At 72.6% G+C, this 57,671-nt stretch carries 52 protein-coding genes and 1 pseudogene (2 of these 53 running past the window's edge); 38 read left to right on the top strand and 15 right to left on the bottom strand.

The window, feature by feature from the left end; translation table 11 throughout:
* The 4 genes from dop to prcA form a co-directional block, all read left to right on the top strand.
* Positions 1-1,430: the 3' portion of a depupylase/deamidase Dop gene (gene dop, locus OG422_RS05220; RefSeq protein WP_405740183.1), read on the top strand. Its footprint begins 82 nt before the window's first position; only the last 1,430 of its 1,512 coding nucleotides appear in the window; its start codon lies beyond the left edge, outside the window; the stop codon is at positions 1,428-1,430.
* A gap of 168 nt (positions 1,431-1,598) precedes the next feature.
* Positions 1,599-1,817: a ubiquitin-like protein Pup gene (locus OG422_RS05215; RefSeq protein ID WP_143939802.1), complete on the top strand. Its 219-nt coding sequence runs from the start codon at positions 1,599-1,601 to the stop codon at positions 1,815-1,817.
* 294 nt (positions 1,818-2,111) lie between these two features.
* On the top strand, positions 2,112-2,957 hold the full coding sequence (gene prcB, locus OG422_RS05210) for a proteasome subunit beta (protein WP_405740179.1): 846 nt from the start codon (positions 2,112-2,114) through the stop codon (positions 2,955-2,957).
* Positions 2,958-3,023: 66 nt separating this feature from the next.
* Positions 3,024-3,854 (top strand): proteasome subunit alpha, encoded by an 831-nt coding sequence (gene prcA, locus OG422_RS05205; RefSeq protein ID WP_143939800.1) that lies wholly within the window; start codon positions 3,024-3,026, stop codon positions 3,852-3,854.
* Positions 3,855-4,111: 257 nt separating this feature from the next.
* On the opposite strand, the gene OG422_RS05200 is transcribed toward prcA, so the two are convergent.
* Entirely contained in the window at positions 4,112-5,170 is a 1,059-nt protein-coding gene (locus OG422_RS05200; protein WP_405740175.1) for a LacI family DNA-binding transcriptional regulator, read from the bottom strand.
* A gap of 123 nt (positions 5,171-5,293) precedes the next feature.
* Here OG422_RS05200 and OG422_RS05195 point away from each other — a divergent pair, with 123 nt between their 5' ends.
* The 12 genes from OG422_RS05195 to OG422_RS05140 all read left to right on the top strand — a co-directional run bounded on the left by OG422_RS05195 (position 5,294) and on the right by OG422_RS05140 (position 17,152).
* The gene (locus tag OG422_RS05195) at positions 5,294-6,553 is read left to right on the top strand and encodes an MFS transporter (RefSeq protein WP_405740172.1); all 1,260 of its coding nucleotides are present in this window, start codon (positions 5,294-5,296) and stop codon (positions 6,551-6,553) included.
* 9 nt (positions 6,554-6,562) lie between these two features.
* A complete protein-coding gene (gene pafA, locus OG422_RS05190) occupies positions 6,563-7,924 on the top strand; it encodes a Pup--protein ligase (protein WP_143939797.1) in 1,362 nt (453 codons plus the stop codon).
* Between the two features lie 134 nt (positions 7,925-8,058).
* Entirely contained in the window at positions 8,059-9,078 is a 1,020-nt protein-coding gene (locus OG422_RS05185; RefSeq protein ID WP_143939796.1) for an FKBP-type peptidyl-prolyl cis-trans isomerase, read from the top strand.
* Between the two features lie 57 nt (positions 9,079-9,135).
* Positions 9,136-9,510: an FKBP-type peptidyl-prolyl cis-trans isomerase gene (locus OG422_RS05180; RefSeq protein ID WP_405740167.1), complete on the top strand. Its 375-nt coding sequence runs from the start codon at positions 9,136-9,138 to the stop codon at positions 9,508-9,510.
* A 114-nt stretch (positions 9,511-9,624) separates the two neighbouring features.
* Complete coding sequence (locus OG422_RS05175; RefSeq protein ID WP_405740164.1) at positions 9,625-10,608, top strand: helix-turn-helix transcriptional regulator; 984 nt, start codon at positions 9,625-9,627, stop codon at positions 10,606-10,608.
* 17 nt (positions 10,609-10,625) lie between these two features.
* Complete coding sequence (locus tag OG422_RS05170) at positions 10,626-11,576, top strand: YafY family protein (protein ID WP_143939793.1); 951 nt, start codon at positions 10,626-10,628, stop codon at positions 11,574-11,576.
* A gap of 36 nt (positions 11,577-11,612) precedes the next feature.
* On the top strand, positions 11,613-11,870 hold the full coding sequence (locus OG422_RS05165; protein ID WP_384597599.1) for a hypothetical protein: 258 nt from the start codon (positions 11,613-11,615) through the stop codon (positions 11,868-11,870).
* Between the two features lie 50 nt (positions 11,871-11,920).
* Entirely contained in the window at positions 11,921-12,151 is a 231-nt protein-coding gene (locus OG422_RS05160) for a hypothetical protein (RefSeq protein ID WP_143939791.1), read from the top strand.
* Positions 12,152-12,353: 202 nt separating this feature from the next.
* Positions 12,354-12,635 carry a Sec-independent protein translocase subunit TatA gene (tatA, locus tag OG422_RS05155; RefSeq protein WP_143939790.1) on the top strand — a complete coding sequence of 94 codons (282 nt, stop codon included), beginning with the start codon at positions 12,354-12,356 and terminating at the stop codon, positions 12,633-12,635.
* A gap of 120 nt (positions 12,636-12,755) precedes the next feature.
* Positions 12,756-13,673 (top strand): twin-arginine translocase subunit TatC, encoded by a 918-nt coding sequence (gene tatC / locus OG422_RS05150; protein ID WP_143939833.1) that lies wholly within the window; start codon positions 12,756-12,758, stop codon positions 13,671-13,673.
* Between the two features lie 200 nt (positions 13,674-13,873).
* On the top strand, positions 13,874-16,690 hold the full coding sequence (locus tag OG422_RS05145) for a DEAD/DEAH box helicase (RefSeq protein WP_405740159.1): 2,817 nt from the start codon (positions 13,874-13,876) through the stop codon (positions 16,688-16,690).
* Positions 16,691-16,828: 138 nt separating this feature from the next.
* Entirely contained in the window at positions 16,829-17,152 is a 324-nt protein-coding gene (locus tag OG422_RS05140; protein WP_405747651.1) for an L-rhamnose mutarotase, read from the top strand.
* 146 nt (positions 17,153-17,298) lie between these two features.
* Here the strand turns inward: OG422_RS05140 and OG422_RS05135 are convergent.
* Positions 17,299-17,733 (bottom strand): annotated as a pseudogene (locus OG422_RS05135) (ABA4-like family protein); the annotation flags it as partial.
* Positions 17,734-17,872: 139 nt separating this feature from the next.
* Positions 17,873-18,796, bottom strand: a complete 924-nt coding sequence (locus OG422_RS05130) for a hypothetical protein (RefSeq protein WP_405747649.1) — start codon at positions 18,794-18,796, stop codon at positions 17,873-17,875.
* Positions 18,797-18,981: 185 nt separating this feature from the next.
* On the opposite strand from OG422_RS05130, the gene OG422_RS05125 reads away from it, so the two are divergent.
* Positions 18,982-19,611, top strand: a complete 630-nt coding sequence (locus OG422_RS05125; protein ID WP_143942244.1) for a MerR family transcriptional regulator — start codon at positions 18,982-18,984, stop codon at positions 19,609-19,611.
* Between the two features lie 257 nt (positions 19,612-19,868).
* Here OG422_RS05125 and OG422_RS05120 read toward each other — a convergent pair whose 3' ends face one another.
* Together OG422_RS05120 and OG422_RS05115 are read right to left on the bottom strand one after the other, a co-directional pair.
* Positions 19,869-20,720: a siderophore-interacting protein gene (locus tag OG422_RS05120; RefSeq protein ID WP_143942245.1), complete on the bottom strand. Its 852-nt coding sequence runs from the start codon at positions 20,718-20,720 to the stop codon at positions 19,869-19,871.
* A 49-nt stretch (positions 20,721-20,769) separates the two neighbouring features.
* Positions 20,770-21,684: a 5'-3' exonuclease gene (locus OG422_RS05115; protein WP_143942256.1), complete on the bottom strand. Its 915-nt coding sequence runs from the start codon at positions 21,682-21,684 to the stop codon at positions 20,770-20,772.
* A gap of 247 nt (positions 21,685-21,931) precedes the next feature.
* Here OG422_RS05115 and OG422_RS05110 point away from each other — a divergent pair, with 247 nt between their 5' ends.
* Both OG422_RS05110 and OG422_RS05105 read left to right on the top strand, forming a co-directional pair.
* Positions 21,932-23,149, top strand: a complete 1,218-nt coding sequence (locus OG422_RS05110; RefSeq protein WP_143942246.1) for a glycine betaine/L-proline ABC transporter ATP-binding protein — start codon at positions 21,932-21,934, stop codon at positions 23,147-23,149.
* The gene (locus OG422_RS05105; RefSeq protein WP_405740155.1) at positions 23,142-25,751 is read left to right on the top strand and encodes an ABC transporter permease/substrate binding protein; all 2,610 of its coding nucleotides are present in this window, start codon (positions 23,142-23,144) and stop codon (positions 25,749-25,751) included. Before OG422_RS05110 ends, OG422_RS05105 begins: the two co-directional genes overlap by 8 nt.
* A gap of 114 nt (positions 25,752-25,865) precedes the next feature.
* Here the strand turns inward: OG422_RS05105 and OG422_RS05100 are convergent, their stop codons facing one another.
* From OG422_RS05100 to OG422_RS05090, 3 genes are all read right to left on the bottom strand, one after another.
* Positions 25,866-26,561, bottom strand: a complete 696-nt coding sequence (locus OG422_RS05100) for a gamma-glutamyl-gamma-aminobutyrate hydrolase family protein (RefSeq protein ID WP_405740152.1) — start codon at positions 26,559-26,561, stop codon at positions 25,866-25,868.
* Between the two features lie 47 nt (positions 26,562-26,608).
* Positions 26,609-28,078, bottom strand: a complete 1,470-nt coding sequence (gene eat / locus OG422_RS05095) for an ethanolamine permease (protein WP_143942249.1) — start codon at positions 28,076-28,078, stop codon at positions 26,609-26,611.
* 207 nt (positions 28,079-28,285) lie between these two features.
* Positions 28,286-29,017, bottom strand: a complete 732-nt coding sequence (locus OG422_RS05090; protein ID WP_405740148.1) for a FadR/GntR family transcriptional regulator — start codon at positions 29,015-29,017, stop codon at positions 28,286-28,288.
* 94 nt (positions 29,018-29,111) lie between these two features.
* Between OG422_RS05090 and OG422_RS05085 the strand changes: the two genes are divergently transcribed.
* The 4 genes from OG422_RS05085 (at position 29,112) to OG422_RS05070 (ending at position 34,049) form a co-directional block, all read left to right on the top strand.
* Positions 29,112-30,479, top strand: a complete 1,368-nt coding sequence (locus tag OG422_RS05085; RefSeq protein ID WP_405740145.1) for a glutamine synthetase family protein — start codon at positions 29,112-29,114, stop codon at positions 30,477-30,479.
* A 9-nt stretch (positions 30,480-30,488) separates the two neighbouring features.
* Entirely contained in the window at positions 30,489-31,859 is a 1,371-nt protein-coding gene (locus OG422_RS05080) for an aldehyde dehydrogenase family protein (RefSeq protein WP_405740142.1), read from the top strand.
* Complete coding sequence (locus tag OG422_RS05075; RefSeq protein WP_405740139.1) at positions 31,856-32,656, top strand: 3-oxoacyl-ACP reductase; 801 nt, start codon at positions 31,856-31,858, stop codon at positions 32,654-32,656. The genes OG422_RS05080 and OG422_RS05075 overlap by 4 nt, the downstream gene beginning before the upstream one ends.
* 97 nt (positions 32,657-32,753) lie before the next feature.
* On the top strand, positions 32,754-34,049 hold the full coding sequence (locus OG422_RS05070) for a haloacid dehalogenase-like hydrolase (RefSeq protein ID WP_143942254.1): 1,296 nt from the start codon (positions 32,754-32,756) through the stop codon (positions 34,047-34,049).
* A gap of 99 nt (positions 34,050-34,148) precedes the next feature.
* Here the strand turns inward: OG422_RS05070 and OG422_RS05065 are convergent, their stop codons facing one another.
* Positions 34,149-35,366, bottom strand: a complete 1,218-nt coding sequence (locus OG422_RS05065) for an amino acid deaminase/aldolase (RefSeq protein WP_405740136.1) — start codon at positions 35,364-35,366, stop codon at positions 34,149-34,151.
* A gap of 1,693 nt (positions 35,367-37,059) precedes the next feature.
* Between OG422_RS05065 and OG422_RS05060 the strand changes: the two genes are divergently transcribed.
* Together OG422_RS05060 and mycP are read left to right on the top strand one after the other, a co-directional pair.
* The gene (locus OG422_RS05060; RefSeq protein WP_405740133.1) at positions 37,060-38,181 is read left to right on the top strand and encodes a hypothetical protein; all 1,122 of its coding nucleotides are present in this window, start codon (positions 37,060-37,062) and stop codon (positions 38,179-38,181) included.
* Positions 38,178-39,365: a type VII secretion-associated serine protease mycosin gene (mycP, locus tag OG422_RS05055; protein ID WP_143944713.1), complete on the top strand. Its 1,188-nt coding sequence runs from the start codon at positions 38,178-38,180 to the stop codon at positions 39,363-39,365. The genes OG422_RS05060 and mycP overlap by 4 nt, the downstream gene beginning before the upstream one ends.
* 73 nt (positions 39,366-39,438) lie before the next feature.
* Here the strand turns inward: mycP and OG422_RS05050 are convergent, their stop codons facing one another.
* A complete protein-coding gene (locus tag OG422_RS05050; RefSeq protein ID WP_143944714.1) occupies positions 39,439-39,879 on the bottom strand; it encodes a PPOX class F420-dependent oxidoreductase in 441 nt (146 codons plus the stop codon).
* A gap of 124 nt (positions 39,880-40,003) precedes the next feature.
* Between OG422_RS05050 and OG422_RS05045 the strand changes: the two genes are divergently transcribed.
* Both OG422_RS05045 and OG422_RS05040 read left to right on the top strand, forming a co-directional pair.
* Positions 40,004-40,738: an SseB family protein gene (locus OG422_RS05045; protein WP_405740128.1), complete on the top strand. Its 735-nt coding sequence runs from the start codon at positions 40,004-40,006 to the stop codon at positions 40,736-40,738.
* A gap of 114 nt (positions 40,739-40,852) precedes the next feature.
* Positions 40,853-41,593: an MIP family channel protein gene (locus tag OG422_RS05040; RefSeq protein ID WP_143942131.1), complete on the top strand. Its 741-nt coding sequence runs from the start codon at positions 40,853-40,855 to the stop codon at positions 41,591-41,593.
* 91 nt (positions 41,594-41,684) lie between these two features.
* Here the strand turns inward: OG422_RS05040 and OG422_RS05035 are convergent, their stop codons facing one another.
* A complete protein-coding gene (locus OG422_RS05035; RefSeq protein ID WP_405740125.1) occupies positions 41,685-42,065 on the bottom strand; it encodes a DUF1844 domain-containing protein in 381 nt (126 codons plus the stop codon).
* Between the two features lie 363 nt (positions 42,066-42,428).
* Between OG422_RS05035 and infC the strand changes: the two genes are divergently transcribed.
* From infC to OG422_RS04985, 10 genes are all read left to right on the top strand, one after another.
* Positions 42,429-43,130 (top strand): translation initiation factor IF-3, encoded by a 702-nt coding sequence (gene infC / locus OG422_RS05030; protein ID WP_405740122.1) that lies wholly within the window; start codon positions 42,429-42,431, stop codon positions 43,128-43,130.
* A gap of 118 nt (positions 43,131-43,248) precedes the next feature.
* Positions 43,249-43,443, top strand: a complete 195-nt coding sequence (rpmI, locus tag OG422_RS05025) for a 50S ribosomal protein L35 (RefSeq protein WP_030278317.1) — start codon at positions 43,249-43,251, stop codon at positions 43,441-43,443.
* A 101-nt stretch (positions 43,444-43,544) separates the two neighbouring features.
* Positions 43,545-43,928: a 50S ribosomal protein L20 gene (rplT, locus tag OG422_RS05020; RefSeq protein WP_143942134.1), complete on the top strand. Its 384-nt coding sequence runs from the start codon at positions 43,545-43,547 to the stop codon at positions 43,926-43,928.
* Between the two features lie 135 nt (positions 43,929-44,063).
* Positions 44,064-44,918: an RNA methyltransferase gene (locus tag OG422_RS05015; RefSeq protein WP_143942135.1), complete on the top strand. Its 855-nt coding sequence runs from the start codon at positions 44,064-44,066 to the stop codon at positions 44,916-44,918.
* A gap of 93 nt (positions 44,919-45,011) precedes the next feature.
* A complete protein-coding gene (locus OG422_RS05010) occupies positions 45,012-46,127 on the top strand; it encodes an ATP-binding protein (RefSeq protein ID WP_405740117.1) in 1,116 nt (371 codons plus the stop codon).
* 182 nt (positions 46,128-46,309) lie between these two features.
* Positions 46,310-47,434: a phenylalanine--tRNA ligase subunit alpha gene (gene pheS, locus OG422_RS05005; RefSeq protein ID WP_143942137.1), complete on the top strand. Its 1,125-nt coding sequence runs from the start codon at positions 46,310-46,312 to the stop codon at positions 47,432-47,434.
* The gene (pheT, locus tag OG422_RS05000) at positions 47,434-49,959 is read left to right on the top strand and encodes a phenylalanine--tRNA ligase subunit beta (protein ID WP_405740113.1); all 2,526 of its coding nucleotides are present in this window, start codon (positions 47,434-47,436) and stop codon (positions 49,957-49,959) included. Before pheS ends, pheT begins: the two co-directional genes overlap by 1 nt.
* 456 nt (positions 49,960-50,415) lie before the next feature.
* A complete protein-coding gene (locus tag OG422_RS04995) occupies positions 50,416-51,720 on the top strand; it encodes a PP2C family protein-serine/threonine phosphatase (protein WP_405740110.1) in 1,305 nt (434 codons plus the stop codon).
* A gap of 95 nt (positions 51,721-51,815) precedes the next feature.
* Positions 51,816-53,153, top strand: a complete 1,338-nt coding sequence (locus OG422_RS04990) for a transcriptional regulator (protein ID WP_384600598.1) — start codon at positions 51,816-51,818, stop codon at positions 53,151-53,153.
* Between the two features lie 57 nt (positions 53,154-53,210).
* Positions 53,211-53,741, top strand: coding sequence for an NUDIX domain-containing protein (locus tag OG422_RS04985; RefSeq protein WP_143942141.1), 531 nt, complete (start codon positions 53,211-53,213; stop codon positions 53,739-53,741).
* Positions 53,742-53,796: 55 nt separating this feature from the next.
* Here the strand turns inward: OG422_RS04985 and OG422_RS04980 are convergent, their stop codons facing one another.
* Positions 53,797-54,054, bottom strand: coding sequence for a hypothetical protein (locus OG422_RS04980; protein WP_143942142.1), 258 nt, complete (start codon positions 54,052-54,054; stop codon positions 53,797-53,799).
* 242 nt (positions 54,055-54,296) lie between these two features.
* Entirely contained in the window at positions 54,297-55,166 is an 870-nt protein-coding gene (locus OG422_RS04975; RefSeq protein WP_405740106.1) for a 3-hydroxybutyryl-CoA dehydrogenase, read from the bottom strand.
* Between the two features lie 163 nt (positions 55,167-55,329).
* Between OG422_RS04975 and OG422_RS04970 the strand changes: the two genes are divergently transcribed.
* Positions 55,330-56,598: a glycoside hydrolase family 10 protein gene (locus OG422_RS04970; protein ID WP_405740103.1), complete on the top strand. Its 1,269-nt coding sequence runs from the start codon at positions 55,330-55,332 to the stop codon at positions 56,596-56,598.
* Positions 56,599-56,651: 53 nt separating this feature from the next.
* Here OG422_RS04970 and OG422_RS04965 read toward each other — a convergent pair whose 3' ends face one another.
* Positions 56,652-56,855: a DUF1918 domain-containing protein gene (locus OG422_RS04965; RefSeq protein ID WP_405740101.1), complete on the bottom strand. Its 204-nt coding sequence runs from the start codon at positions 56,853-56,855 to the stop codon at positions 56,652-56,654.
* A 300-nt stretch (positions 56,856-57,155) separates the two neighbouring features.
* Positions 57,156-57,671: the end of a DMT family transporter gene (locus tag OG422_RS04960; protein WP_405740098.1), read on the bottom strand. 582 nt of this gene lie beyond the right edge of the window; 516 of the gene's 1,098 nt are visible here — the last part of the coding sequence; its start codon lies beyond the right edge, outside the window; it ends in the stop codon at positions 57,156-57,158.

Below are 57,671 nucleotides of genomic sequence, written 5' to 3'. Positions count from 1 at the left end.
CCTCGTCCCAGGTCGTCAATGCCTATGCGGCGGCGATGCACCGGGCACGCCGTGCCCGCTGGGATTTCGAGGAGGAGAATCCGCTGCGGGACGCCCGCGGCTTCGACCTCGCCCGTGAGGCCGCCGATTCTAGTCAGCTCACCGACGAGGACATCGGCCTCGCCAATGTGATCCTCACCAACGGTGCGCGCCTCTACGTCGACCACGCCCACCCCGAGTACAGCTCGCCCGAGGTCACCAACCCGCGGGACGCGGTGCTCTGGGACAAGGCCGGTGAGCGGATCATGGCCGAGGCGGCGGAGCGGGCCGCGCAGGTCCCCGGCGCCCAGCCGATCCACCTGTACAAGAACAACACCGACAACAAGGGCGCCTCCTACGGCACGCACGAGAACTACCTGATGAAGCGGGAGACGCCGTTCTCGGACATCGTGCGGCACCTGACGCCGTTCTTCATCTCGCGGCAGGTCGTCACCGGCGCGGGCCGGGTCGGCATCGGCCAGGACGGCCGGGATCACGGCTTCCAGATCAGCCAGCGCGCCGACTACTTCGAGGTCGAGGTCGGCCTGGAGACGACGCTCAAGCGTCCGATCATCAACACCCGCGACGAACCCCATTCGGACGCGGAGAAATACCGCCGCCTGCACGTCATCATCGGCGACGCCAACCTCTCCGAGATCTCGACCTACCTCAAACTGGGCACCACCGCGCTGGTCCTGTCCATGATCGAAGACGGCTTCATCGCCGTCGATCTCGCCGTCGACCAGCCCGTCCGCACCCTCCACCGGGTCTCGCACGATCCCGATCTGCAACATCTGGTCACGCTCCGCAGCGGCCGCACGCTCACCGCCGTACAGCTCCAGATGGAGTACTACGAGCTGGCCCGTAAATATGTCGAGGACCGTTACGGCGCGGACGCGGACGACCAGACCAAGGACGTGCTAGGGCGCTGGGAGGACGTCCTGGGGCGGCTGGAGAACGACCCGATGAGCCTCTCCGGCGAGCTGGACTGGGTCGCCAAGCGCGAGCTGATGGAGGGCTACCGCCGCCGCGACGGCCTGGACTGGGACGCCGCCCGCCTCCACCTCGTCGACCTCCAGTACGCCGACGTGCGCCCCGAGAAGGGGCTCTACAACCGCCTCGCCGCCCGCGGGAAGATCACGCGGCTGCTGGACGAGGCGGAGGTCGTACGGGCCGAGCTGGAGCCGCCCGTGGACACCCGGGCGTACTTCCGCGGCCGCTGCCTGGAGCAGTACGCCGACGATGTCGCGGCCGCCTCCTGGGACTCGGTGATCTTCGACCTGCCGGGGCGGGACTCCCTGCAGCGGGTGCCGACGCTGGAGCCGCTGCGCGGCACCCGGGAACACGTCAAGGACCTGCTGGACCGCTGCCGCACGGCGGAGGACCTGGTGAGGGCGCTTTCCGGCCGCTGAACCGCCACGGATTCACCACCGAATCGCGGCTGAAAGGGCCGCGCGGCGGGAATGATCGGGGTGTCCCCCGGACGTTGCATCAAGTGCAGGGCCGATGTCAGAGGGGCCTTGTAGGGTCGGATCTTGAAAGTCACATCGAGCGGGGCCGAACCGAGCGGGGTGAGGGTAATGGCGACCAAGGACAGCGGCGGCGGTCAGCAGAAGGCCACGCGTTCCACCGAAGAGGTCGAGGAGCAGACGCAGAACGCGGAGGCTTCCGACGAGCTCAAGGAACGCCAGGAGAAGCTGTCGGACGACGTCGATTCGGTGCTGGACGAAATCGACGACGTCCTCGAGGAGAATGCCGAGGACTTCGTGCGGAGCTTCGTCCAGAAGGGCGGGGAGTAACCGCGGCGCGGATCCGGGCACGGCGCCGGTGGTGTCCCGCACGGCACCACCGGCCGCGTCCGGCACGCCCCGGCCCCGGACGGTGGAGCGCCGTGGCGGGCGTGGCGGACCGTCAGCCTTCCGCGGGCGCGCGGGCCGTGCGGTAGGGAGCCCGGTTCCACCACCCATGTGGATCACGCCCGCGGGGCGGGTAGGGTCCCGGTCGTACAGTGCTTCAGCTGCACCGCAGCCTGGGACAGTCAAGCAGCGGCCCGCCGCCCCGAGGCGGCCGGCCGAGTATCCGGAAGGAAACGTGTGGAAGCCAACACCCGTAGCACCGGGCGTCTACCAGCTGCCTTCCTGACGCCTGGATCCTCGTCGTTCATGGACTTCCTCGGGGAGCACGCCCCTGATCTGCTGCCGGGCAGCCGCCCGCTGCCGCAGGTCCAGGGCGCCATCGAGGCGCCGCACGGCACGACCATCGTCGCCACGTCGTTCCAGGGCGGTGTGGTGCTCGCCGGTGACCGGCGGGCGACGATGGGTAACGTCATCGCCCAGCGCGACATCGAGAAGGTCTTCCCGGCCGATGAGTACTCCGCGGTCGGCATCGCCGGTACCGCCGGGCTGGCCGTCGAGATGGTCAAGCTGTTCCAGCTGGAGCTGGAGCACTTCGAGAAGGTGGAGGGCGCGCAGCTCTCCCTGGAGGGCAAGGCGAACCGCCTCTCCACGATGATCCGGGGCAACCTCGGCATGGCCATGCAGGGCCTCGCCGTGGTGCCGCTCTTCGCCGGATGGGACGTCGACCGCGCCAAGGGCCGCATCTTCTCCTACGACGTGACCGGCGGACGCTCCGAGGAGCACGGCTACGCGTCCACGGGCTCCGGATCCGTCTTCGCCCGCAGTGCTCTCAAGAAGCTGTACCGCGACGACTTCACGGAGCATCAGGCCGCCACCGCCGTCATCCAGGCGCTCTACGACGCGGCGGACGACGACTCGGCGACCGGCGGCCCCGACATGGGCCGGCGGATCTACCCGATCGTCACGGTGATCACCGACGAGGGCTTCAAGAGGTTCACCGACGCCGAGGTCGCAGAGATCGCCCGCGCCGTCTACGAGCGCCGCCTCGAAGAGCCCGACGGTCCCCGTGCCGCGCTGCTCTGAGGGAAGGACGGCCGGCGGATGCGCGTGCCAGTGAGAGAGCCATTGACAGAAAGGGACGGATAACCGGTGTCGACGCCGTTTTATGTCTCACCCCAGCAGGCCATGGCCGACCGCGCCGAGTACGCCCGCAAGGGCATCGCCCGCGGCCGCAGCGTCGTGGTGCTGCAGTACATCGACGGCGTGGTCTTCGTCGCCGAAAATCCCTCCCGGGCCCTGCACAAGGTCAGCGAGATCTATGACCGCATCGCGTTCGCGGCGGTCGGCAAGTACAACGAGTTCGAGAACCTGCGGATCGGCGGGGTGCGCTACGCCGACCTGCGCGGCTACACCTACGACCGCGAGGACGTGACCGCGCGCGGCCTCGCGAACGTCTACGCCCAGACGCTGGGCACGATCTTCTCCAGCGCCGCCGAGAAGCCGTACGAGGTCGAGCTGATCGTCGCCGAGGTCGGGGAAGCCCCCGAGGACGACCAGATCTACCGGCTCCCGCACGACGGCTCGATCGTCGACGAGCACGGTTCGGTCGCGGTGGGCGGCAACGCCGACCAGATCAGCAGCTACCTCGATCAGCGCCACCGCGACGGCATGACGCTGGGCGAGGCGCTGAAGCTGGCCGTGGACTCGCTGTCGCGGGACAACAACGGCGGGGAGCGCACACTCACCGCCGAGCAGCTGGAGGTCGCGACGCTGGACCGCACGCGGCCCCAGCAGCGCAAGTTCAAGCGGATCCTCGGCGGTCAGCTCTCCCGGCTGCTGGACGAGTCCGCCGGTGCGGACGAGTCCGCGGCGGACGCGTCCGGGGACGCGGACGGCACAGCGGATTCCGCGGCGCCGGACGCCACGAAGGACGCGTCCGACGGTACGAAGAAGGAACAGAAGCCGAAGGACGACGCCTGACCGCACGTCACGGCATCCGGGCCCGGCCCGGTCGGTCGCGCCCCGGTGGGAACATCCCGCCGGGGCGCGGTGCGTTCGTGCCGAAGCCCCGCCGTGTGCTCGCCCGGTACGGCCTCATGTGCTTGCCCGGCGCGCCGGTGCCCGTGTCACGCCGCGGGTCCGCCCAGCGCGCCCGTGCCTGTGGTCCGCCGCGCGCCCGGTGCACCCGTACCGTCACGCCGCGCGAACCGCCCCGGCCCACTCCGTCCGTAGGAGCCCTACGTCGGAGCCGGTCCCGTGGAGCCGCGGGTGACGAGGCCGACCGGCAGGGTGCGGGCGGTGGGACGGTGGCCGTCGAGGGCATCCAGCAGGGCCCGCATTCCGGCGGCGCCGAACTCCTCGGCGGGTAGCCGTACGGTCGTCAGCTCCGGTTCGACGGCCACCGCCAGCGCCAGGTCGTCGAAACCGGTGACCGAGACGTCCTCCGGCACTCGCAGGCCCAGCCGCCGTACCGCCTTGCAGGCTCCGGCGGCCACCACGTCGTCGTCGCAGACCAGCGCCGTCGGGCGGGGCTCCGGACCGGTCAGCGCGGTGTGCGCGGCCGTCAGGCCCGCCGCGACGGAGAGGGCGGTCGGCACCCGGCGCAGCGCGGTGCCCGGCGCCGCGGCGAACGCGTCGGCCAGGGCGCGGCCGCGCACCGCGAAGGTCCAGGAGTCGACGTCGGCGGCGAGATGGCCGATGCGGCGGTGGCCGAGGGCGAGGAGGTGTGCGGCCACCTGGCGGGCGCCGCCGGCGATGTCGAGGTTGACGGTCGCGGCGGCGCGGTCGTCGGCCGGATCGTTGTCCAGCATGACCAGGGGGAGCCCGGCGCCGTGCAGTGCGGCGAGCGCGTCCACGGCCATCGAGGAGGCGATCACACCGTCGAGGCTGGTGCGCGCCGAGCCGAACGGGTCGGGGGCCGGGCCGATGCCCTCGGGCGACGGGTAGAGCACCACGCCGAAGCCCGCGTCCGCGGCGGTGCGGGTGGCCCCCGTGTGCACCCGCGCGAAGAACTCGGTGGTGAGCGCGGGGACGACGAGCAGCGCGGTGCGGGTGCGGCCGGTGCGCAGGCTGCGGGCGGCGAGGTTGGGGCGGTAGCCGAGGTCGCGGGCGGCGGCGCGCACCGAATCGGCCTTGGCGGCCGAGACCCGGCCGCGCCATTTGTCGCCCAGGACGAGCGAGACCGCCGCCTGCGAGACCCCGGCGGCCCGGGCCACGTCCCGGCTGGTGACGCGGGCGGCGCCGGGGGCCCGCACCGCGTCGTCCGCCGCCGGTCGTGTCGCGTCGTTGCTGCTCACCGGCGGTTTCCTCCTGGCGGTCGGGCGGGCGGCCTGGACCCGCGGGTGCCGACATGATACGTATGACGCCGGGAGTTATACGTATCATGTCCGGCGCTGGGTGCCGGATGGGAAAGGGGCGGCATGGCCGCGGGATATGCGGAGCTGCTGCGGACCAGGCATGCGGCGCGGCTGCTGACCGGCACCTTGATCGGACGGCTGCCGAACGCCACCGCCGCCCTGGCCGTGGTGCTCTTCATCCGCGCCGAGGGCGGCAGCTACGCCCTGGCCGGCGCGCTCTCCGCCGCCTACGGCGTCTGCACCGCCATCGGCCAGCCGCTGCTGGGCCGCGCCGTCGACCTCTACGGGCAGCCGCGCGTGATGCTGCCCGCCGCCGTGGTCTCCGCGCTGGGCATGGCGCTGCTGGCCGCCGTCGGGCTGCATCCGCTGCCGCTCGCCTACACGGCCATGGTGATCGCCGGTCTCTTCACGCCGCCGCTGGAGGGCGGGCTGCGGGCGCTGTGGCCCACGGTGCTCAAGCGGCCGGACCGGGTGCACGCCGCGTACGCGCTGGACGCGGTGGCACAGGAGGTGATGTTCGCGGTCGGGCCGCTGCTGGTGACGGTGTGCGTGGCCGCCTGGTCGGAGCGGGTCGCGCTGCTGGTCATCAACGTCATCGGGGTGCTCGGCGCGCTCTCCGTCGTGGTGTCGCCGCCGTCCCGGCAGTGGCGCGGCGAGCCGCGGGAGGCGCACTGGCTGGGCGCCCTGCGCTCGCCCGGGATGCTGGTGCTGATCGGCGCGTTCTTCTTCGTCGGGCTGGCGCTCGGCTCCATCGCGGTCGCCGCGGTGGCGTACGCCGACGAGCACGGCGGCGGCATGGTTTCCAGCTCTCTCCTCTCGGCGCTCGGCGTCGGGGCACTGGTGGGCGGCGTCGTCTACGGCGCGCGCGAATGGCCCGGACGGCCCGAGGGGCGGCTGCGGCTGCTCGTCGCGCTGCTGGCGTTGGGGTACCTGCCGCTGGTGCTCGTGCCCGGCGTGGTCGGGATGACGGTGCTGACGGGGGTCGCCGGGGTGTTTTTGGCGCCCGCGCTGGCCTGCGCGTTCATCGTCGTGGACCGGCATGCGCCCAAGGGCACGGTCACGGAGGCGTTCTCGTGGCTGGTGACGACCTTCGGCGTCGGTTCGGCCGTCGGCGCCTCGGTGGTGGGGCCCGCGGTGGAGCGCGGGGGAGCGGCCGCCGGGTTCGCCGTCGCCGGGGTCGGAGGGGTCGCCGCGCTGCTGGTCCTGGTGGTGACGAAGCGCTTCCTCGGGGATCCCGTACGGCCGAAGGAGCTCGTACTCCCGGCGGAAATTGATCGCAACGGGGCTGTCGAACCCGGTTTCAGAGCACGCCGTCAGGCGTAATGTTCAGTCATGGACCGCCGCATTTTCGGGCTGGAGAACGAGTACGGCGTCACGTGCACGTTCAGGGGACAGCGCCGACTGTCGCCTGACGAAGTGGCGCGGTACCTCTTCCGCCGTGTCGTGTCATGGGGCCGCAGCAGCAATGTCTTCCTGCGGAACGGCGCCCGCCTGTACCTCGACGTGGGATCGCACCCGGAATACGCAACCCCCGAGTGCGACAACGTGACGGAACTCGTCACCCACGACAAAGCAGGCGAGCGCATTCTCGAAGGTCTTCTCGTCGATGCCGAACGCCGCCTGCACGAGGAAGGAATCGCGGGCGACGTCTATCTCTTCAAGAACAACACCGATTCGGCGGGCAACTCCTACGGCTGTCACGAGAACTATCTCGTCGCCCGCCACGGGGAGTTCTCCCGGCTCGCGGACATCCTCATCCCCTTCCTCGTCACCCGGCAGCTGCTGTGCGGCGCGGGCAAGGTGCTGCAGACCCCGCGCGGCGCCGTCTACTGCGTCAGCCAGCGCGCCGAGCACATCTGGGAGGGCGTCTCGTCCGCGACGACCCGCTCGCGCCCGATCATCAACACCCGCGACGAACCACACGCCGACGCCGAGCGCTACCGCCGTCTGCACGTCATCGTCGGCGACTCCAACATGTCCGAGACGACGATGCTGCTCAAGGTCGGCGCCACCGATCTCGTGCTGCGGATGATCGAAGCGGGCACCGTCATGCGGGATCTGACGCTGGAGAATCCCATCCGGGCCATCCGTGAGGTCAGCCACGACATCACCGGTCAGCGCAAGGTCCGCCTCGCCAGCGGGCGTGAGGCGTCGGCGCTGGAGGTCCAGCAGGAGTATTACGAAAAGGCGGTGGATTTCTGCGACCGCCGTGGAATCCGCTCCGGCACCGTCGAACGCGTACTGGAGTTGTGGGGCCGTACCCTCGGCGCAATCCGCGAGCAGGAACTCGACCGTGTCGCCACCGAGATCGACTGGGTGATGAAACATCAGCTCATCGAGCGGTACCGCAGCAAGAACAACATCACCATGTCGCATCCCAGGGTCGCGCAGATAGACCTCGCGTACCACGACATCCACCGCCGCCGGGGGCTCTACTACCTCCTGGAGCGGAAGGGGCAGGCGGCGCGGATCTGCGACGATCTGAAGATCTTCGAAGGCAAATCGGTGCCGCCGCAGACCACCCGCGCGCGGTTGCGCGGTGATTTCATCCGCCGCGCCCAGGAACAGCGCCGCGATTTCACGGTGGACTGGGTGCATCTCAAGCTGAACGACCAGGCGCAGCGGACGGTGCTGTGCAAGGACCCGTTCCGTTCGGTGGACGACCGGGTGGAGAAGCTGATCGCCGGGATGTGATGCCGTCCGGTGGCAAAGTGCCGGGAGCCGGTGTGGCTCCCGGCACTTTGCCGTGTTCGAACGGGAACCGCGCCGGACCTCAGGTCGTAGAGTGGCGGGAACTGGCCACCACCCCCCGATCCCGAGTGGGACTGATGAACCTCACGAAAAACACCCGTCGCGCTGCCGCCGCCGCGCTGACCGTGCCCCTTCTGCTGTTCACCGCCGCCTGCGGGTCCGACGACAAGGACGCGGGCAAGACGGTCGCCGATGTCCAGGGCAAGGTGGGCGACGAACCCGCGATCAAGGTCTCCAAGGACGCCAAGGTCGCGCCCGACGTTGTCACCAAGACCCTGGTGCAGGGCACGGGCGAGAAGGTCGGCGACGGCACCACCGTGCGCGTCGACTACGAGGGCAAGATGGTGAAGGGGCAGAGCCTCGGCAGCAGCTGGGAGATCCCGCCCGGCTCCGGTAAGGACGCCAAGGGCGGCAAGGTCGCCAAGGGTGACGCGCGCCACCAGATCGTCGTCGAGATGAACGACCAGCTGCCGCAGATGCAGCAGCAGCTGCCGGTCCCGGTCAAGGTGCTGGAGGCGCTCAAGGGCCAGAAGGCGGGCAGCCGCGTCCAGGTCGAGGGCACCGTCAAGGCGTTCGTCGGTGAGGTGCCGCCGGAGTCCCAGCTCAAGCCCGACGACGGCATGGTGTACGTCGTCGACATCGCCGGGGCCAAGAAGATCGACAAGAAGGCCAAGGCCGAGGGCGCGCAGGCCGGGCCCGAGGACGGGATGCCCGAGGTGAAGGCCGAGGGGGAGAAGGCCGCCACGATCACCGTGCCCAAGGGGAAGAAGGCGCCCACCGAGCTGAAGCAGCAGGTGCTGATCAAGGGCAAGGGCAAGGAGATCAAGAAGGGCGACGCGCTGGTCGCGCAGTACACCGGCGTGAAGTGGGAGGACGGCAAGAAGTTCGACTCCTCCTGGGACCACGGCGGCGCCACGACCTTCCAGATCGGCACCGGGTCGGTCGTCAAGGGCTGGGACGACGCGCTGGTCGGCAAGCACGTCGGCGACCGCGTCGAAATCGTGATTCCGCCGAAGCTGGGCTACGGTTCCCAACCGCAGTCCGAGCTCGCCAAGAACACCCTGGTCTTCTCCGTCGACATCGTCGACGCGCTCTGATCACGGTCTGCGAGACTGACGCGGCCATTGCAAGGACACGTACGTAGGAGCACATCCGTGAGCATCGACAAGCCCGAGATCGACTTCCCCGAGGGCCCGGCTCCCGCCGATCTGGAGATCGTGGACCTGTGGGAGGGCGACGGGCCGGTCGCCAAGGCCGGGGACAACATCAAGGTCCACTACGTCGGTGTCTCCTTCAGCACCGGTGAGGAGTTCGACGCCAGCTGGAACCGCGGCACCCCGCTGCAGTTCCAGCTCGGTGCCGGCCAGGTCATCGCCGGCTGGGACAAGGGTGTGCAGGGCATGAAGGTCGGCGGTCGCCGTCGGCTGACCATCCCCGCGCACCTCGCGTACGGCGACCGCGGCGCCGGTGGCGGCCGCATCGCCCCCGGCGAGACGCTGATCTTCGTCTGCGACCTGGTCTCCGTCTGAGACCACGCCGCACCCTGAGAGGGCCCGTGCCGTAGCGCACGGGCCCTCGGCTTTTGCCCCGGGCGCCCGTGGCGGTACGGTCACGGATCGGGAGTTCCACGAGAAAGGGCGCCGATGGCGATTGCCAAGGCCGAGCGGCTGATGAACCTGGCGCTGTGCCTGCTGGGTACCCGTCGCCCGCTGACCAAGCGCGAACTGCGGTCGTCGATCGAGGCGTACGTCGAGTCGTTCGGCAAGGGCGACCACGGTGGCCACGACGAGTCGTTCAACCGCATGTTCGAGCGGGACAAGGACGACCTGCGCGAGCTGGGCCTGGTGATCGAGACCGTCGAGGGCCTGGAGGGCGACGTCGGCTACCTCGCCCGCCGCGACAGCAACCGCCTCCCGCCCATCACCCTGGACGCCGAGGAGGCCGCGGCCCTCGGGCTCGCCGCCAAGATCTGGCAGCAGGCCCGGCTGGCCGGTGCGGCCAGCGGCGCCCTGCAGAAGCTGCGCGCCGCCGGGATGCCGCTGGCCTCCGGTGGCGACGCCGTCGATGCCCCGCACAGCGCGCTGGAGCCGCGCATCCCCGTCCACGAGGCCGCCTTCGAACCGCTGATGCTGGCCTGCCGCGACCGCCGCCCGGTCGTCTTCGACTACCGCAAGTCCAACGCCGCGCACCCCGAGCGCCGCCAGGTCGAGCCGTGGATCCTGGAGTGCTGGCGCGGCCACTGGTACCTCGCCGGATGGGATCGCGACCGCAGCGCCGAACGCGTCTTCCGGCTCTCCCGGATCACCGGCAAGGTCCGCTCCCGGCAGGGTGCGTTCACCGCGCCGGTGCCCGACCACGTCACCGTCCGCGAGACCGTCGAGGTCTGGGCGGGGGAGACCGCGACCGGTACCGCCCGGATCCGGCTGCGCACCGGACACGGCTACCCGCTGCGCGCCCGCGCGCTGACCGTCCGTGAACTGGGCGACGGCTGGGACGAATTGGAGATCCCGAACGGACGCGGGCTCGACGCCTGGCTCGTGGAGTTCGGGCCCGATGTGGTGGTGCTGGAACCGGCCGAACTGCGGGCCGATGTCATCGAGCGGCTGCGCGCCGTGGCCAAGGGCTGAGAGGGAGAAGGACACCCATGGCGACCAACGCGATCGACCAGACCCGCCGGATGCTGTCCCTGGTGACGTATCTGCGCGAACGCCCCGGCGCGCGCGTCAGCGATGTGGCCCGCGCCTTCGGCATCACCGAGGACGAGCTGATCGCCGACCTCGACATCCTGCCCATGTGCGGGACGAGCTTCCGCGGCGGCGACCTCCTCGACATCGACACCGACGGCGACCGCATCTGGTGGCACAACCCGGACGATGTCGCCGCCCCGCTGCGGCTCGCCGCCGACGAGGCCACCGCGCTGCTGGTCGCGGCGCGCGCCGTGGCGACCCTGCCGGGGTTGCGCGAGGGCGACCGGCAGGCGCTGCTGCGGGCCACCGCGAAGCTGGAGGCCGCGGCGGGCGAGGCGGCCGGGGCCAGCTCCCGGGTGTCGGTGACCTTCGAGTCCGAGGGCGGCGTCTTCGCCGATGTGGACCGGGCCATCGCCGAGCGCCGCCGCCTGTGGCTGCGCTACTACTCCCCGGCCCGCGACGAGCTGACCGAACGTGAGGTGGACCCGATCCGCCTCTTCGCCGTCGGCCACACCTACGTGGAGGCGTGGTGCCGCCTCTCCGAGGCCCGGCGGACCTTCCGCCTCGACCGGGTTGCGGAGATCAGGCTGCTGGACGCGCCCGCCGACCCGCCGCCCGTCGAACTGCGCGACCTCTCCGAGGGGCTGGTCCAGCCCGCGGCCGAGGACCCCGAGGTGTGCATCGAGGTCGGGCCCGGGGGCCGCTGGGTCGCGGAGTACTACCCGCACGACAGCGCCGATGAGCTGCCCGACGGCGGGCTGCGCATCACCCTGCGTACCCCCGACCCCGCGTCGCTGCGGCGCCTGGGGCTGCGGCTGGGCCGCGACGGGCGGATCACCGCGCCGCGGGAGCTGGCCGACAGCGCGCGGCGGGCCGCCACCGAGGCACTCGCCGCGTACGGCGAGTGAGCGCGCCCCTGTCACCGTGAGGAGAGGCAGCGAAGGATGACGACGACGGCGACCGGCACCCTGGCGGATGTGCCCGCACCGGTGCTCTTCAAGGCGGCGTGCCCCGACTGCCGGGGCCGGTTCGAGCTGGCGTCGGACGCCTTCCGGCTGGCCATAGGGGGCAGTCGGCGCACCACGTTCTACTCCTTCACCTGCCCCGACTGCGGGCGCGCGGTGCGCCGCCCGGCCGGGGAGCGGATCGTCGAACTGCTCACCGGCGGCGGGGTGCGCACCCTGCGGCTGCACACCGGCTGACCGTGCCGTCCGCGGACCGTACCGTTCCGCGTCACCGTTAGGCTCGTCCCATGCTCTGGCCCATGATCGCTGTCGTCCTCGGCTTCCTCGGCATCGCCGTGCTCGGGGTGCTCGCTCTCCGCGTCTTCGTCGAGGTGCGGCGGCTGGCCGGGCAGGTGGGGGCGGCGTCGGAGCGGATCCAGCGGGCGGCCCGGGACCTGGAGCGGGCGGCCACGCCGCTGGCGGCCCGGGCCGGAGGGCCCGCCGCCGGAGAGGCACGATCCGGGGAGAACAGGGGTTGACGGGACGTCGGCGTCGCGCGTAAGGGCGGTACGCTGGGGCGCGGGCCGACGGGCGTGGCGCGCCCGTGTCCGGGAGTGCGCACGGGGGTTGCCCGGCGTTCACCGGTGAGCGTTACGATCGCTCCAGCACGGCGGACGGACGGATGTCCGGCCAAGTCAGGTAGTCCCATCCTCAGCCGCCCCGGTGAGAAGGTATTCGCTTATGTTTGGAAAGATCGGTTGGCCCGAGCTCATCCTGATTCTCGGCATCGTGATTCTGCTGTTCGGCGCCAAGAAGCTACCTGACATGGCCCGCTCGCTCGGTAAGTCCGCCCGGATCCTCAAGAGCGAGGCGAAGGCGATGAAGTCGGAGAGCACGCAGAAGGACGCCGCTCCCGCCGACCCGCCGCAGGACGGCACCCAGGCCGCGCCCCGGACGATCAAGGCCGCACCCGGTGATGTGAGCAGCGCGCGTCCGGTCACCGAGACCGACCGCACCGCGTAGCGCTGACCGAGGCCCTGACCGGGTGGCGGATCCTGCCGCCCCCACCGGATGAGATGAGGACGAGGGGTGCGCAAGTCCGTCCCCAACAAGCAGAAGCGGGAGAAGGATCCCGAGGGGCGTATGCCGCTCGTGGAGCACCTGCGGGAGCTGCGTAACCGCTTGGCCAAGGGCGTGCTGGCGATCATCATCATGATGATCGTCGCTGCGTTCTTCTACGAGTCGATCATCAACTTCTTCACCAAACCGATCCTCCAGACGGTCGGCTGCGACTCCCTCTTCACCGAGCTGGCCAAGCAGAACAAGGGCGCCCGCTGCGCGAACATCGTGATGATGGACCTGCTCGGTCCCTTCACCCTCGCGCTGAAGGTCTCGCTGGTCTCGGGTGTCATCCTCGCCGCGCCGGTCTGGCTGTACCAGCTGTGGGCCTTCCTCGCCCCCGGGCTGCACCGCAAGGAGAAGAAGTACGCGCTGAGCTTCGTCGGCGCGGGCTTCCCGCTCTTCGTCGCCGGTGCGTACTTCGCGTACAAGGTGCTGCCGACCACCGCGCGGGTGCTGATCGAATTCACCCCGGCAGGCGTGGACAACCTGCTGACGCTGGACAAGCTCCTCGACCTGATCACCCGCATGGTGGTCGTGTTCGGCCTCTCCTTCGAGCTGCCGTTGCTGCTGGTCATGCTGAACTTCGCCGGCATCCTCACGGGCAAGCGGATGCTCGGCTGGTGGCGCGGCATGGTCATGGGGATCACGGTCTTCTCCGCCATCGCGACGCCCAGCACCGATCCGGTCACCATGCTGCTGCTGGCCGCGCCGATCTGCGTGCTGTACTTCGGCGCCGTACTGATCGCGCTCTCCCGGGACGCGCGGCGGCGGCGCCGGGACGACGCCGGGCCGTCCGACGACGAGGCGTCCGAGCTGGATCTGACGCCGGAGCCGGTCGGTGCGATGGAGCCGGTGGGTGCCCCGGCGCAGCTGCCCGAGCAGGCGAGCGGACCGGGCGACGACCGGAGCCACCGCGGTGAGCTGGACGATGTGACCTGACACGTGCCGGGGTGACGCGGGATGCGATCCCGCGGGCGCCCGGGGAGGAGGCGGGGGGCCGGTGGCTCCCCGCCTTCGTCGTGTCCGGTGGTCATCGCCCGCCGTACGGAGGCGGGGACGGCGCGGCGGCGTTGCGGAGGAAGCGGTGCCGGATAAAGCCGGGTCGAGTGTCAGAGGCGGCCGGTAGGCTCGTGAGCACGATGACCGAGGACATGTCTCCTGCTGAGCGCTATGCCGCCGCCAAGCTCCGTGCGGCCGAGCAGGCCACCGCACTCGCCCCTTTCCGTGAGATGTACGACTTCCCCCTGGACCCGTTCCAGCTCGACGCCTGCCGTGCCCTGGAGGACGGCAAGGGCGTGCTGGTCGCGGCTCCGACGGGCTCCGGCAAGACGATCGTCGGAGAATTCGCCGTCCACCTGGCCCTCACCCAGGGCCGTAAATGCTTCTACACCACCCCCATCAAGGCGCTGTCCAACCAGAAGTACCAGGACCTGGTGCGGCGGTACGGCCCCGAGAAGGTCGGCCTGCTGACCGGCGACAACAGCGTCAACGCCGAGGCGCCGGTGATCGTGATGACCACCGAGGTGCTGCGCAACATGCTCTACGCGGGCTCACAGACGCTGATAGGGCTCAGCTATGTGGTGATGGATGAGGTGCACTACCTCTCCGACCGCTTCCGGGGCGCCGTATGGGAAGAGGTGATCATCCATCTCCCCGAGTCGGTGACGCTGGTGTCGCTGTCGGCGACGGTCTCCAACGCCGAGGAGTTCGGCGACTGGCTGGACACCGTCCGCGGCGACACCGAGGTGATCGTCTCCGAGCACCGCCCGGTGCCGCTGTGGCAGCACGTGCTCGCGGGCCGCCGGATGTACGACCTGTTCGAGGAGCGGGAGGGCCGCGGCGGCGCCCGCCGTGAGGTCAACCCGGACCTGGAGCGGCTGGCCCGGCTGGAGAACAGCCGCCCGACCTTCGGCCGGGACAAGCGGCGCGGCCGGAATCTGCGCGAGGCGGACCGCGAGCGCGAGCGGCGCCAGCGCAGCCGTATCTGGACGCCGAGCCGCCCCGAGGTGATCGACCGGCTGGACAACGAGGGCCTGCTGCCCGCGATCACCTTCATCTTCAGCCGTGCGGGCTGCGAGGCGGCCGTCCAGCAGTGCCTGCACGCGGGGCTGCGCCTCAACGACCAGGAGGGCCGGGAGAAGGTCCGGCGCATAGTCGAGGCGCGGACGGCGGGCATCCTCGACGACGACCTCCATGTGCTGGGGTACTTCGAGTGGCTGGAGGGCCTGGAGCGCGGTATCGCCGCCCACCACGCCGGGATGCTGCCGACGTTCAAGGAGGTCGTCGAGGAGCTGTTCGTGAAGGGGCTGGTCAAGGCCGTCTTCGCGACCGAGACGCTGGCGCTGGGCATCAACATGCCGGCCCGCTCCGTGGTGCTGGAGAAGCTGGTCAAGTGGAACGGCGAGCAGCACGCCGACATCACGCCGGGCGAGTTCACGCAGCTCACCGGGCGGGCCGGGCGCCGTGGCATCGACGTCGAGGGCCATGCGGTGGTGCTGTGGCAGCGCGGGATGAACCCGGGCGCGCTGGCCGGTCTCGCCGGGACGCGGACGTATCCGCTGCGCTCGTCGTTCAAGCCGTCGTACAACATGGCGGTCAATCTCGTCTCGCAGTTCGGGCGGCACCGTTCGCGAGAGCTGCTGGAGATGTCGTTCGCGCAGTTCCAGGCCGACAGGTCGGTCGTCGGGATCTCCCGTCAGGTGCACAAGAACGAGGAGGGGCTGGAGGGTTACCGTGCCTCCATGACCTGTCACCTCGGCGATTTCGAGGAGTACTCCCGGCTGCGGCGGCAGCTGAAGGACCGGGAGACGGAGCTGGCCAAGCAGGGCGCGGCCCATCGCCGGGTGGCGGCGGCCGCGGCGCTGGAGAAGCTGCGGCCGGGCGACATCATCCATGTCCCGGCCGGGAAGTACGCGGGGCTCGCGCTGGTGCTGGATCCGGGGATGCCCTCGGGCCGTACCGACCGGCAGCGGGGTTTCGAGGCGCAGGACGGCCCGAGGCCGCTGGTGCTGACGGCCGAGCGGCAGGTCAAGCGGCTGGCGGCGATGGACTTCCCGGTGCCGGTCGAGGCGCTGGACCGGATGCGGATCCCGAAGTCGTTCAACGCCCGCAGCCCGCAGTCCCGCCGCGATCTGGCGTCCTCGCTGCGTACCAAGGCGGGGCACTGCGTCCCGTCCCGGCACCGCAAGCCCCGTGCGGAGGCGGCCGACGACCGTGAGATCGCGCGGCTGCGCAAGGAGATCCGGGCGCATCCCTGCCACGGTTGCGACGAGCGCGAGGACCATGCCCGGTGGGCGGAGCGGTACCACCGGCTGCTGCGGGACACCCGGCAGCTGGAGCGCCGGATCGAGGGGCGGACGAACACCATCGCCCGCACCTTCGATCGGATCTGCGCGCTGCTGACCGAACTGGACTACCTGGAGGCCGACACCGTCACGGACGAGGGGCGCCGACTGGCCCGGCTCTACGGCGAGTTGGACCTGCTGGCCAGCGAGTGTCTGCGTGAGGGCGTCTGGGAGGGGCTCGGCCCCGCGGAACTGGCGGCCTGTGCGTCGGCGCTGGTCTTCGAGGCGCGGCAGGCGGATGACGCGGTGGCGCCGAAGCTGCCGTCCGGCCAGGTACGGGACGCGCTCGCGGAGATGGTGCGGATCTGGGGCCGGCTGGACGCCCTGGAGGAGGACCACAAGATCAATCAGGCGGAGGGCGTCGGCCAGCGGGAGCCCGATCTCGGCTTCGCGTGGGCGGCCTACCGCTGGGCGTCCGGGTTCGGCCTCGACGAGGTGCTGTCGGAGGCGGAGATGCCGGCCGGCGACTTCGTCCGCTGGTGCAAGCAGCTGATCGACGTCCTCGGCCAGATCGCGGTCGCCGCCCCGCCCGGCGGCACCGTCGCCCGCACGGCACGCAAGGCCGTGGACGGGGTGCTGCGCGGGGTCGTGGCGTACTCGTCGGTGGGGTGAGGGCCGAGGCCCCGGGCTGATGGCCCCGTGCGGTGCTTCCGATGCGGCGCCCGTCTCCGGAAAGGGGGCGGGCGCCGCGTCATGTGACGGGCCCGCGTGGCGGACATCGGGCCCGCTGGGGGTGCGGCCCGGCCGCGGGTGCGGCGGTTCGGGAAGGTCATCGGGCTGCGGCCGGAGCGCCGCGAGGAGTATCTGCGCCTCCACGCCGAGGTCTGGCCCGCCGTGCTGGCCACCCTCACCGCCTGCAACCTCCGCAACTACTCGATATTCCTGGCGGGCGAGCAGCTCTTCTCATACGTCGAGTACGTCGGTGACGACTACGCGGCGGACATGGCGCGGATGGCCGCCGACCCGGCCACCCGCGAGTGGTGGCAGCTGACGGACCCCTGCCAGCGGCGGACGGCCGACGCGGTACCGGGGGAGTGGTGGACGCCGATGCGGGAGGTCTTCCACCACGACTGAGTGCTCCGGGGCCCGCCGCGGCTTTCCGCGGGCGGGCCCTGGGGCTTCGGGCTTCCAGGGGGTGCGGGGCAGAGGGCGGGCGTGCCGCTTTCCGAGGTGAGGCGGTTCCGGGTGTCGCCCCGCGCGGGGGCGGTGGTGCCGTGCGGGGGCGTCGGGCGGCACCTGGAGCGGAGGACGGCGCGCAGGGCGAGGAAGAGCAGCAGCCCGAACGGCGAGAGCAGGACGGTGAACGCCAGGAGGGGCCCCATGACCAGCGGATGGATGCCCAGGGCCCGGGCCTCGCGGTACATCCACTGGCCGAGGAAGAGATCCCATGCGATCACCTGCGCCCAGATCGCCCCGGCGCCGCCGCCGAGTGTCATCAGCTGCTGGAAGCCGGCCAGGTCCGGGTGGAGCACGGCGGCCCACAACGGGGGGAACACCGGGACGGCCAGCGCGAGGTAGACGGCGATGACGGGGAGGAGCGGCAGCGGCGACGCGGCGACGCGATCGGTCAGCCGTCGGCCGGGGGCGAGGATCAGCAGAGCCCAGAACGGCGCCGCGCAGAGGAAGGCCAGTTCGAAGAGGGTGCTGTCGGTCATGCGGTCAACTCCGTTGAGAGGGTGGGGTATTGGTGACGTGGCCGGGTGTGCGGAGGCAGGTGTGGCGCGGGTGTGAGTGCGACGGAGGGCGAGGCGGGCACGGCTTCGGTGGCGGTGAGCCTCGTTGTGCGGCGGGGCGTCAGGCGGGCGATCGGCGAGGCGCGTCCGGGGCCGGGCGCGGAGCGCGGGTGCGGGGCAGGGCGCGGTCGGGGCGGCGTATCGCCGCGGCCGTGGCGAGGGCGGTGAGGAGGGTGAGGCAGGTCAGCGCGGTGAGGGTGGCGGCGTCCGGGTGGGTCAGGGCCTGGCCGCGCAGCGCCTGCCAGGTGAGGAGGGCGAGCAGTGCGGCGGCGGCTCCGGCGGCCACCAGGACGAGGCGCAGCCGTACCCGCTCCGCGCGCAGCCGGGGGAAGCGGGCGCCGAGCGCGTCGATCCCGTAGAGGAGGAGCGGCAGCGCCTGGAGGGCGTGCATGCCGAAGAAGTGCGGGATGCGCAGGTCGCCGCCGGTGGTGTTCCAGCCGGTGACCGGCGCGGCCGGGCCGCCGTCGGGGACGCCGACGCTGTGCGCGCCGATGGCGGTCCGCAGTGCGCCTGCGGCCTGCTGGTCGGGCGTCGGTATCAGCATCAGCGCGCCGAGCAGCAGACCGGTCAGCCCGAGCAGCATGCCCAGCCGGATCGCCCAGGTCGCCGCGCGGTCGCCGAGCCGGGTGCGGAAGAGGAGTACGGCGATCACGAGCGTGCCCGTCCACAGCACGGCGATGGTGACGCCCATGATCTGGAAAAGCGCCCGGTCCAGCGGCGTTTCGACGTTGAAGTGGCTGCTGCGGCCCCGGATCGTCTGGCCGACGATGATCGCCATCTCGACGATCCCGGCGGCCACGACGGCGTGTGCCGCCCACCGGCCGGTCCGGGTCGGACCGCGGTGGCCGAGCATCCAGGCGAGCGTCAGGCCGTAGGCGGTGAACGACACCGCGAACTTGAAGGGCTTCAGCCAGATCGGCGCGCCGACGAGTACGCGGTCGTCGGCCATCAGGCCGACCGCCGCGACGACGGCCAGCGCGGCCATGGCCCAGGAAAAGGCGAGCAACGAACGGTATCTGGACACAGGGGTCCCCCAAGAATGGATAGTGGCACTTCCCGCTATCTGATAGCTGGACTATCTATGATGGGGAGCGACATGGCAAGGCCGAGCGGTGCGGGGGCTCGGTGCACGGCGGCCGGGCAGGGGTCCGGCCGGGAGAAGGGCAGCGGATGCGCATCGGGGAATTGAGCCGGGAGACCGGTGTGGCGGTGCCGACGATCAAGTACTACGTCCGCGAGGGGTTGCTCCCCGCCGGGCGGCTGACCAGCCCGAATCAGGCGGTCTACGAGGAATCGCATGCGCGCAGGCTGCGGCTGATCCGCGGCCTGATGGAGGTCGGCGGACTCTCGGTCGCCGCGGTCCGGGACGTGCTGGCGGCGGTCGATTCGCCGGAGCCGGTGCACAAGGTACTGGGCGCGGCGCAGCACGCCGTCACCCCGCCGGTCGGCGGCGACCCCGAGGGGCTGGAGGGGGCGCGGCACGCCGTCGCGGAGCTGGTGCGCCGCCGGGGGTGGCGGGTCGACCTCGGGAACCCGTCCGTGGAGGCGATGGCGGTGACGCTGGCCACCTTCCGCGACATCGGCCATGGCGCGTTCGAGGAGGTGCTGGACGACTACGCGGAGGCGTGTGAGCGGATCGCCCACGCCGACCTGGAATTCGTGGGACGGACCACGGAGGTCGAACGTCTCGTGGAGAGCGTGGTGGTCGGCACCGTGCTGGGCGATGCGGTGCTCGCGGCCATGCGTCGGCTCGCCCATGTGGACGCGTCGGCCCGCCGCTTCGGGGTGGGCCCGCGCTGACGGTGCGTCACCTGTCCAATGGCCGCCGTGTGGTGACGGGCGAGCTCATCGGGGGCGCCGGGCCTGCGTGTCTCGTCCGGTGGCGCCGCCCCGTACGGAAGCGCCCCCGCCGGTTGCGGCGCCCCGGCCGGTTGCGGCGCCCGGGTCGGGAGCGGCGCCGCCCCGCGGCCACCGGGCCCGCGTGAACGCGGCGGCGCCGTCCGGCGTGGGGTCCCCACGCCGGACGGCGCCGCGCACCGCTCTGTCGTTTCTGCCGCTCAGGCCGCCGCCGCGGGCTCCTGCTCCGCCTCGACCTGCTGGTTCCAGTCGCGCTTGGACGCCTGCCAGCCGTCCTCGTCGTGGCCGTTGCGCCAGTAACCCGAGATCGACAGGGCCTCGCGCGGGATGTCCCGCTCGACGCGGAGGACGCGGCGCAGCTCCTTGACGAAGCCCGCCTCACCGTGGACGAACGCCTGGATCCGCCCGGCGGGGAAGTCCAGTGCGCGGACGGCGGCGGCGAGGCGGCGGCCGACCGGTGCGTCGCCGCGGTGCAGCCAGGTGATCTCGGCGCCCGCCGGTGCCGTCAGCTCCTGCTCCTCCTCGGGCCCGGCCACCTCGATGAAGGCGTGCACCGGAACGCCCTCCGGCATCCGGGCCAGCGACGCCGCGATGGCCGGGAGCGCGCTCTCGTCCCCGGCGAGCAGATGCCAGTCCGCCGTGGCCTCGGGGGCGTACGCGCCGCCGGGGCCGAGGAAGAGGATCTCGTCGCCCGGCTTCGCCGCGGCCGCCCACGGGCCCGCGATGCCCTCGTCGCCGTGGACCACGAAGTCGACGGTCAGCTCGCGCGGCTCCGGGTCCCAGGCGCGCACCGTGTACGTACGCGTCCGCGGCCACCGGTCGCGCGGCAGCTCCGCGCGGATCTGCGCGATGTCGAACGGCTCGGGGTAGTCGACGCCGGGCAGCGGGAACACCAGCTTGATGTAGTGATCGCTGTAGGTGCCCGCGGTGAAGGCCGCGATGCCCTCGCCGCCGAGGACCACCCGCACCATGTGCGGGGTGAGCTGTTCGGTGCGCCGGACCTCGGCGCGGTGCAGCGTCTGTTTCTTACGGGCGGGTCGCTCTGCTGCCACGGCGGTCTCCCCTGACGCGATATTGGTTAGGTTTACCTAACTTATCAGCTCACCCCTGGAGTGTGTCGAGCAAGCGGTGCAGTGATCCGCCCAGGCCCCACCGCGTAGCGAGCGAATCCAGCCGTTCGGGGTCCGCGGGCTTGCGGGGGAGTGCGAAGCCGCTCTGCGGGACCGGTACGTCGGTGGCCACCCGCACCACCTTCGGGGCGACCGCCAGATACGGGCCGGCCTCGGTCAGGCGCCTGCGCTGGGTGGGGGTGAGCTTCGAGGCCGGATCGGCGGCCGCCGCGATGATCCCGTCCAGGTCACCGTAGGCGTCGAGCAGCTTGGCCGCGGTCTTCTCGCCGATGCCCGGCACGCCCGGCAGGCCGTCGCTCGGGTCGCCGCGCAGCAGCGCCAGATCTGCGTACCCGCGCCCGTCGACCCCGTACCTCTCGCGCAGCAGCGCCTCGTCGGTGAGCTGGAGGGTGCCGACGCCCTTGAGGGGGTAGAGGATGCGGACGCCGCGTGCGTCGTCGACCAGCTGGTAGAGGTCGCGGTCGCCGGTGATGACGTCGACCGGGCCGCTCGCGCGTGCGGTCAGCGTGCCGATGACGTCGTCCGCCTCGTACCCCGCCGCGCCGACCCGGGCGATGCCCAGCGCGTCCAGGACCTCCTCGATCACCGGGACCTGCGGGGAGAGCGTGTCCGGGATCTCCTCCTCGTCCGGGGCGGCGGAGCCCGCCGGGGCCTCGGCCGCGACCCGGTGCGCCTTGTAGGAGGGGATCAGGTCGACCCGCCACCGGGGGCGCCAGTCGGCGTCCATGCAGGCCACCAGGTCATCGGGGTGATGGTCCTGGACGAGCCGGGCGATGAAGTCCAGCAGGCCGCGCACCGCGTTCACCGGGGTGCCGTCCGGGGCCCGGACCGAGTCCGGGACGCCGAAGTACGCGCGGAAGTAGAGGGAGGCGGTGTCGAGGAGCATCAGGCGTCGAGTCACCCCCGCATGATGCCGTACGCCGGGAACGTCCCCGGAGTACGGCTCAAACGTCCCCAAGATGTGAAGTGGGCCACCGGACGGTTTGAGCCAGATAAAGGCGGGCAGGCGCGCAGCCGGAGAGGACCCGATAAGCGTTTCAACATTTTATCGGTGAAGACGGGCGGATCCCGTCCCTCTCACGACCTGTCTACGGGGGTGGCAGGTCGTTTCTCGTGCGACAAGAGAGGTGTATGTGTCCAGGCTTCAAGCCGAGCACCTGTACATGGTGTTCGGCAGACGACCGAAGGACGCGGTGCGCAGGCTCCAGGAGGGAGCCGACCGCGACGAACTGCGCGCCGAGGGCACCACCGCCGCGGTGATCGACGCGTCGATCGAGGTGGACGAGGGCCAGATCTTCGTCGTCATGGGTCTGTCCGGGTCCGGCAAGTCCACGCTGCTGCGGACTCTGAACGGGCTGCTGGAGCCGACCGCCGGAACCGTCCGGTTCGACGGCCAGGACCTGACCTCGCTCAGCGCCAAGGAACTGCGCAAGGTCCGCTCCGAGAAGATCTCCATGGTCTTCCAGCACTTCGCGCTCTTCCCGCACCGCAGCGTGCTGGAGAACGCCGCCTACGGCCTGGAGGTCCAGGGCCTCCCCCGCGCCGAGCGGGAGAAGCGCGCCTACCAGGCGCTGGAGCTGACCGGCCTCAAGGGCTGGGAGAAGTCCTGGCCCGACGAGCTGTCCGGCGGTATGCAGCAGCGCGTCGGCCTCGCCCGCGCGCTCGCCACCGACGCCGACCTGCTGCTGATGGACGAGTCGTTCAGCGCGCTGGACCCGCTGATCCGCCGCGATATGCAGGATCAGCTGCTGGAGCTCCAGAAGACGCTGAAGAAGACCATCGTCTTCATCACCCATGACCTCAACGAGGCGATGCGCCTCGGCGACAAGATCGCCGTCATGCGCGACGGCCGCATCGTGCAGATCGGCAGCGCCGAGGACATCCTCGTCCGCCCGGCCAACGACTACGTCGCCTCCTTCACCCAGGACGTCGACCGCACCCGGGTGCTGACCGCCGGCGCGATCATGACCGGTACCGACGAGGTGCTGGGCACCACCGCCCCGGACGGCAAGAAGATCGCCACCCTCGACGACTTCCTCGCCGCCGCGCCCGCCGTGGTCGGCGCGGACACCCCGATCGTCGACCTGTTCACGCCCTGCTCGGTCAGCACCGTGCCGGTCGCCGTGGCCGACAAGGCGGGCAAGGCCATCGGCGCCGTCCGCGCCGACCGGCTGCTCGCCGCCCTCGGTGAGGGCGACGACCAGCCCGCGGCCGTGGTGCCGGGCCCGGCCGCCGACGCGGCCCCGGCGGACAAGCTCGTCAAGTCCGCCGCCAAGGACGTGCAGAAGGACGCGGTCGCGGACGCGCCCGAGGACAACGACCCCGAGGGCAAGGTGAGCGCCGGTGCCTAGGATCCCGATAGGCAGCTGGGCCAGCGACGCCGTCGACTGGCTCACCAACAACGTCGCCTGGCTCTTCGACTTCGTCACCCAGGTACTGAACGGCTTCTACACCGGCATCCACGCGGTCCTCGCCGGACCCGAGCCGCTGATCCTCGCCGGTATCTTCGCGATCATCGCCTGGTGGCTGCGCGGTCTGCCCGCCGCCCTCCTCACCTTCGTCGGCTTCGCGCTGATCGACTCCATCGAGCAGTGGGACGAGACGATCTCGTCGCTCTCGCTGGTCCTGGTCGCCTGCATCATCACCATCGTGGTCGCCGTGCCGCTCGGCATCTGGGCTGCCCGCAGCCGCGCCGTCGGCGGGGTGCTGCGCCCGGTCCTCGACCTGATGCAGACGATGCCCGCGATGGTCTACCTGATCCCGGGCATCCTCTTCTTCGGCCTCGGCGTCGTCCCCGGCATCGTCTCCACCATCGTCTTCTCCATGCCGCCCGCCGTCCGCATGACGGAGCTGGGCATCCGGCAGGTCGACGAGGAGCTGGTCGAGGCGGCCGAGGCGTTCGGCACCCACCCGCGGCGCACCCTCTTCCGGGTGCAGCTGCCGCTGGCGCTGCCCACGATCATGGCCGGTATCAACCAGGTCATCATGCTGGCGCTGTCCATGGTCGTCATCGCCGGTACGGCCGGTGGCGGCGGTCTGGGCGGTTCGGTCTACAACTCGCTCAGCTCCGTCGATGTGAAGCTGGGCGCCGAGGCCGGTCTCTCCGTCGTCATCCTCGCCGTCTACCTCGACCGGATGACCGGCGCCCTCAACCAGCGGGTCTCGCCGCTCGGCCGCCGCGCCCTCGCCAAGGCGCAGGCCGCGCTCGGCGGCCTGAAGTTCCTGCGCTGGAAGCCGGCCACCTCGCTGGCGACCGTCGGCGTCGTCGTCCTCGCGCTGGTCGCGGGCGGTATGGGCTACTTCGGCAAGGACTCCGGCGGCGCCGCTGCCGGTAACGACGGTCACGGCCGTCCGATCTCCCTCGGCTACGTCAACTGGGACGAGGGCCGCGCCACCACCTTCCTGTGGAAGGAGATCCTGGAGCAGCGCGGCTTCAAGCCGAAGGTCCAGGCCCTCGACGCCGGTCCGCTCTTCGCCGGTCAGGCCCGTGGCGACATCGACGTCCAGTCCAACGCCTGGCTGCCGACGACGCACGAGACGTACTGGAAGCAGTACAAGGACAAGCTGGAGGACCTCGGCGCCTGGTACGACAAGACGTCGCTGGAGATCGCCGTCCCGTCGTACATGAAGGACATCAAGTCCCTTGACGACCTCAAGGGCAAGGGCGGCACGTTCGGCGGCAAGATCACCGGCATCGAGCCGGGCGCCGGCGAGATGAAGATCCTCAAGGACAAGGTCCTCAAGGACTACGGCCTGTCCGGCGAGTACAAGGTCCAGGACTCCTCGACCTCCTCGATGCTGGCCGAGCTGGACCGCTCGATCCGCGCGAAGAAGCCGATCGCCGTCCCGCTGTGGTCGCCGCACTGGGCGTACAACAAGTACGACCTGACCAAGCTGAAGGACCCCAAGGGCGCCTTCGGCTCCGGTGACAGCCTGCACATGCTGGGCCGCAAGGGCTTCTCCAAGGACGAGCCGCTGGTCGCCGGGTGGATGAAGAACTTCCACCTGGACGAGGGCCAGCTCACCAGCCTGGAGAACGAGATCCAGAACGCCGGTAACGGACACGAGCAGGACGGTGTCCGCGCCTGGCTGAAGAAGAACCCCGGTCTGGTCGACAAGATCGCCCCGTCCAGCCACGCCTCGTACGCCAAGGGCAAGGACGCCGGTAAGGCGCCCGAGATCGGCTACCCGGCCTGGGACGAGGGCATCGCCACCACGTACCTGTGGAAGAACGTCCTGGAGAAGCGCGGCTACAAGCCGAAGCTGCACAACCTCGACGTCGGCCCGATGTGGACCGGCCTGTCGACCGGTCAGATCGATGTGGAGACCGACGGCTGGCTGCCGGTCGCGCAGAAGCAGTACTGGGACAAGTACAAGAAGGATCTCGTCGACATCGGTCCCTGGTACGACAAGACGTCGCTGGAGATCTCGGTGCCGTCCTACGTCAAGGACGTCAAGACCCTCGACGACCTGCGCAAGCACAAGGACGAGTTCGGCGGCAAGATCATCGGGATCGAGCCGGGCACCGGTGCGATGAAGCGCCTCAAGGGCACCGTCGCCCCGGCGTACGGCCTCCAGGACTTCCAGGTCACCTCCGCCGGTACCAGCGCGATGCTCGCCGAGCTCCAGCGGGCGTACGCCAAGAAGGAGCCCATCGCGGTCGTCCTGTGGTCGCCGCACTGGGCGTACAGCAAGTACGACCTGACCAAGCTGAAGGACCCCAAGGGCACCTGGGGCGCCGAGAACCACATCACCTCGGTCGGCAACAAGAGCTTCCCGAAGGAATTCCCCGAGTTCCACGGCTGGCTCAAGAACTGGAAGATGACCCCCGACGAGCTGAACAGCCTGGAGAAGGACATTCAGGACGCCGGTAAGGGCAACGAGGACAAGGGCGTCCAGAAGTGGATCGACGCCCACCCGGGCATCGTCGACCAGATGGCTCCCGTGAACTGACGCACACGGCACACCCGTCGCACGACGCGGGCCCCGCCTCCGGCAGCATGCCGGGGCGGGGCCCGCGTCGCGTACCGGGCGGCTTGCGCCCCGGGCCGTACGAGGCCGTATTTCTCAGCCCGTCCCGCCGCCCGCCGCGGCCACCAGCGCCGCCACCACCCGCGGGTCGTCGCCCGCCTCCGGATGCCACTGCACGGCCAGCGTGAACGCGCGCGCGCCCGGGTCCTCCACCGCCTCCACCGTGCCGTCCGCCGCGTACGCCGAGACCCGCAGGCCCCGCCCGAGGCGGTCGACGGCCTGGTGGTGGTAGGTCGGGACGGAGATCTCCTCGGGGAGGACGGCCGCGAGGGCGGTGCCGCCGACCGGGGTGACGGTGTGCCGGGCGAAGGCGCCGGGCGGGCCGCCGTGCCCGTCGAGGTGCTGGAGGAGCGTGCCGCCGCGCGCGACGTTCAGCAGTTGCATCCCCCGGCAGATGCCGAGCAGCGGGACGCCCGCGGCCGACGCCGCCTCGATCAGGGCGAGTTCCCAGGCGTCCCGGGCGGGTGCGGGCGGCCCGGTCCGCGGGTCTTGCGCTGCGCCGTAGCGGGCCGGGGCCACGTCCGCGCCGCCCGCGATGACCAGCCCGTTCAGCCGGGCGACGGTGGCGGCGGCGGTCTCCGGCGCGTCCGGCGGGAGCAGCGCGGCGATCCCGCCCGCCTGTTGTACGTGCCGGTGGTACCCGGCGGGCAGCACGGCGGCGGGCAGCGTCCACACGCCCCACCGCGCCTCGTCCTCCAGATAGGTGCTGATGCCGATGAGCGGGCGGTGCATCGGGTCCTCCGTACGGGATCGGGGTCGGGTCGAGGTCGGCGACAGGTTCAGCCGCGGTCCAGTTCGGCCTCGGCGGCGGCCAGCGCCGCGAACTCCTCCTCGGGCGCCGCGGCCACCAGCCGGTGCCGGGAGTAGCACGCGAAGTACGCCAGCGCCACCGCGTACACGCCCAGCGCGATCAGCGCCGCGTCCTTGTCGACCAGGAACGTCGCCACCAGCGCCGCGCAGGCCAGCACGAAGGCGACCGACGAGGTGAGCATCCCGCCGGGCGTGCGGTACGGCCGGTGCAGCCCCGGCTCGCGGCGCCGCAGCACCAGATGGGAGAGCGCCATCAGGGCGTACGAGATGGTGGCGCCGAAGACCGCGACGTTCAGCATCCGGGCGCCGTCGCCGGTGGCCGCCGCGAGGGCGAAGCCGAGGGCGCCGGGCACCAGCAGGCCGAGGTAGGGGGCCTTGCGGCGGCTCGTCAGGGAGAGGAAGCGGGGCAGGTATCCGGCGCGGGAGAGGGCGAAGAGCTGCCGGGAACCGGCGAAGATCAGCGAGAAGAACGAGGCCACCAGACCGGCAAGACCCGCGTAGTTGACGATCCGGCTGACCACCGTCGGCTCGCCGTGCGGCTGGAGCGCCTGCACCAGCGGGTCGCCGACCGACTGGATCGCCGCGCTGCCGCGGGCGCCGGTCGCGGCGGTGAAGGTGACCAGCGCGAGCAGCAGCAGGACGCCCATCGCCGCGGCCATCGCCCGCGGCAGCACCCGCGCTGGATCCCGGGTCTCCTCCGCCGCCAGCGGTACGCCCTCCACGCCCAGGAAGAACCACATCCCGAACGGGAACGCCGCCCAGATGCCGAGCAGCCCGAACGGCAGCCAGGACGAGGCGCCGAACGCGTCCGCGCGCACCGGGATGTCGTCGAGCGCGTCCACCTGGAAACCACTGAGCGCGGCGACGGCGAAGACCAGCAGCGCGGCCACCGCGACGGCGGTGACCACCAGGCTGAAGCGCAGCGCCTCGCCCACGCCCCACAGATGGATGCCGATGAAAACGACGAAACAGGCGAGGTGGACGGGCCAGCCGGAGTGCAGGCCGAACAGGCCGAGCGATTCGACGTAGTCCCCGATGAAGATCGAGATGGCGGCGGGCGCGAGAACGTACTCGATGAGGATGGCGGTGCCGGTCAGGAAGCCGCCCCAGGTGCCCAGCGCGCGCCGCGCGAAGCCGTAGCCGCCGCCCGCGGTGGGCAGCACCGACGCCAGCTCCGCGAGGGCGAAGACCAGGCAGGTGTACATCAGGCCCATGAGGACGGCGGCGATCGCCAGCCCGCCGAAACCGCCGTGGGCCAGGCCGTTGTTCCAGCCGGAGAAGTCGCCGGAGACGACATAGGCGACGCCCAGCCCGGTCAGCAGCAGAGGGCCCGCGCTGCCGCGCCGCAGCGACCGCCGCTCCAGGTAGGCGTCCTCGGCGGAGGGTTCCCCGGGGCCGGTCCGGGGCGGTGCGCTCTGCGGTTCCGTACGGTCGGCCATCAGCCGCTCCTGCCTCGCCGGTGGTCCGGGGCGCCCGGGGTGGACGGCCCGAATAAAGGTTCAGCGGCATACCTTTGCCCGGTCGGCGGCCCGGCGCAAGACCCGTGCGGGAAAAGGGCGGTTACCGGATCGGGCGAGGGGCGCGCCCGGCGTGCGGCGCCACGGGCCGCGCCCGCCGCTTTGTGCCGCGCCCGCCGCCTGCCCGCCTCACCCCGCGGGCCGCGTCAAAAACCCCCGCAGCAACGCCGCCGTGCCGCCGCAGTGTTCGCGCGCCACCTCGCGGGCGCCGTCCGCATCGCCCTCCAGCACCGCCTCCACCAGCGCGTCGTGCTGGGCCTGGGAGTGCTCCAGGTTGCGGACCAGCAGCGGGATGCAGTCCAGCAGATCGTTCACCCGGGCGCGCACCGCCGCGTACTGCGCCGCGAGCGAGGGGGAGCCGGACAGCTCCGCGAGCGCGAGGTGGAGCAGGGTGTCGCAGCGGCGGTAGTCGGCCAGCGGCGCGTCCCGGGTCGCGGCCAGACAGCCGCGCAGCCGTGCCGCGTCGGCGGCCGACAGGCCGTGCGCCGCGCACAACCCCGCGGCGCCGGTCTCCAGCACCTCGCGGAAGCGCAGCGTGTCCTCCACATCGATCCGGTCGGTCCGGCGGCGCAACTCCGCCTCGCCCGGATGCGCGTCGCGCGCCCGGACGAACGTGCCGCCGTACCGGCCCCGCCGGCTCTCCACCAGGCCCTCGTCCTGGAGGACCTTCAGCACCTCGCGCAGCGTCACCCGGCTGATCCGCAGCCGGTCGGCCAACTCCCGCTCCGCGGGCAGCCGTTCGCCCTGTGCCACCAGGCCCAGCCGGACGATCTGGAGTATCTGCTCCAGCGCCTCCTCGAAGCCGTTGCCCGCCCGCACCGGCCGCAGCACGGGTGCCAGCCCATCCGCCGCACCGTCCATCCCGACCCCTTCCCAACCAATGGTTCGTATGCATACCTTATTCCGGCCGGAGGCCCTGGCGGCTCTCCGGACCGCAGCGACAGGAGGCAACACCGTGGCCCACCGCACGCCCCCGCTCTCCGTCGAGGAGCTGAGAAGGCTCGTCGCCGCCGGGGAGATCGACACCGTCGTCCTCGCCTTCACCGATATGCAGGGACGGCTCCAGGGCAAGCGGTTCGCCGCCCGCCACTTCCTCGACGCCGTCCTCGACCACGGCACCGAGGGCTGCAACTACCTCCTCGCCGTCGATGTCGACCTCAACACCGTCGACGGCTACGCCATGTCCTCCTGGGAGCGCGGCTACGGCGACTTCGCCATGCACGGTGACCCGGCCACCCTGCGCCGCACCCCCTGGAACCCGGGCACCGCCCTGATCACCGCCGACCTCGCCTGGCACGACGGCACGCCCGTCACCGCCTCGCCCCGGCAGATACTCCGCCGTCAGCTCGACCGCCTCGCCGCACGCGGACTGCACGCCTTCGCCGGTACCGAGCTGGAGTTCCAGCTCTTCAAGGACACCTACGAGGACGCCTGGTCACGCGGCTACCGCGAGATGACCCCCGCCAACCAGTACAACGGCGACTACTCCGTCCTCGGCACCGGCCGCGTCGAGCCCGTCCTGCGCCGCATCCGCAACGAGATGGACGCCGCCGGAATGACCGTCGAGTCCGCCAAGGGCGAGTGCAATCTCGGCCAGCACGAGATCGTCTTCGTCTACGACGATGCCCTCACCACCTGCGACCAGCACGCCGTCTACAAGACCGGCGCCAAGGAGATCGCCGCCCAGGAGGGCATGGCGCTCACCTTCATGGCCAAGTACGACGAGCGTGAGGGCAACTCCTGCCACATCCACCTCTCGCTCCGCGACGACGACGGCCGCCCCGTCCTCGCCGACCCCGACGGACCGCACGGCATGTCCGCGCTGATGGGCCACTTCCTCGCCGGACAGCTCGCCGCCCTGCGCGACTTCACCCTCCTGTACGCCCCCAACATCAACTCCTACAAGCGCTACCGCCCCGGCTCCTTCGCCCCCACCGCCGTCGCCTGGGGCCCCGACAACCGCACCTGCGCGCTGCGCGTCGTCGGCCACGGCGCCGCCCTCCGCCTGGAGAACCGGCTGCCCGGCGGCGACGTCAACCCCTACCTCGCCGTCGCCGGAATGATCGCCGCCGGACTCCACGGCATCGACCGGAAGCTGGAACTCCCCGACGCCTGCACCGGCAACGCCTACGACGGCGACGCCGCCCACGTCCCCGCCACCCTCCGCGAGGCCGCCGAGTGGTGGGACCGCAGCGCCCTCGCCCGCGAAGCCTTCGGCGACGACGTCGTCGACCACTACCGCCACATGGCCCGCGTCGAACAGGACGCCTACGACGCGGCCGTCACGGACTGGGAGCGCTTCCGCTCCTTCGAGCGCATGTAAGGACTGCCCGTGCCGCACGAGCTGGACATCATCAACCCGGCGACCGAGGAGACGGTGGCGACCGTCCCCGTCACCTCCCCCGAGGAGGTCGACGCGGCGGTCCGGCGGGCCGCGGCCGCCCAGGAGAAATGGGCCGCCCTCGCCCCCGTCGACCGCGCCCGTCTGCTGCGCCGCTTCGCCGACACCGTCGACGCCCACCTCGACTCCCTCGCCCACCTCGAACTCCTGGAGGCCGGCCACCCGTTGGCCAACGCCACCTGGGAGGCGGGCAACGTCCGCGATCTGCTGCACTACGCCGCCGGGGGAGCCGAGCGCCTGACTGGCAGTCAGATCCCGGTCGCCGGGGGCCTCGATGTCACCTTCCGGGAACCGCTCGGCGTCGTCGCCGTCATCGCGCCCTGGAACTTCCCGATGCCGATCGCCGCGTGGGGCGCCGCCCCCGCCCTCGCCGCCGGGAACGCCGTACTCCTCAAACCCGCCGAGACCACCCCGCTCACCGCCCTCCGCCTCGCCCGCCACGCCCTCGACGCCGGGCTGCCCGAAGGGCTCTTCCAGGTCCTGCCCGGCGAGGGCAAGGTCACCGGCGCCGCCCTCGTCGACCACCCCGGCGTCGCCAAGGTCGTCTTCACCGGCTCCACCGCCACCGGCCGCCACATCGCCGCCCGCTGCGCCGCGCAGACCAAACGCCTCACCCTCGAACTCGGCGGCAAGAGCCCCAACATCGTCTTCGCCGACGCCGACCTTGAGGCCGCCGCCGCGGCAGCCCCCGGCTCCTTCCTCGACAACACCGGCCAGGACTGCTGCGCCCGCAGCCGCATCCTCGTCCAACGCTCCGTCCACGACCGCTTCATGGAGCTGCTGGAGCCCGCCGTCAAGGCGTTCACCGCCGGCGACCCCGCCGACCCCGCCACCCGCATGGGCCCGCTGATCTCCGCCGCCCAGCGCGACCGCGTACGGTCCTACGTCCCCGAGGGCGCCCCCGTCGCCATCCGCGGCGAGGCCCCCGAGGGCAAGGGTTTCTGGTACCCGGCCACCGTCCTCACGGGGCGCCCCGACGACCGCGCCGCCGTCGAGGAGATCTTCGGCCCGGTCGCCGTCGTCCTCCCCTTCGACGACGAGGCCGACGCCATCCGCCTCGCTAACGCCACCGACTACGGCCTGTCCGGCTCCCTGTGGACCCGCGACATCGGCCGCGCCCTGCGCGTCTCGCGCGCCGTCGCCGCCGGGAACCTCTCCGTCAATTCCCATGCCAGCGTGCGCTACCAGACCCCGTTCGGCGGCTTCAAACAGTCCGGCATCGGCCGCGAACTGGGCCCCGAGGCGCTCACCGCCTTCACCGAGACCAAGAACGTCTTCATCAGCACCGAGGAGAGCTCGTGACCGACCAGACCCCCGTCTGCCGCCGCCTGGTGGACCGCACCGCCGTCGTCACCGGAGCGGGCAGCGGCATCGGCCTGGCCACCGCCCGCCGCCTGGCCTCCGAAGGCGCCCACGTCGTCTGCGCCGACATCGACGAGGTGGCCGGAAAGGCCGCCGCCGAGGAGACCGGCGGCCTCTTCGTCCAGGTCGACGTCACCGACTCCGACCAGGTCGAAGCGCTCTACCGCACCGCCTTCGACACCTACGGCTCCGTCGACATCGCCTTCAACAACGCCGGGATCTCCCCGCCCGAGGACGACTCCATCCTCACCACCGGGCTCGACGCCTGGAAGCGCGTTCAGGAGGTCAACCTCACCTCCGTCTACCTCTGCTGCAAGCACGTCCTGCCCTATATGCGGCGCCAGTTCGAGCGGACCGGGCGCGGCGGCTCCATCGTCAACACCGCCTCCTTCGTAGCCGTCCTCGGCGCCGCCACCTCGCAGATCAGCTATACCGCTTCCAAGGGCGGCGTCCTCGCGATGTCCCGCGAACTGGGCGTGCAGTTCGCCCGCGAGGGCATCCGCGTCAACGCCCTGTGCCCCGGGCCGGTCAACACCCCACTGCTGAAGGAGCTGTTCGCCAAGGACCCCGAGCGCGCCGCGCGCCGCCTGGTCCACGTCCCCGTCGGCCGCTTCGCCGAACCGGAGGAGATCGCCGCCGCGGTCGCCTTCCTCGCCAGCGACGATTCCTCCTTCGTCAACGCCGCCGAATTCCTGGTCGACGGCGGTATCGCCGGGGCCTATGTCACCCCGATGTGAGGCTGGGTAAAGTCGCACGTCACGGCCGGGACCGGCGCCACCAGGTGCCGGTCCCGGCACGTTTCCCATCCGCACCGGACACCGGAGTCGAGTCCCCATGCGCAGACCCGCCCTGGCCCTGGGCCTGGCCACCGCCGCCCTCCTCGCCGGAAGCGTCCCGGCGACCGCTGCGGCCCCCGCCCGCGCCGAGTCCCCGCACGCCACCCGCTGCCCGCAGCTCTCCCGCGACCTGCCCTGGTACGGCCACAACCGCGCCAAGCTCCAGCGCACCATCGACGAGCGTGGCACCTGCGAGAACCCGGGCCTCGCCCACGGCCACGGCCGCGCCCCCGTCGCCGCGTTCGACTGGGACAACACCATGACCAAGAACGACGTCACCGACGCGACGCTCAACTGGTCCCTGCTGCACGACAAGATCCTGCGCCCCGCCCACTGGCGCGACACCAGCACGTGGATGACGCCCGCCGCCGACCGCGCGCTGACCGCCGCCTGCGGCACGTCCGTCCCCGTCGGCGCCCCGCTGCCCACCTCCACCGACGCCGACTGCGCCGACGAGATCCTCCAGATCCGCGCCGAGGCGAAGACGATGAGCGGGCAGGAAGCTTTCTCCGGCACCTGGAACCACCGCCGCACCGTCCCCGAATACGCCTGGGTGCCGCAGCTGTTCGCCGGTCACACCGAGGACGAGGTCCGCTCGTACGCCGCCGCCGGCCGCAAGGCCGCCCTCGCCGCGCCCGTCGGCGCCACCGTGAAGGTCGGCACCCACACGCTCTCCGCGTACGTGCGCTACTACGACCAGCAGAAGGACCTGGTGCGTACGCTGCGCCGGGCCGGGTTCGACGTCTACATCGTCTCGGCGGGCTCCAAGCCGGTCACCGAGGTGTGGTCCCGCTCTCTCGGCTTCGACCGCGCCCACACCATCGCCATCCGCAGCATCCTCGACGACGAGGACAAGCTGACGTACCGGACGCAGGGCTGCGGTGACATGCCCGACTCCCAGGGCGACGCCATCCCCTACATCGACGGCAAGCGCTGCTGGATCAACCAGGAGATCTTCCACCTCAAGGGCGCCGAGGCGTGGCGCAAGCAGGACCCCGCGCACCGCATCGCCCTCGGCGGCGGCGACGCCGACACCGACTCGACCTTCGTCGACGACGCCACCGGCGCCCACCTGGTGATCAACCGCAACAAGACCGAGGTCATGTGCCGCGGCTACGACAACGCCGACGACCGCTGGGTGATCAACCCGATGTTCATCGACCCGCTGCCCCGCAAGTCCGGCACCTACCCCTGCGCCACCCAGGGGTACATCAACACCGACGGCGTCCCCGGGCCGCTGCGTCGCCCCGACACCAGCGTCGTCCCCGACCAGAGCGACCGTATCCACGGCTGAGTCACCGGGCCGGACCGCGCGGGGTTGAGGGCGTGGTCCGGCCTACGGCAGCCGGGCTCCGTGCGGGGTCCGGCCTCCCCGAGCCACCCCGCCCCGCCCCTACAGGAACGTCCGCCCCTCACCCCGATACGTCGGCACCGTGGCCACCACCCGGTCGCCGTCCACCAGCCGCAGCGCGTCGAACCGTTCGCACAGCTCACCGGCCTTGGCGTGGCGGAACCACACCTTGTCGCCGATCTCCAGCCGGTCGGCGGCCGCCCCCAGCAGCGGCGTCTGCACCTCGCCCGGGCCCTCCTGCGGGTCGTAGCGCAGCCCGGCCGGAAGGTACGGCTCCGGCAGCCGGTCGGTGCCCGCCACCCCCGACGCCGGATAGCCGCCGCCCAGCACCGTCACCACCCCGGGCCCGGGGCGCCGCACCACCGGCTGCGCGAACAGCGCTGCCGGACGCCCCCGGAACGCCCGGAAGTTGTCGAACAGCCGCGGCACGAACAGCCCCGAACCGGCCGCGATCTCGGTGATCGCCGCCTCCGCCGCCGTGTGCTGCACACTCCCGGTGCCACCGCCGTTGACGAACTCCAGCCGCGGCGCCACCGCCCGCACCGCCCGTACGGCCTCCCAGCGCCGCCCCGCCAACTCCTTGCGCGCCGCGGCCTGCACCATCCGCACCGTCCGCGAGAACACCGGCCGCCCCGCGACCTCGTCGCCCACACCCGCCACATGCCCCTCGTACGCCATCAGCCCGACCAGCCGGAAGCCGGGGCGGCGCACCACCTCTCCGGCCAGCGCGGCCAGTTGGGACGGGCGGCGCAGCGGCGACCGGCGGGCGCCGACCCGCAGCGCGCCGCCGCCGACGCGGTACGAGGTGTCCAGCTCCAGGCAGACGCGTATCTCCGCCCCGCGACCGGTGGGACGGCAGGCGTCGATCAGGTCCAGATGCGCCGGGTCGTCGACCATCACCGTCACCGCGGCGGCCGCCCGCGCGTCCTTCGTCAGCTCGGTGAGCGCGGCACGGTCCGCCGTCGGGTACGCCAGCAGCACGTCGCCGAAGCCCGAACGCGCCAGCCACAGCGACTCGTCGAGCGTGAAACTCATGATCCCCGCGAAGCCCTCCCGGGCCAGCACCCGCTCCAGCAGCGCCCGGCAGCGCACCGACTTGCTCGCGACCCGGACCGGCTTGCCCTGCGCACGGCGCACCAGATCGTCGGCGTTCGCGTCGAAGGCGGTCAGATCGACGACGGCCAGCGGCGCGTCCAGTCCGGCGGTCGCACGGTCGTAACGGGCTTTGTCGCCATACGCGACGGCGGGGTCCTGGGACATGGCGGCAGCCTGCCAGACACCGCTACCACTGGGTAGGGGCAGGGAACCCGCCGCACCGGCCGCGGGGGTTCGGGCCGGACCACCGGAGACCGTAGAGTGTCCGGATGCCGTAACCAGCGGGTCAGCGGCGTTTTACAGGGATAAGAACCACCTTGCCCCGATTGCGGTACGGGGACGGGTGTGTGGCGCGAGGGGGGCGCGGGTGAGCACCGAGGCGGACTGTGCCGGAAAGCCGAACCTCCCCCCGATACCCCCGCCCCCGTCCTACCCCCCGGCCAACCTGGAACGCGACACGGCGAGCCTGCCCGTGATCCGTCTCGACGACCCGCAGCCGCCGCGCGGTACGCAGGGGCGCGCCGGGACGTCCCGCACCCCGGATGGTGCGCCGTCGGTGCCGCCCCGTCCCCTGGCGGACCCGGTGGTGGCCACGGGGGACGAGCCGTCCACGAAGGGCCGGCCGCCGAAGCCGAAGGGGCGCGGCGGAAAGGGCTGGGGGGTGAAGGGGCGGCTGTTGAAGGGCCGTTCGTCGGGCCCGCGTCGCCGTGGGGGAGAGGCGTCTTCGGAGGGGCAGGGCCATGCGTCCGGCCCGCGCCGTCCCGGTGGGGATGCGGCGAAGGGCGGACCGGTGGGAGTGTCCCGGGTGGCTGCGGGCGCCTCGCCGGGCGCGGCCGCGGACCGCCCCACGCCCGTCCCGCCGCCCGCCGCCGCGCTGGACGGCCCCGCATCCGCCGTTCCGCCCCACCCGCTGCCGGAGAAGTCCGCCGGACGCGCCGTCTCCGTCCCGTCGCCCGGACCGTCCCGACCCGCCGCCGAACTGGACGGCCCCGTGCCGTCCGCGTCCTCGCGATCCCTTCCGGAGGTACCCGTGGTACGGGAGTCCATGGCGGGACGGCCCGCGGGCGGGGAGGGGGGCGACGGCGGTCCGCCGACGCCGCCCGGGCCCGGGGGTTCCGTGGCGCCGACGTTCCCTGCCTCCGGGCGTCCTACGGTGCCGACGCCGGGGCCGGGCGCGCCTGTGCCCGGTCCGGCTCCGGGGTCCGGCCCGGGCCCGGCCGTGCCGCCTGCTCCGTCCGGCTCGGGGGCGGCTCCCGGTGGGACGTCCGGCGCGGGCACGCCACCTGCTTCGGGCGCGGCTTCGCCCTCCGGGGTGTCTGCTGCGGGGTCCGGCTCGGGTACGCCACCCACTGCGGGCCCGGCCACGCCGTCCGGCCGGGAATCGGGCCCCGCCGCCCCGTCCACTCCGGCGAAGGCTCCCTCCGCGTCGCCCACCCCCGTTCCGTCGCTCGACCGGGCACCCTCGTCCGGCGGCTCGGCCGACGTACCCACGCCCCGAGTCCCCCCGCAACCGCAACCGCAACCGGCCGCACCGTCCACCGTCCCCGCGCCCCCCGGCGAGGACGCGGCGACAACCGTGCTGCGCCGGGTCCCCACCGAAGCCGCAGGGGCCCTGGACGGCGCCCCGGCAGCGGGCTCCACCCCGACGCCCGCCCCCGTGGCGACCTCCGCCTCGGCCTTCGCGCCCTCCCAGGAACCGGCCCCCGACCCGGAACAGGCCCCCACCCCGCCCCGGACGCCGTCCCCCGCCCCCGTACGGACATCGGCCTCGGCAACCCCCGCGCCGGACCCCGCGATCCCCGTCCGCGGGCCGGGCGGCGCCTTCCCGCCTCCGCCACGTCCGAAGAGCCCGCCCGCCGTGCCCCCGGCGGACACCGTCCCGCGCCCGGGGCGTGCGGGCTCCGCCGCGCGCCCCGCGACGACGCCCGCCGCCCCGGCGCGCCCGGCGACGACGCCCGCCCCATCCGCACCGGCCGCGCCCCTGCGCCCGACGGCCGCGCCCGCCGCTGCACCGGGCTTCCAGGACACCGCCGCCTTCCACCTGGCCCGTAGCCAGGGCCTCTGGGCGGACCACGACGGCGCCGCGCACCGGGCCCGCGCCGCCACCCCGGGCCCGCCCCAGGGGCGCCCCGGCGGGCCGTTCCGTCCCCGCACCCCGCTGCCGCCGCCAGGCGCCGGGCCGCTGCGTCCGGCCGGGCCGCTGTCCGCGCCGCGCCGCCCCGTCTCCCGGGCGTTCGCCGCCGCGGCCTGCCTCGTTCTCGGCACCGGGCTCCTCTGCGGGGCGGTGGCCGGGAGTTGGCTCACCGAGGGCGCCGACACCCGTACCGCCGCCCAGATCGCGTACGACAACGGCCGCGACGCCTGGCACAACGCCTCCGTCGACGCCCTCTTCCCGCCGGTCGTCGACGGGATCGGCGCCGGGCCGGGTGGCTCCGACCGCCGCTGGACCCGCGTCGCCGTCGCCCCGGACCGCTCCTGCCGGGACGCCGAGAACCCGTCCCTCGCCAAGGCCCTCGCTCCGGCCGGGTGCGTACGCCAGCTGCGCGCCACCTACCTCGACGCGACCCGCACCGACCTCGTCACCGTCGGCGTCCGGACCGTCAAGGCCGACCAGGACACCCTCAAGGCGCTGCGTCACCGCTTCGCCGCCAAGGGCCTGGCCGACGACGCGGACCTCATGCCCCGGACCTACGCACCCGAGGGCACCCCGGCCGCTCCCTTCGGCGCCGAGCAGCGCGCCACCTGGACCGTGCGGGTGCTCACCGACATCCCGGTCGTCGTCTCCGCCGTCGCCGGGTTCGCCGACGGCCGTACCGTCCCCACGCCGCAGCCCGCCGCGGACGCCGTCCGGCCCGGCACCACCACCGTGGCCGCCGAAGCCGGGCTCGGCCACGACGCCAAGGGCCTCGCCGACCGCATCGAGGCCACCTTCCGCGCCGCCGCCGGGAGCACCACCCGCACCACGGAGGCATCCCCGTGACCCGAGCCCCGCTGCGCGCCGCCGCCGCGCTGACCACGGCCCTGACCGCCGCCCTGGCACCGCTGCTGACCGCCGCCCCGGCCCGCGCCGACGGCATCCGCGCCCAGGAATGGGCCCTGGAGGCCATCCACGCCCAGGACGCCTGGCAGACCACCAAGGGCAAGGGCGTCACCGTCGCCGTCCTCGACACCGGCGTCGACGCCGACCACCCCGACCTGCGCGGCTCGGTCGCCGGCGCACGCGATCTCATCGGCTTCGGCGCCGGACCCGGAGACCCCCAGTGGGCCGTCCACGGCACCGGAATGGCCGGGATCATCGCAGGTCACGGCCATGGCCCCGAGAAGAGTGACGGGGTGCTCGGCATCGCCCCGGAATCCCGGATACTCCCGGTCCGGGTGATCCTGGAGGACGACGACCCGGCCCGTAAACGCGCCCGCGCCGAACGCGCCGGGGCCCTCGCCGACGGCATCCGCTACGCCGCCGACCACGGCGCCGACGTCATCAACCTCTCCCTGGGCGACGACAGCGTCTCCGCCCACCCCGAACCCCGTGAGGACGCCGCCGTCCAGTACGCGCTCGGCAAGGGCATACCCGTCGTCGCCTCCGCGGGCAACGGCGGCGAGGAGGGCAACCGCGCCTCGTACCCGGCCGCCTACCCGGGCGTCATCGCCGTCACCGCCGTCGACCGTTACGGCAACCGCGCCGACTTCTCCACCCGCCACTGGTACGCCACCGTCGCCGCCCCGGGCGACGAGGTCGCCACCGCCAACCCCGACCGCACCTATTACGAGGGGTGGGGCACCAGCCCGGCCGCCGCCTTCGTCTCCGGCTCCATCGCCCTCATCCGCGCCGCGCACCCCCGCCTGAGCCCCGCGCAGATCCGGCAGCTCCTCATGGACACCGCGCAGGACCGTCCCGACGGCGGGCGGAACGACGACCGCGGCGCCGGGACCGTCGACCCCGCCGCGGCCCTCAAGGCCGCCGCCGACCTCGAACCGACCGCCCAGAAACCGGTCCCCGCCGCCCACACCGCGCGCCACTTCGGCCCCGGCCGCACCCCCGAGAGCCACGGCGCCGCCCCCGCGGGCTGGTTCCCCTGGACCGCGGCGGCCGCCGGGACCGCCCTCCTCGCCGCCGCCGCGGCCCTCTGGCGCGACCGTCACCCCGCCCGCCTCTTCCGCTAGCCCCCGGACGGCGACGGGCCCGGACTGCCGGGACGACAGGCCCGGACCCGTACGGGGCACCCCGGATTTCTCCCTACGACACCGCCCCCGGCGCCCCCGCGGGCAGCGGCTCGACGCCGGTGACGCGGCGCGCCCGGTCCGGCTCGATCAGCACCATCACGCGCCGCTCACCGGGGAGCAGCCACTCGTACCCCGCGGCGCCGCGGTAGGCGCGCGCCAGCTCGTCCATGTTCCGGTCCGCCTCCGGGCCCTCGACGAAGCGGACGGCGCGGCCGCGGATCTGCACCCGGTCGTACGGGTCGGCCGCGTCCGCGTGGGACAGACAGACCCGGGGGTCGCGGCGCAGGTTGCGCTCCTTGACCCGGCCGACAGAGGTGTTGATCAGCAGCAGATCCCCGTCGAGCCCCACCCACATGGGGCTCACATGCGGCGATCCGTCGCCGTTGAGGGTGGCGACGTACCAGAAGTTGGGCGCCTCGATCCTGAGGCGGATGTCATTCGGCAGATCGATCATGGAACCGAGTCTGCCCCCACCACGGCGGCCACACCTCACTCCGGCAGCTCGTTGCGGGGTCCGTGGCGCCTACCGCGCCGCACCCGCCCCCGGCCGCGTACCCCCGTGCCGCTAGGCTCGCCCTGTGGCGCAGAAGAACATCCCGGACCCCGGTTTCTCCGACGACGACGGCTCCGCCGACCCGGCCCTCGCGGCCGCGCTGGCCGCCTACGACCGCGACCGGAGCGCCGAACCGCAGCTCCTCACGGCCCTCTCCGGCGCCCGCGTCCTGGTGCCCGTCGTCGCCGTCCTCGGCGAGAGCGAGACCGGGCCCGACGGCCTGCGCCGCGAGAAGACCAGCGATATGGCCGTCCCCACCCTCCAGGCCCCCGACGGCCGCCGCGCGCTGCCCGCCTTCACCTCGATGGACACCCTCAAGCGCTGGCGCGCCGACGCCCGCCCGGTCGCCGTCCCGCTCCGCCAGGCGCTGCTGGCCGCCTCCCACGAAAAGGCCGACACCGTCGTCGTCGACCTCGCCGGGCCCGTCACCTACCAGCTCACCGGCCCCGCGCTGCGCGCCCTCGCCGAGGGCCGCCAGGACGCCGACCCGCGCACCGACCCGGCCGTCCTCGACGCGCTGCGCACCCTCCTCGCCGCCGAACCCGCCGTCCGCTTCGCCCACCTGGCCCCCTCGGCCGAGACCGACGCGACCCTCGCCCTCGGCCTCGCCCCCGACGCCTCCGCCGCTGACGCCGCCCACCGACTGGCCCAGTCCCTCGCCGCGGATGAGGAGCTGCGCGCCCGGCTCGTCCGCGGCCTCGACCTGGCGTTGCTGCCGCCCGGCGCTGAGCCGTCCGAGGAGCCCTTCTACCGCCGCTGACCCCGGCGGCCGGTGCCTCCGCCCGGCCCCGGGCCGCGCCCGCCCGGCGGGCGCACCGCTCTCCCCGGCCGCAGAATGCGAGGACAGCTCGGGAGCCACGCGAGGAGAGCCCCTATGGAGACCACCGAGACCCGCACGATCCTGTCCGAATTCCTCGGCACGTTGCTCCTGGTGTTCTTCGGCGTCGGCGCCGTGGTGCTGGCCGGTGAGTACATCGGGACCTTCGGGATCGCGCTGAGCTTCGGCTTCGTCATGCTGGCCATGGCCTACTCGCTCGGCCCGATCTCCGGCAGCCACATCAACCCGGCGGTGACCCTGGGCATGCTGCTGGCCCGCCGCATCGACCTCCGTACGGCCGTGGAGTACTGGATCGCGCAGGTGCTGGGCGGCATCGTCGGCGCGGCGGTGCTCTTCCTGGTCGCGAAGCAGATCCCGGGCCTGCGGACGAGCGAGTCGTTCGGCTCCAACGGCTGGGGCGACCGGTCCGCGGTGCATCTCAACACCGGCGGCGCCTTCGTCGTGGAGATCGTGCTGACCTTCGCCTTCGTCTTCGTCGTGCTGTCCGTCACGCACAAGGTCGCGGTCGTCGGCTTCGCCGGGCTGCCCATCGGGCTGGCGCTGGCCATGGTCCACCTCGTCGGCGTCCCGCTCACCGGGACGTCGGTCAACCCCGCGCGCAGCATCGGCCCGGCGCTCTTCGCCGGTGGCGCCGCCATCACCCAGCTGTGGCTCTTCATCGTCGCCCCGCTGATCGGCGGCGCGCTCGCCGCGGTGGTGCACCGCTACACCCACCCGCCGTACGCCCCGGCCGCCGTCGCCGACGAGGTCGCTGCGGAGGAGCCGGAGAAGGGCTGACGACGTCCCGTACGTACGGAGCGGCGTTCCGTACGTACGGAGCCCCGGACCGCACGTCGCGGTCCGGGGCTCCGGTGCGGAGGCCGCCGGGTCAGCCGTAGACCGGTCCGGTGAACTTCTCGCCCGGCCCCTGGCCCGGCTCGTCCGGGACGACCGACGCCTCGCGGAAGGCCAGCTGGAGCGACTTCAGCCCGTCCCGCAGGGGCGCCGCGTGGTACGAGCCGATCTCGGTGGCGCTCGCCGTCACCAGGCCCGCCAGCGCGTGGATCAGCTTCCGTGCCTCGTCGAGGTCCTTGTGCGCGTCGCCCTCCTCGGCGAGCCCGAGGTTGACCGCGGCGGAACTCATCAGGTGCACGGCGACGGTGGTGATCACCTCGACCGCCGGGACGTCCGCGATGTCGCGGGTCATCGCGTCGAAGTCCGTTTCCGACGCGTGCGGGGCGTCGGGCTGCTGCGGGGTCTGGTCACTCATGTCGGGGCGCTTCGCTTCCTGCCGGGAGGGGATCGCGTCCAGCCTAAGACCCGTCCCCGCGGTGCCCTTCCCCGGCCAAGGCTCCCGCGCCCGCGGACGGTCCACGCCGTATCCCATGGGTATGGCCGCCTTCCGCACGGATGTCCGCATCCGCCTGGGGCCCACCTCTTGACTCGTGTATTCTGGTGTTCCGACCGGCCGGACACCCAGGTGACCGGCCCACAAGTGGAGGCTCCGATCTCCCACCCGGCCGACCTCACGGTTGGCGGGTCAACGGTCCGGCTGCGCCCCGCGGAGACCTTCGCGGCGGTGCTCCTGAACCTTTCACGGAGCCCCGCCTGTGTCCCGTCCGGGGCGTTTTTGATGTACCGGCGCGGTTGGTCACACCGAAAAAGACGTTACGCGGCAGTCCGCCAGGCCGTCGCGTGGTGCTACCGAGGAGGATCCATCAGCGCCGAGCCCCGCATCAACGACCGGATTCGCGTCCCCGAGGTGCGACTCGTCGGTCCCAGCGGCGAGCAGGTCGGCATCGTGCCGCTTGCCAAGGCCCTGGAGCTTGCGCAGGAGTACGACCTCGACCTGGTCGAGGTGGCCGCGAACGCACGTCCGCCGGTCTGCAAGCTCATGGACTACGGAAAGTTCAAGTACGAGTCGGCCATGAAGGCCCGTGAGGCGCGCAAGAACCAGGCGCACACGGTCATCAAGGAGATGAAGCTCCGGCCGAAGATCGACCCGCACGACTACGACACCAAAAAGGGTCACGTCGTTCGGTTCCTCAAGCAGGGTGACAAGGTCAAGATCACGATCATGTTCCGTGGTCGCGAGCAGTCCCGCCCCGAGCTGGGCTTCCGGCTGCTGCAGCGGCTCGCGTCCGACGTGGAGGACCTCGGCTTCATCGAGTCGAATCCGAAGCAGGACGGCCGGAACATGATCATGGTCCTCGGTCCGCACAAGAAGAAGACCGAGGCGATGGCCGAGGCCCGCGAGGCGCAGGCCGCCCGCAAGGCGGAGCGCCAGGGTGGAACTCCCGTGGAGGAGTCCCACGAGGAGCCCGCCGAGGCGTGATCGGGCGCGCCCCGGACATCGCGCCGGGGCACCCCGCCCCGGACACAACCGATACATTCTGACGCTCCCGCACGGTCTGGGCCGGTAGGGAGCGCCACTGACGAGGAGAGAACGGCGCATGCCGAAGAACAAGACGCACAGCGGGACCAGCAAGCGCTTCAAGGTCACCGGCTCCGGCAAGGTGCTGCGCGAGCGCGCCGGCAAGCGCCACCTGCTCGAGCACAAGTCGTCCCGCGTGACGCGTCGCCTCACCGGCAACGCCGAGATGGCCCCGGGCGACGCCAAGAAGATCAAGAAGCTTCTCGGCAAGTGAGTCGCCGCGCCCCTCATCGCAGGAGGCGCGCGACCAGGTCCGGGACTAATCGAATCGGGCCGTGTGACGACCACCACGGCCCCGCTACAAGGAGTTAAGAAGTGGCACGCGTCAAGCGGGCGGTCAACGCCCACAAGAAGCGCCGGGCGATCCTGGAGCAGGCCAGCGGTTACCGCGGCCAGCGCTCGCGTCTGTACCGCAAGGCCAAGGAGCAGGTGACCCACTCCTTCGTCTACAACTACAACGACCGCAAGAAGCGCAAGGGCGACTTCCGTCAGCTGTGGATCCAGCGCATCAACGCCGCTGCCCGCGCCAACGGCATGACCTACAACCGCTTCATCCAGGGTCTGAAGGCCGCCAGCATCGAGGTCGACCGCAAGATCCTCGCGGACCTGGCCGTCAACGACGCGAACGCGTTCGCCGCGCTCGTCGAGGTCGCCCAGAAGGCGCTCCCGAGCGACGTCAACGCCCCGAAGGCCGCCTGAACACCGGCCTGACGACGTGACGAGCGGACCCGCAGGCACCGGCCTGCGGGTCCGCCGCCTTTTCACCGGACGCACCCGGTGGCCCCGTCCGCCCGCCTCCGCACCGCACCGAACCACAGAAGCGAGCCGCCGCCCATGGGCACCCCCGAGCTGATCTCCCCGCGGTCCCCGCGTGTCTCCGCCGCCCGGCGGCTGGCGCGCCGCGCCTTCCGGGCCAGGGAACGCCGGTTCATCGCCGAGGGCCCGCAGGCCGTACGCGAGGCCATCGCGCACCGCACCGGCGGCGAGCCCACCCTCGTCGAACTGTTCGCGACCGTCGACGCGGCCGAGCGGCATGCCGAGATCATCGCCGCCGCGCACACCGCGGGCGTCCGCGTCCACCACGCCGACGACCGCACCGTCGCCGACATCTCCCAGACGGTCACCCCGCAGGGCCTGGTCGGCGTCTGCCGCTTCCTCGACACGCCGTTCGAGACGGTCCTCGCCGCCCGGCCGCAGCTGATCGCCGTCCTCGCGCACGTCCGCGACCCCGGCAACGCCGGTACGGTGCTGCGCTGCGCCGACGCCGCCGGAGCCGACGCGGTGGTCCTCACCGACGCCTCCGTCGACCTCTACAACCCCAAGTCCGTCCGCGCGTCGGTGGGCTCGCTCTTCCATCTGCCGGTCGCCGTCGGCGTCCCCGTCGAGCAGGTGATGGCCGGGCTGCGCGGCGTCGGGGCGCGACTGCTGGCCGCCGACGGCGCCGGGGACCGCGACCTCGACGCCGAACTGGACGCCGGTTCGATGGGCGGCCCCACCGCCTGGGTCTTCGGCAACGAGGCGTGGGGCCTGCCGGAGGAGACCCGCGCCCTGGCCGACGCCGTCGTACGGGTGCCCATCCACGGCAAGGCCGAGAGCCTCAACCTCGCCACCGCCGCCGCCGTCTGCCTCTACGCCTCGGCCCGCGCCCAGCGCACCGCGGGCGGCTGCCGCGCCCTCCCCTCCGCCTGACCCCGTCCGGCCGGGGGTGCCCGGCGCAACCCCCGGCCGTCCGCGGCCGTTGTGAGTAGGGTGACGGGCCGGGGCCGGAGGGGGCTGGTGGGGATGGACGTGAGGACACCGGATGACAGGGACGGCGGGCCGCCGGTCCGGGCGCCCGAGGGGGCGGCGGACGGGCCGGTCGTGGCGCCGGACGAGCTGCCCGACGGGCTGGTCGTCGCCGACGCCGAGGGCACCGTCATCTGCTTCAACGCCGCCGCGGCGAGGATCACCGGCACGCCCGCATCCGACGCCCTCGGCCGCTCCCTGGACGACGCGCTGCCGCTCCAGGACATCGAGGGCCGCCGCTGGTGGCGGCTGACCGACCCGTACGGCGGTCTCGCCATCCGGCGCGGGCAGCCCGAGCGCAATCTGCTGCTCGGCGGCCGCGAGGTGCTGGTCTCCGCCCGCTACCTCCGCGACGGCCGCGCCGGACCGGTCCGCCGCCTGGTCGTCTCGCTGCGCGGCACCGAGGCCCGGCGGCGTACGGAGATCAGCCACGCCGAGCTGATCGCGACCGTCGCCCATGAGCTGCGCTCGCCGCTGACCTCCGTCAAGGGTTTCACCGCCACCCTGCTGCGGAAGTGGGAGCGGTTCACCGACGACCAGAAGCGGCTGATGCTGGAGACCGTCGACGCCGACGCGCACCGGGTGACCCGGCTCATCGCCGAGCTGCTGGACATCTCCCGGATCGACTCCGGGCGGCTGGAGGTGCGCCGCCAGCGGATCGACATGGTCGCGGCGGTGCGGCGGCACGTCCAGGCGCAGATCACTGCGGGGCGCGCCCCCGGCCGTTTCATGATCCGGGTGTGCGGGGCGCTGCCCGATCTGTGGGCCGACCCGGACAAGGTCGACCAGGTGCTGAGCAACCTGCTGGAAAATGCGGTGCGGCACGGCGAGGGAACCGTCACCATCGACGTCACGGCGGCCACGGTGACCAGCGGGGAGGGGACGGCGGTGACGGTCAGCGACGAGGGGGCGGGCATCCCCGAGGAGTCCATGAACCGGGTCTTCACCCGCTTCTGGCGCGGCAGCAAACGCGGCGGCACCGGCCTCGGCCTGTACATCGTCAAGGGCATCGTCGAGGCGCACGGCGGCTCCATCACCGTCGGCCGGGCCCCGGTGGGCGGCGCCGAGTTCCGATTCGTGCTGCCCGCCGCCATCCCGGCCTTCATGGCCTGACCGCCCGGCGGCGGGCGCCCCGCCCGGGGCTCGGACCGGCGCTGTCGGCCCGTCCCCTTAGACTTGCCCTTTGGCACCTTTGGCGCACAAGCATCGCGGGCACAGCGCGGGCTCGGCATCCGAAGTTTGTGATCGAAGAGGCGAAGTGAAGCCAAGCCAGACCACCGGAAGCACGGGAAGAGATGTCCGCACCCAATAAGTCGTACGACCCTGTCGAGGTCGAAGCCCTGAAACCGGAAGAGATCGCCCGCCGGACGGACGAGGCGCTCGCCGCCGTCGCCGCCGCGGCCGATCTGGAGGCGCTGCGCGAGGTGAAGGCCGCCCACGCCGGCGACCGCTCGCCGCTCGCCCTCGCCAACCGCGAGATCGGCGCGCTGCCCCCGCACGCCAAGGCGGACGCCGGTAAGCGCGTCGGCCAGGCCCGCGGCCGCGTCAACCAGGCGTTCAAGGCCCGCCAGGAGGAGCTGGAGGCGGAGCGTGACGCCCGCGTGCTGGTCGAGGAGGCGGTGGACGTCACCCTGCCGTTCGACCGCACGCCCGCCGGTGCGCGCCACCCGCTGGCCAGCTTCATGGAGCGGGTCGCCGACGTCTTCGTCGCGATGGGCTACGAGGTCGCCGAGGGCCCCGAGGTCGAGGCCGAGTGGTTCAACTTCGACGCGCTCAACTTCGTGCCGGATCACCCCGCGCGCCAGATGCAGGACACCTTCTTCGTCCAGGGCGAGGGCACCAAGGGCGATGAGTCCGGGGTCGTGCTGCGCACCCACACCTCGCCGGTCCAGGCCCGTACGCTCGTCGACCGTGAGCCGCCGGTCTACGTCGTCTGCCCCGGGCGGGTCTACCGCACCGATGAGCTGGACGCCACGCACTCCCCGGTCTTCCACCAGATCGAGCTGCTCGCCGTCGACGAGGGCCTGACCATGGCGGACCTCAAGGGCACCCTCGACCACATGGTCCAGGCGCTCTTCGGCCCGGACATGACCACCCGCCTGCGGCCGAACTACTTCCCGTTCACCGAGCCGTCCGCCGAGATGGACATGGTCTGCTACGTCTGCCGTGGCGCCTCCGTCGGCAACCCCGACCGCCCCTGCCGCACCTGCTCCAGCGAGGGCTGGATCGAGCTGGGCGGCTGCGGAATGGTCAACCCCCGGGTGCTGACCGCCTGCGGTGTGGACCCGGAGAAGTACAGCGGGTTCGCGTTCGGCTTCGGCATCGACCGGATGCTGATGTTCCGGCACAACGTGGAAGACATGCGCGACATGTTCGAGGGCGACGTCCGGTTCACCCGGCCGTTCGGGATGGAGATCTGATGCGTGTCCCGCTTTCCTGGCTGCGGGAGTACGTCGACCTGCCGGCCACCGAGACCGGCCGTGACGTACAGACCAAGCTCGTCGCCGTCGGCCTGGAGGTCGAGACGGTCGAGAAGCTCGGCGAGGGCCTGACCGGCCCGTTGGTGGTCGGCCAGGTGCTGACCATCGAGGAGCTGGAGGGCTTCAAGAAGCCGATCCGCTTCTGCACCGTCGACGTCGGCGACGCCAACGGCACCGGCGAGCCGCAGGAGATCGTCTGCGGCGCCCGCAACTTCGCCGTCGGCGACAAGGTCGTCGTGGTCCTGCCCGGCGCCGTCCTCCCCGGCGACTTCAAGATCGCCGCGCGCAAGACGTACGGCAAGAAGTCCCACGGCATGATCTGCTCCGGCGACGAGCTGGGCATGGGGGACGACGGCACCGGCGGCATCATCGTGCTGCCCCCGGAGACCGAGGTCGGCAGCGACGCCATCGCGCTGCTCCAGCTCGTCGACGAGGTGCTGGACATCGCGGTCACCCCCGACCGCGGCTACTGCCTGTCGCTGCGCGGCGTCGCCCGCGAGGCCGCCACCGCGTACGGCCTGCCGCTGCGCGACCCGGCGCTGCTGGACGTCCCGCCGCCGAACTCCGCCGGGTACGCCGTCAAGGTCTCCGACCCGATCGGCTGCGGCCGCTTCACGGCCCGCACGGTCAGTGGCCTCAACCCCGAGGCGCGGTCCCCGATCTGGCTCCAGCGGCGGCTGCAGAAGGCCGGGATGCGTCCGGTCTCGCTCGCCGTCGACCTCACCAACTACGTGATGCTGGAGCTGGGCCAGCCGCTGCACGCCTACGACCGGGCCGCCCTCCAGGGCCCGATCGGTGTCCGCCGTGCCACCGGCGGCGAGAAGATCACCACCCTCGACGGTGTCAAGCGGGTGCTGGACACCGAGGACCTCGTCATCACCGACGACCGCGGTCCGATCGGCCTGGCCGGTGTCATGGGCGGCGCCAACACCGAGATCGCCCGGGGCGTCAGCGACCCGGAGACCGGCGAGGTGCGCGGCACCACCGACGTCGTGATCGAGGCGGCGCACTTCGACGCGCTCTCCATCGCCCGTACGGCCCGGCGCCACAAGCTGTCGTCGGAGGCGTCGCGGCGCTTCGAGCGCGGCGTGGACCCGCAGGCGGCGTCGGCCGCGGCGCAGCGCACCGTCGATCTGCTGGTACTGCTGGCCGGTGGCACCGCCGAGCCGGGCGTCACCGAGATCGTCTCGCCCAGCGCCCCGCGCACCCTCACCATCCCCGCCTCGCACCCGGACGAGGTCGCCGGTGTCGAGTACGGCCGGGAGACCGTCGTCCGCCGCCTCCAGCAGGTCGGCTGCGACGTCTACGGCCAGGACGAGTTGGTCGTCACCGTGCCGTCCTGGCGACCGGACCTGACCGACCCGAACGACCTCGCCGAGGAGGTCATCCGGCTGGAGGGCTACGAGAACCTGCCCTCCACGCTGCCGCTGCCGCCCGCCGGCCGCGGACTGACCGAGCGGCAGCGGCTGCACCGCCGCGTCGGCCGGGCGCTGGCCGGCGCCGGGTACGTCGAGGCGCTGAACTACCCGTTCATGGGCGCGGCCGTCCTCGACCAGCTCGGCATCGAGGCGGGCGACGCGCGCCGCCGCACCGTCACGCTCGTCAACCCGCTCTCCGACGAGGAGCCCGATCTGCGCACGACGCTGATCCCGGGCCTCCTCGGCGCGCTGCGGCGCAACGACGGCCGCGGCACGCACGACCTCGCGCTCTTCGAGACCGGCCAGGTCTTCCTGCCGACCGGTGACGAGAAGCCCGCGGTCCGGCTGCCCGTCGACCGCCGTCCGACCGACGAGGAGATCGCGGAGCTCAACGCCGCGCTCCCGGCGCAGCCGCGCCACGCCGCCGTGGTGCTGACCGGCGCCCGTGAGCAGGCCGGCTGGTGGGGCAAAGGCCACCCGGCGACATGGGCGGACGCCGTCGAGGCGGGCCGTACCGTCGCCCGGGAGGCCGGTGTCGAGCTGACCGTCCGTCAGGACCAGCTGGCCCCGTGGCATCCGGGCCGCTGCGCCGCGTTTGTGGTGACCGTCGGTGGCGCGGAGGAGGTCGTCGGCCACGCCGGTGAGCTGCACCCCCGCGTCATCAAGGCGCTGGGTCTGCCGGAGCGCACCTGCGCGATGGAGATCGACCTGGACCGTGTCGAGGCCGCCGCCGACGGCCCGCTGCGCGCCCCGCGGATCTCGTCGTTCCCGGTGGCCACGCAGGACGTCGCGCTGATCGTCGACGCGTCGGTCCCGGCCGCCGCCGTGGAGACCGCGCTGCGCTCCGGCGCGGGCGAGCTCCTGGAGTCGCTGCGGCTGTTCGACGTCTTCAGCGGCGAGCAGGTGGGCGCAGGGAAGAAGTCGCTGGCGTACGCGCTGCGCTTCCGCGCCGCCGACCGCACGCTGACCGCCGAGGAGGCGTCGGCCGCCCGTGACGCGGCGGTCGCGGCCGCCGCCGAGCACACCGGGGCGGTACTGCGAGGCTGACGGTGACCGTGCCGGTTGACGGCACGGTGGCACACGAATGAGTGAGGGCGCGACCGGCACCACCGCCGGTCGCGCCCTCGCCCTTTCCGGCCGTACGCGACACCCTCCCGCGGGGCCGTCCCCGGGGCCGCGGGAGGCCCGGGCCGGACGACGGCGCCTCCCGCGCGGCAGGCGGTGTACCGGTTCTTCAGCCACCCCGCGCCACCCCACTCCGGGCGCCCGGCGCACACCCGCGGGGCGTATTCGCGCAGGCCCGGGCGCGCCCTCGCGTGCGCCCCGTACCACCTCACCCGATGGAGTGATACAGATGCGCACCGTGGGGGTCCGGGCACGTAACGTCGACACAATCGTTGCGGCCGACACGGCCCGCCGTCTGCGGGAGGGTCGGTTCGACCGCCGCGCAGCCCGCTGTGGGAACCACAGGCAAGGGGGACCAACGGCATGATCCGTAATCGGGTGAGCGACGGAGCGCGCACCGACGTCACACGCACCCGGTGGACCTTCGTCCTCGTCCTGCCCGGCCTGTGGGTGTTCGCGGTGCTGGCCTGGGAGCTGTCCTGGCCCAGCAGCGGACAGTTGCTCCAACTGCTCGCCGCCGCACCGGCCATCGCCTGCGCGGGCACCGGCCGCCGGCTCTGTGTGGTGATGGGCGGCGCCTGCGCCCTCCTCGCGCTCGTACCGTTCGACGGCGCCCCGCCGGCCGGGCCGGGGCTGCCCGCCCGCGCCGTCAACTGCGCCGCGATCCTCACCGTGGTGTGCGCCAGCTATCTGACGGCCGGGCGGCGGCTGCGGCTGGTGCGGGAGCTGGTCCGCGCCCGCGAGGTGGCGGCCACCGCGCAGCGGGCGCTGCTGCCCCCGCTGCCGCCGCGCATCGGCACGGTGGCCCCCGCCGCCCTCCACCTCTCCGCCGACGAGGGCGCCTCGATGGGCGGCGACCTCTACGACGTGGTGGCCACCCGGCACGGCGTACGGGCGGTGATCGGCGATGTGCGCGGCCACGGGCTGGCGGCCCTCGCGACGGTCGCGGCGATGCTCGGCTGCTTCCGCGAGGCCGCCCACGACGAGTACGAACTGAGCGAGGTGCTGCGGCGGTTGGAGCGTGCGCACGCCCGTCATCTGGCGGGGCGCGACCCGGCCACGGCGTCCGGTCCGCTCGGCCCGGACGCCGAGGAGTTCGTGACGATCCTGCTGCTGGAGATCGCGCCGGACGGCACGGCCCGGGCGCTCAACTGCGGGCACCCGTGGCCGTACCGCGTCGCCCCCGGCGTCGTGGAGCCCGCCGTTCGCGCGGAACCGCTGCCGCCGCTGGGCCTGTTCCCGCTGCCCCGCGCGCTGGACACGGTGGCGTGCGGGCGGCTGGCGCCGGCGGAGGGGCTGCTGCTGTACACCGACGGCGCGTATGACGCGCGGGGCGTGGACGGCGGGTTCTTCCCGCTGGCCGAGACGGTGCGGCGGTTCGCCGGGGCGCGGGCGGACGCGGTGGTCGGCGGGGTGCACGACGCCCTGCTGCGGCACGCCCGGGGGCAGCTCACCGACGATGTGGCGCTGGTGATGCTGAGCGCCGCGCCACCGCGCACCCCCGGCCCGGTGCCTTCGGGCCCCGGCCGCCCGGTGGCCCGCGTCGAGCAGCCGTCGCGTCCGCGGGCGCAGGCCCGGGTCCCCCGGCGTCCGGCCCCGGTGACCGCGTCGCGCGACCGGGCGCCGTCCTCGACGGCCGCCCCGTGCACGGCCGGTGACGAGGCGTCTTCACACCCCGTGTGAAGCGCGGTTCACTACCCTGAACGCACGGAGTCTGGACGGCGACGAGGTCGGAGCCAGCGGCCCGTGGGCGGGCCCGGCGCACCGGGAGGCCGGTTATGGAGCCCAACACCCTGCTCGACGCGATCCTCGACGAGGCGGGCATCTCGCACGCCGGTCTCGCGGCACGTATCAACCAACTCGGCCGCCACCGCGGCCTGGCGCTGCGCTACGAACACACCGCGGTGGCCCGCTGGCTCAAGGGCCAGCGCCCGCGCGGCCAGGTGCCCGACCTGATCTGTGAAATCCTCGCGGCGCGGCTGCACCGCCCGGTCGGCCTGGACGACATCGGCCTCGGCCGCCCGGGGGCGCGCCGCTCCGCCACCACCCCGCTCTCCGGCTTCGTCGAGCGGGCCACCGCCCTGTGGCGCTCCGACGAACAGCAGCGCGCCCATGTCGTGGACGCCCCGGCGCTCACCGGTACGTCCGCGGTCATGCCCGTATGGGAGTGGGAGAACCCGCCCGAGGACTCCGATGTCTCGCGGGACGGGCAGGCGCGGGTCGGGATGGACGACATCGAGATGCTGCGCTCGGCCCGTACCCACTACGAGCATCTGTACCGCAAGGCCGGCGGGGTGGCGACGCGGTCGCGGATCGTGGGGTTCCTCAACACCGAGGCGGCGCCGCTGTTGCGCGGCAGCTACAGCGATGCGACGGGCCGTCAGCTGCACCGCGCGACGGGCGGGCTGGTCGCCGTCGCGGGCATCTGCGCCTATGACTCGGACGCGCTCGGCCTCGCGCAGCGCTACTTCCACCAGGCGTTACGCCTCGCGAAGGCGAGCGGCGACCGGGGGCTCGGCGCGTACATCATCGCGCTGCTGGTCAACCAGTCGCTGTTCTCGCGGGAGTACCGCCAGGCGGTGGCGTTCGCGGAGGCGGCGCTGCGGACCGCGGGCCCGCAGCTCACCCCGGCGCTCGCCGCCGACCTCTACGCGATGCAGGCCAAGTCCTACGCACGGCTCGGCGACGGCGCGGGCGCGCTCGCCTGCATCCGGCGGGCGGAGGCGGCGGCGGAACGCATCCGGCCGGGCCTGGAACCGGCCGAGACCGGCTACGTCCAGCCGGGTCTGGTGAACGTCCAGGTCGCGGAGGCGCTGCTGAGCCTCGGTGATCTGCGGGCCGCCCGGGAGCAGGCGGACGCCGCCGTGGACACTCCCGCACACGACCGGGGCCGGGTCCACCGGCTGGCGATGCTCACCCACATCGAGCTGCGCCAGGGTGACGCGGACCGGGCTGCGGCCAACGCCGCGCAGATGACCGAGCGGGCCAGGGGTGTGGAGTCCCAGCGCTTACGGGACCGGCTGCGGGCGGTGCGCGAACATCTGGCGGAGACCGGTAGCTCCGCGACCGACGCGGCGGCCGATCTCATCGACGAGGTGCTGCGCATACCGCTGTAGGAGATCCCGCACCGGGCCCGTGTCACCTTGCCGGATCTACGCGGAAGGTGGCAGACAGTGCGTTGGGACAATCTCGCGGAAGAGACCGTGTACGAGAACCGCTGGTTCCGGGTGAATCTCGCCGATGTGCGGATCCCCGACGGCCGGCACCTCGACCACTACCTCATCCGGATGCGGCCGGTGGCCGTGGCCACGGTGGTCAACGAGGCCAATGAGGTGCTGCTGTTGTGGCGGCACCGCTTCATCACCGACTCCTGGGGTTGGGAGCTTGCCGCGGGCGTCGTCGAGGACGGCGAGGACATCGCGGCGGCGGCCGCGCGGGAGATGGAGGAGGAGACCGGGTGGCGGCCCGGTCCGCTGACCCATCTGATGTCGGTGGAGCCGTCCAACGGTCTCACCGACGCCCGGCACCACATCTACTGGTCCGACGAGGGCACCTACACGGGCCCGCCGCAGGACGGCTTCGAGTCCGACCGCCGGGAGTGGGTACCGCTGAAGCTGGTGCCCGACATGGTGGCCAGGGGTGAGGTGCCCGCGGCGAACATGGCCGCGGCCCTGCTGATGCTCCATCAACTCCGTCTCGGCTGAGGCGGGTTGAGTTGAGTCCGGCACCGCCGCCCGAGGACGGCGGTGCCGGGAGCGGTCACCTGGCCAGCACCTGCCAGACGGTCACCGCCACCGCCGCCACGGAGGCGAGCGCGGCCACCGACGGCAGCGGCCAGCGACCGTGCTCCAGCTGCGCGATACGGGCGGTCAGCTCGTCCGCGTCGCGCTCGTACTGTGCGGACCGCTGTGCGAGCAGTGCCAGTTCGCCGTCGACGCGGGCGGTGCGTACGTCCAGACACCGCCTCAGCTCCGCCACATCGGTGGCTACCAGCTTGCGTTCAGGGTGGGCGGTCACTTTCCGTTCCTCTTTTCCGCTGTCGCGACATCCGTCGTCCTGGGTACGACACCAGTCAACTGCCCGGAAGGGGGAGGCGGGAGTGTGTGCGCCGGGCTTCTGTGAGTCAGCGGCGCACACCCCGTGTGAAGTGACGGAGGGTGAGGAAGAGGGGAGGCGGAGGGGGCCTGTGGGGAGCGCGGGAACAGAGCGACGGCCCGCTCCCGGAGGAGGGCGGGCCGTCGGGTGACCGAGGGCGCGGCTCAGTACGTGTAGAACCCCGACCCGCTCTTGCGGCCGAGGCGGCCCGCGTCGACCATGCGGGCGAGGAGAGGGGGAGCGGCGTACAGGGGCTCCTTGTACTCCTCGTACATCGACGCGGCGACCGAGGTGACGGTGTCCAGGCCGATCAGGTCGGAGAGCTTGAGCGGGCCCATCGGGTGGGCGCAGCCCAGCTCCATGCCGTTGTCGATGTCCTCGCGGCTGGCCATGCCCGACTCGAACATCCGGATCGCGGAGAGGAGGTACGGGATGAGCAGGGCGTTCACCACGAAGCCCGAGCGGTCCTGGGAACGGATGGGGTGCTTGCCCAGCACGTTCTGGACCAGCGCCTCGGCGCGCGCGATGGTCTCGTCGCCGGTGGTCAGCGCGGGGATCAGCTCGACGAGCTGCTGCACCGGCGCCGGGTTGAAGAAGTGGACCCCGATGACCTGGTCGGGGCGGGAGGTGGCGACGGCCAGCTTCACCAGCGGGATCGAGGAGGTGTTGGACGCCAGGATCGCGTCCGGGCGGGTCACGACCTGGTCGAGAACCTGGAAGATCTCCGTCTTGACCTGCTCGCTCTCCACGACCGCCTCGATGACGAGGTCACGGTCGGCGAACTCCCCGAGGTCGGTGGTGAAGCTCAGGCGGGCGAGCGCGGCGTCCCGTTCGGCGGGCGTGATCTTGCCGCGGTCGGCGGCCTTGCCGAGCGAGTTGGTCAGACGGGTGCGCCCCAGTTCCAGGGCTTCGCCGGTGGTCTCCGCGACCATGACCTCCAGCCCGGAGCGTGCGCACACCTCGGCGATTCCGGCGCCCATCTGACCGCAGCCGACGACGCCGACGCGTGCGATGTCGGTGAAAGTGTCCGTCACCTCGTGCCTTTCGCTGATCTACGGGACCGGCGGGGCTCCGTAGGGGTGTCCGGGCCCGCCTCGGCCCCCGACGTTACTCGTACGGGTGCGGGACTCCGGGCGTCGGGGCGGGCATTCTGACCTCCAAGAATTAGATCAAAAGCGGACAAGTTGGGGGTATTTGATGAGACGGATCACACGCCGGAGCTTCGCCGTGGCGGCGCTCGGGGCCGCCGCGTGGCAGACCGCCGGGCCGACGGTCGCCGCCGCGGAACCGCACGGGCGCCCGTCACCGGAACCGGCCGCCGCAGCGGGCCCCGGCCGAGGGCGCCCGCGCCCCGCGCTGCGCGGGATGTGGCTGGCGACGGTCGCCCACCGCGACTGGCCGTCCCGCCCGGGCCTGCCGCCCGCCGAGGCGCGCCGTGAACTCCTCGCCCTGCTCGACGCCGCTGTCGCCCGCCGCCTCAACGCGGTCTTCTTCCAGGTGCGGCCCACCGCGGACGCGCTGTGGCCGTCGCCGTACGAACCGTGGTCGGCGTACCTCACCGGGCGGCAGGGCCGCGATCCCGGCTGGGACCCGCTGGGCTGCGCGGTTCGCGAGGCGCACCGCCGTGGCCTGGAGCTGCACGCCTGGTGCAACCCGTACCGCGTCGCCCTGCACGACGATCCCGGGCGCCTGGACCCGTCCCATCCGGCGCGCCGCCACCCCCACTGGGTGGTGCGGTACGGCGGGAAGCTCTTCTACGACCCGGGGCTGCCGGAGGTCCGGCGCTTCGTCCAGGACGCGTTCCTGGACGCGGTGCGCCGCTATCCCGTCGACGGTCTCCACTTCGACGACTACTTCTATCCGTATCCGGTCGTGGGAGAGGCGTTCGGCGACGACGCCTCGTACGCGGCGTACGGCGCCGCCTTCCCCGATCGGGCGGCCTGGCGACGCCACAACACCGAGCTGCTGGTGCGGGAGACGGCGGCGCGGGTCGCGGCGGTGCGCGAGGCGACCGGGCGGCGGGTGCGATTCGGGGTCAGCCCCTTCGCCGTCTGGCGCAACCGCGCCACCGATCCGGCGGGCTCGGACACCCGCGCCGGGGTGCAGACCTACGACGACCTGTACGCCGACACCCGGCGCTGGGTGCGGCTGGGGCTGCTCGATTACGTCGCCCCGCAGGCGTACTGGCACCTCGGCTTCGAGGCGGCGGACTACGCACGGATCGTGCCGTGGTGGGCACGGACGACCGCAGGTACCGGTGTGGACCTCTACCTCGGTGAGGCCCTGTACAAGGCGGGTGATCCGGCGCAGCCCGCCCCCTGGCGGGACCCGGCCGAACTCTCCCGCCATCTCGCCTTCGCGTGCCGGTATCCGCAGGTGGGCGGCCATGTCTTCTTCTCTGCGAAGGAGGTGGCCGCCGATCCGTCGGGGGCGATGGCGCGGGTGGTGGCGGACCACTACCGGTAGGGGCCGCCGGCGTGTCCGTGACGCCACGGCCGGGCGCGGCGTCACGGACGCCCTCAGCGGGTGCGCCTGCCCGGTTCCGCGTGGCGTACGACTGCGTCGGGGCCGGGCGACAGGATCGCTTCGTGGCCCGAGTCGTCGCGGACGCGGTAGGGGGGATCGCCGTGGTCACCCAGCACTTCGATGATCTCGACGACGTGGTCGTGCTGTCCGACGGTCCTGCCGTGCACCAGCAGTCGGTCGCCCGTGGTCGCATGCATCAGGAGGTCCTCCCACCTGGAAGGCCGTACGGCCGCCGCTCGGCCGGGCGGCCTGGCCAACGGATTACGGGCCGGGGCGGCCCGGACGGCGGTACATGCCGCTGCGGCCAGTTTACGTCGGGGGGTGGCGGGCGCATCCGGCGCGAGGGGCGAGGGGGGAGCGGCCGGGGGCGGGGTGCTCGGGCTCCGGGGTGGCCCGGGCCCGTGCGCCGCGGTGCCCCACCTGCCGAGCCCTGGCCCCTCCGCCGCGGCGCCGCGGCCCGTCCGTGCGCCCGTCCCCGTCTCCTTCTTCCCCCGTCCTCAGCTCCTGCTGCGTTGGGTGACCACGATGCAGGCCAGTACCGCGAGGGCGGCCAACGGGGCCGCGGGCGGCAGGTGTTCGCCGAGCAGGGTGACCGACCAGACCAGGGTCAGCAGCGGTTGCGCCAGCTGGAGCTGGCTGGCGCGGGCCACGCCGATGGCGGCCATCCCGCGGTACCAGACGACCATCCCGGCGAAGGTCGAACCGGCCGCCAGCCACAGCAGCCCGGCCACCGCGTGCGGTGTCGGGTGCAGCGGCTCGGCGCAGAGCGCGAGGGCCGAGCCCGTCACCGTCACCGGCAGCGCCAGGACCAGCGCCCAGCCGATCACCTCCCAGCCCGGCATGGAGCGGGCCAGGCGGCCGCCTTCGGCGTAGCCCGCGGCGCATACCAGCAGTGCCCCGAAGAGGAGCAGGTCGCCGGCGCCCGGGCGGCCGCCGCTCTGCTGCACGGCGAACGCGATGACCACCGCCGCGCCGGTCAGCGCCGCGCTCCAGAACGTCTGCGACGGCCGCGT

Origin of the sequence: Streptomyces sp. NBC_01525 (genome assembly GCF_045040405.1) — a bacterium.
In the GTDB taxonomy this organism is placed as follows: domain Bacteria; phylum Actinomycetota; class Actinomycetes; order Streptomycetales; family Streptomycetaceae; genus Streptomyces; species Streptomyces benahoarensis.
Note: the sequence above shows the minus strand (reverse complement) of the source record. Positions and strands in the feature narration are given on the sequence as shown.

Excerpts from the sequence above, each read along its gene's own strand:
- OG422_RS05215 (WP_143939802.1), top strand. The coding sequence starts at position 1,599 with ATGGCGACCAAGGACAGCGGCGGCGGTCAGCAGAAGGCCACGCGTTCC.
- OG422_RS05195 (WP_405740172.1), top strand. The coding sequence starts at position 5,294 with ATGGCCGCGGGATATGCGGAGCTGCTGCGGACCAGGCATGCGGCGCGG.
- pafA (WP_143939797.1), top strand. The coding sequence starts at position 6,563 with ATGGACCGCCGCATTTTCGGGCTGGAGAACGAGTACGGCGTCACGTGC.
- OG422_RS05185 (WP_143939796.1), top strand. The coding sequence starts at position 8,059 with ATGAACCTCACGAAAAACACCCGTCGCGCTGCCGCCGCCGCGCTGACC.
- OG422_RS05175 (WP_405740164.1), top strand. The coding sequence starts at position 9,625 with ATGGCGATTGCCAAGGCCGAGCGGCTGATGAACCTGGCGCTGTGCCTG.
- OG422_RS05170 (WP_143939793.1), top strand. The coding sequence starts at position 10,626 with ATGGCGACCAACGCGATCGACCAGACCCGCCGGATGCTGTCCCTGGTG.
- OG422_RS05165 (WP_384597599.1), top strand. The coding sequence starts at position 11,613 with ATGACGACGACGGCGACCGGCACCCTGGCGGATGTGCCCGCACCGGTG.
- OG422_RS05160 (WP_143939791.1), top strand. The coding sequence starts at position 11,921 with ATGCTCTGGCCCATGATCGCTGTCGTCCTCGGCTTCCTCGGCATCGCC.
- tatA (WP_143939790.1), top strand. The coding sequence starts at position 12,354 with ATGTTTGGAAAGATCGGTTGGCCCGAGCTCATCCTGATTCTCGGCATC.
- tatC (WP_143939833.1), top strand. The coding sequence starts at position 12,756 with ATGCCGCTCGTGGAGCACCTGCGGGAGCTGCGTAACCGCTTGGCCAAG.
- OG422_RS05145 (WP_405740159.1), top strand. The coding sequence starts at position 13,874 with ATGACCGAGGACATGTCTCCTGCTGAGCGCTATGCCGCCGCCAAGCTC.
- OG422_RS05130 (WP_405747649.1), bottom strand. The coding sequence starts at position 18,796 with ATGGCCGCGCTGGCCGTCGTCGCGGCGGTCGGCCTGATGGCCGACGAC.
- OG422_RS05125 (WP_143942244.1), top strand. The coding sequence starts at position 18,982 with ATGCGCATCGGGGAATTGAGCCGGGAGACCGGTGTGGCGGTGCCGACG.
- OG422_RS05115 (WP_143942256.1), bottom strand. The coding sequence starts at position 21,684 with ATGCTCCTCGACACCGCCTCCCTCTACTTCCGCGCGTACTTCGGCGTC.
- OG422_RS05100 (WP_405740152.1), bottom strand. The coding sequence starts at position 26,561 with ATGCACCGCCCGCTCATCGGCATCAGCACCTATCTGGAGGACGAGGCG.
- eat (WP_143942249.1), bottom strand. The coding sequence starts at position 28,078 with ATGGCCGACCGTACGGAACCGCAGAGCGCACCGCCCCGGACCGGCCCC.
- OG422_RS05090 (WP_405740148.1), bottom strand. The coding sequence starts at position 29,017 with ATGGACGGTGCGGCGGATGGGCTGGCACCCGTGCTGCGGCCGGTGCGG.
- OG422_RS05070 (WP_143942254.1), top strand. The coding sequence starts at position 32,754 with ATGCGCAGACCCGCCCTGGCCCTGGGCCTGGCCACCGCCGCCCTCCTC.
- OG422_RS05065 (WP_405740136.1), bottom strand. The coding sequence starts at position 35,366 with ATGTCCCAGGACCCCGCCGTCGCGTATGGCGACAAAGCCCGTTACGAC.
- OG422_RS05050 (WP_143944714.1), bottom strand. The coding sequence starts at position 39,879 with ATGATCGATCTGCCGAATGACATCCGCCTCAGGATCGAGGCGCCCAAC.
- OG422_RS05040 (WP_143942131.1), top strand. The coding sequence starts at position 40,853 with ATGGAGACCACCGAGACCCGCACGATCCTGTCCGAATTCCTCGGCACG.
- OG422_RS05035 (WP_405740125.1), bottom strand. The coding sequence starts at position 42,065 with ATGAGTGACCAGACCCCGCAGCAGCCCGACGCCCCGCACGCGTCGGAA.
- infC (WP_405740122.1), top strand. The coding sequence starts at position 42,429 with ATGTACCGGCGCGGTTGGTCACACCGAAAAAGACGTTACGCGGCAGTC.
- rpmI (WP_030278317.1), top strand. The coding sequence starts at position 43,249 with ATGCCGAAGAACAAGACGCACAGCGGGACCAGCAAGCGCTTCAAGGTC.
- OG422_RS05015 (WP_143942135.1), top strand. The coding sequence starts at position 44,064 with ATGGGCACCCCCGAGCTGATCTCCCCGCGGTCCCCGCGTGTCTCCGCC.
- OG422_RS05010 (WP_405740117.1), top strand. The coding sequence starts at position 45,012 with ATGGACGTGAGGACACCGGATGACAGGGACGGCGGGCCGCCGGTCCGG.
- pheS (WP_143942137.1), top strand. The coding sequence starts at position 46,310 with ATGTCCGCACCCAATAAGTCGTACGACCCTGTCGAGGTCGAAGCCCTG.
- pheT (WP_405740113.1), top strand. The coding sequence starts at position 47,434 with ATGCGTGTCCCGCTTTCCTGGCTGCGGGAGTACGTCGACCTGCCGGCC.
- OG422_RS04990 (WP_384600598.1), top strand. The coding sequence starts at position 51,816 with ATGGAGCCCAACACCCTGCTCGACGCGATCCTCGACGAGGCGGGCATC.
- OG422_RS04970 (WP_405740103.1), top strand. The coding sequence starts at position 55,330 with ATGAGACGGATCACACGCCGGAGCTTCGCCGTGGCGGCGCTCGGGGCC.
- OG422_RS04965 (WP_405740101.1), bottom strand. The coding sequence starts at position 56,855 with ATGCATGCGACCACGGGCGACCGACTGCTGGTGCACGGCAGGACCGTC.